Annotated in this window: 48 protein-coding genes, 3 tRNA genes and 1 pseudogene (2 of these 52 running past the window's edge); 40 read left to right on the top strand and 12 right to left on the bottom strand. The window is 63.7% G+C overall.

Annotated features, from left to right (window positions below; genetic code table 11):
* The 3 genes from GE253_RS15610 to GE253_RS15620 all read right to left on the bottom strand — a co-directional run.
* Positions 1–14: the 5' end (the start) of an ROK family protein gene (locus tag GE253_RS15610; RefSeq protein WP_153205086.1), read on the bottom strand. It extends 865 nt beyond the left edge of the window; 14 of the gene's 879 nt are visible here — the first part of the coding sequence; it begins with the start codon at positions 12–14; its stop codon lies beyond the left edge, outside the window.
* A gap of 31 nt (positions 15–45) precedes the next feature.
* Positions 46–1,884: an alpha-amylase family glycosyl hydrolase gene (locus GE253_RS15615; protein WP_153205087.1), complete on the bottom strand. Its 1,839-nt coding sequence runs from the start codon at positions 1,882–1,884 to the stop codon at positions 46–48.
* 152 nt (positions 1,885–2,036) lie between these two features.
* Positions 2,037–4,496 carry a TonB-dependent receptor gene (locus GE253_RS15620; protein ID WP_211101485.1) on the bottom strand — a complete coding sequence of 820 codons (2,460 nt, stop codon included), beginning with the start codon at positions 4,494–4,496 and terminating at the stop codon, positions 2,037–2,039.
* Positions 4,497–4,802: 306 nt separating this feature from the next.
* Here GE253_RS15620 and GE253_RS15625 point away from each other — a divergent pair, with 306 nt between their 5' ends.
* On the top strand, positions 4,803–6,395 hold the full coding sequence (locus tag GE253_RS15625) for a sodium:solute symporter (protein WP_153205088.1): 1,593 nt from the start codon (positions 4,803–4,805) through the stop codon (positions 6,393–6,395).
* A 240-nt stretch (positions 6,396–6,635) separates the two neighbouring features.
* Here the strand turns inward: GE253_RS15625 and GE253_RS15630 are convergent, their stop codons facing one another.
* Positions 6,636–8,840 carry a TonB-dependent receptor gene (locus GE253_RS15630; protein WP_153205089.1) on the bottom strand — a complete coding sequence of 735 codons (2,205 nt, stop codon included), beginning with the start codon at positions 8,838–8,840 and terminating at the stop codon, positions 6,636–6,638.
* Positions 8,841–9,583: 743 nt separating this feature from the next.
* Positions 9,584–10,123: pseudogene (locus GE253_RS15635) on the bottom strand (HNH endonuclease); the annotation flags it as partial.
* 356 nt (positions 10,124–10,479) lie between these two features.
* On the opposite strand from GE253_RS15635, the gene gluQRS reads away from it, so the two are divergent.
* Entirely contained in the window at positions 10,480–11,352 is an 873-nt protein-coding gene (gene gluQRS, locus GE253_RS15640; protein WP_153205091.1) for a tRNA glutamyl-Q(34) synthetase GluQRS, read from the top strand.
* Between the two features lie 76 nt (positions 11,353–11,428).
* Positions 11,429–11,920 (top strand): hypothetical protein, encoded by a 492-nt coding sequence (locus GE253_RS15645; RefSeq protein WP_089290675.1) that lies wholly within the window; start codon positions 11,429–11,431, stop codon positions 11,918–11,920.
* A 234-nt stretch (positions 11,921–12,154) separates the two neighbouring features.
* Here GE253_RS15645 and ybaL read toward each other — a convergent pair whose 3' ends face one another.
* Complete coding sequence (ybaL, locus tag GE253_RS15650; RefSeq protein WP_153205092.1) at positions 12,155–13,891, bottom strand: YbaL family putative K(+) efflux transporter; 1,737 nt, start codon at positions 13,889–13,891, stop codon at positions 12,155–12,157.
* 142 nt (positions 13,892–14,033) lie between these two features.
* On the opposite strand from ybaL, the gene GE253_RS15655 reads away from it, so the two are divergent.
* From GE253_RS15655 to GE253_RS15720, 14 genes are all read left to right on the top strand, one after another.
* Positions 14,034–14,285, top strand: coding sequence for a helix-turn-helix transcriptional regulator (locus tag GE253_RS15655; protein ID WP_153205093.1), 252 nt, complete (start codon positions 14,034–14,036; stop codon positions 14,283–14,285).
* Positions 14,286–14,644: 359 nt separating this feature from the next.
* Positions 14,645–15,112, top strand: coding sequence for an Hsp20 family protein (locus GE253_RS15660; RefSeq protein ID WP_348770873.1), 468 nt, complete (start codon positions 14,645–14,647; stop codon positions 15,110–15,112).
* Positions 15,113–15,230: 118 nt separating this feature from the next.
* Positions 15,231–15,449 carry a DUF1150 family protein gene (locus GE253_RS15665; RefSeq protein WP_153205094.1) on the top strand — a complete coding sequence of 73 codons (219 nt, stop codon included), beginning with the start codon at positions 15,231–15,233 and terminating at the stop codon, positions 15,447–15,449.
* 411 nt (positions 15,450–15,860) lie between these two features.
* A complete protein-coding gene (locus GE253_RS15670) occupies positions 15,861–16,523 on the top strand; it encodes a transglutaminase-like cysteine peptidase (RefSeq protein WP_173012668.1) in 663 nt (220 codons plus the stop codon).
* 391 nt (positions 16,524–16,914) lie between these two features.
* The gene (locus GE253_RS15675; RefSeq protein WP_153205096.1) at positions 16,915–17,124 is read left to right on the top strand and encodes a hypothetical protein; all 210 of its coding nucleotides are present in this window, start codon (positions 16,915–16,917) and stop codon (positions 17,122–17,124) included.
* Positions 17,125–17,167: 43 nt separating this feature from the next.
* Positions 17,168–17,665, top strand: a complete 498-nt coding sequence (locus tag GE253_RS15680) for a RidA family protein (RefSeq protein ID WP_153205097.1) — start codon at positions 17,168–17,170, stop codon at positions 17,663–17,665.
* A 237-nt stretch (positions 17,666–17,902) separates the two neighbouring features.
* Positions 17,903–20,350, top strand: a complete 2,448-nt coding sequence (locus GE253_RS15685) for a TonB-dependent receptor (RefSeq protein WP_153205098.1) — start codon at positions 17,903–17,905, stop codon at positions 20,348–20,350.
* A gap of 149 nt (positions 20,351–20,499) precedes the next feature.
* The gene (locus tag GE253_RS15690; RefSeq protein WP_153205099.1) at positions 20,500–22,071 is read left to right on the top strand and encodes a flavin monoamine oxidase family protein; all 1,572 of its coding nucleotides are present in this window, start codon (positions 20,500–20,502) and stop codon (positions 22,069–22,071) included.
* Positions 22,072–22,088: 17 nt separating this feature from the next.
* Positions 22,089–22,502 (top strand): cytochrome c, encoded by a 414-nt coding sequence (locus GE253_RS15695; protein WP_153205100.1) that lies wholly within the window; start codon positions 22,089–22,091, stop codon positions 22,500–22,502.
* Positions 22,499–23,056, top strand: coding sequence for a GNAT family N-acetyltransferase (locus GE253_RS15700; RefSeq protein WP_153205101.1), 558 nt, complete (start codon positions 22,499–22,501; stop codon positions 23,054–23,056). Before GE253_RS15695 ends, GE253_RS15700 begins: the two co-directional genes overlap by 4 nt.
* A 141-nt stretch (positions 23,057–23,197) precedes the next feature.
* The gene (locus GE253_RS15705; RefSeq protein ID WP_173012669.1) at positions 23,198–25,699 is read left to right on the top strand and encodes an HWE histidine kinase domain-containing protein; all 2,502 of its coding nucleotides are present in this window, start codon (positions 23,198–23,200) and stop codon (positions 25,697–25,699) included.
* A gap of 120 nt (positions 25,700–25,819) precedes the next feature.
* Positions 25,820–29,020 carry an isoleucine--tRNA ligase gene (gene ileS / locus GE253_RS15710; protein ID WP_153205103.1) on the top strand — a complete coding sequence of 1,067 codons (3,201 nt, stop codon included), beginning with the start codon at positions 25,820–25,822 and terminating at the stop codon, positions 29,018–29,020.
* A 1-nt stretch (position 29,021) separates the two neighbouring features.
* On the top strand, positions 29,022–30,248 hold the full coding sequence (locus tag GE253_RS15715; protein ID WP_153205104.1) for an SAM-dependent methyltransferase: 1,227 nt from the start codon (positions 29,022–29,024) through the stop codon (positions 30,246–30,248).
* 142 nt (positions 30,249–30,390) lie between these two features.
* Positions 30,391–30,918, top strand: a complete 528-nt coding sequence (locus tag GE253_RS15720) for a hypothetical protein (RefSeq protein ID WP_153205105.1) — start codon at positions 30,391–30,393, stop codon at positions 30,916–30,918.
* A 7-nt stretch (positions 30,919–30,925) separates the two neighbouring features.
* Here the strand turns inward: GE253_RS15720 and GE253_RS15725 are convergent, their stop codons facing one another.
* Positions 30,926–31,885, bottom strand: coding sequence for a hypothetical protein (locus GE253_RS15725; protein WP_153205106.1), 960 nt, complete (start codon positions 31,883–31,885; stop codon positions 30,926–30,928).
* A 204-nt stretch (positions 31,886–32,089) separates the two neighbouring features.
* Here GE253_RS15725 and GE253_RS15730 point away from each other — a divergent pair, with 204 nt between their 5' ends.
* From GE253_RS15730 to GE253_RS15745, 4 genes are all read left to right on the top strand, one after another.
* Positions 32,090–32,887 carry an ATP-binding cassette domain-containing protein gene (locus GE253_RS15730; protein WP_153205107.1) on the top strand — a complete coding sequence of 266 codons (798 nt, stop codon included), beginning with the start codon at positions 32,090–32,092 and terminating at the stop codon, positions 32,885–32,887.
* 230 nt (positions 32,888–33,117) lie between these two features.
* Positions 33,118–33,996: a transporter substrate-binding domain-containing protein gene (locus GE253_RS15735; RefSeq protein ID WP_153205108.1), complete on the top strand. Its 879-nt coding sequence runs from the start codon at positions 33,118–33,120 to the stop codon at positions 33,994–33,996.
* Between the two features lie 36 nt (positions 33,997–34,032).
* Complete coding sequence (locus GE253_RS15740) at positions 34,033–34,743, top strand: ABC transporter permease (protein ID WP_153205109.1); 711 nt, start codon at positions 34,033–34,035, stop codon at positions 34,741–34,743.
* A gap of 14 nt (positions 34,744–34,757) precedes the next feature.
* The gene (locus GE253_RS15745) at positions 34,758–35,429 is read left to right on the top strand and encodes an ABC transporter permease (RefSeq protein WP_153205110.1); all 672 of its coding nucleotides are present in this window, start codon (positions 34,758–34,760) and stop codon (positions 35,427–35,429) included.
* An 18-nt stretch (positions 35,430–35,447) separates the two neighbouring features.
* Here the strand turns inward: GE253_RS15745 and GE253_RS15750 are convergent, their stop codons facing one another.
* Together GE253_RS15750 and GE253_RS15755 are read right to left on the bottom strand one after the other, a co-directional pair.
* A complete protein-coding gene (locus GE253_RS15750) occupies positions 35,448–35,762 on the bottom strand; it encodes a hypothetical protein (protein WP_153205111.1) in 315 nt (104 codons plus the stop codon).
* 150 nt (positions 35,763–35,912) lie between these two features.
* Positions 35,913–35,988: transfer RNA gene (locus tag GE253_RS15755), tRNA-Ala, on the bottom strand.
* A 215-nt stretch (positions 35,989–36,203) separates the two neighbouring features.
* Here GE253_RS15755 and GE253_RS25870 point away from each other — a divergent pair.
* Genes GE253_RS25870 through GE253_RS15775 form a run of 4 tightly spaced genes read left to right on the top strand, consistent with a single transcriptional unit; the run spans position 36,204 to position 38,826 of the window.
* On the top strand, positions 36,204–36,500 hold the full coding sequence (locus GE253_RS25870; protein ID WP_173012670.1) for a YggT family protein: 297 nt from the start codon (positions 36,204–36,206) through the stop codon (positions 36,498–36,500).
* On the top strand, positions 36,500–36,820 hold the full coding sequence (locus tag GE253_RS15765) for a DUF167 family protein (RefSeq protein WP_153205113.1): 321 nt from the start codon (positions 36,500–36,502) through the stop codon (positions 36,818–36,820). Before GE253_RS25870 ends, GE253_RS15765 begins: the two co-directional genes overlap by 1 nt.
* Before the next feature lie 42 nt (positions 36,821–36,862).
* Positions 36,863–37,777, top strand: a complete 915-nt coding sequence (gene folD / locus GE253_RS15770; RefSeq protein WP_153205114.1) for a bifunctional methylenetetrahydrofolate dehydrogenase/methenyltetrahydrofolate cyclohydrolase FolD — start codon at positions 36,863–36,865, stop codon at positions 37,775–37,777.
* Complete coding sequence (locus GE253_RS15775) at positions 37,774–38,826, top strand: magnesium transporter CorA family protein (protein WP_153205115.1); 1,053 nt, start codon at positions 37,774–37,776, stop codon at positions 38,824–38,826. Before folD ends, GE253_RS15775 begins: the two co-directional genes overlap by 4 nt.
* Positions 38,827–38,839: 13 nt before the next feature.
* Here GE253_RS15775 and GE253_RS15780 read toward each other — a convergent pair whose 3' ends face one another.
* Complete coding sequence (locus tag GE253_RS15780) at positions 38,840–39,733, bottom strand: zinc-ribbon domain-containing protein (protein WP_153205116.1); 894 nt, start codon at positions 39,731–39,733, stop codon at positions 38,840–38,842.
* Positions 39,734–39,938: 205 nt separating this feature from the next.
* Between GE253_RS15780 and GE253_RS15785 the strand changes: the two genes are divergently transcribed.
* From GE253_RS15785 to GE253_RS15845, 13 genes are all read left to right on the top strand, one after another.
* Entirely contained in the window at positions 39,939–40,823 is an 885-nt protein-coding gene (locus tag GE253_RS15785) for a hypothetical protein (protein ID WP_153205117.1), read from the top strand.
* Complete coding sequence (locus GE253_RS15790; protein WP_348770874.1) at positions 40,820–41,452, top strand: YdcF family protein; 633 nt, start codon at positions 40,820–40,822, stop codon at positions 41,450–41,452. Before GE253_RS15785 ends, GE253_RS15790 begins: the two co-directional genes overlap by 4 nt.
* A 100-nt stretch (positions 41,453–41,552) precedes the next feature.
* A complete protein-coding gene (locus GE253_RS15795) occupies positions 41,553–42,314 on the top strand; it encodes a lysophospholipid acyltransferase family protein (RefSeq protein ID WP_153205118.1) in 762 nt (253 codons plus the stop codon).
* Between the two features lie 129 nt (positions 42,315–42,443).
* On the top strand, positions 42,444–43,064 hold the full coding sequence (locus tag GE253_RS15800; protein ID WP_153205119.1) for an outer membrane beta-barrel protein: 621 nt from the start codon (positions 42,444–42,446) through the stop codon (positions 43,062–43,064).
* A gap of 360 nt (positions 43,065–43,424) precedes the next feature.
* Positions 43,425–44,180, top strand: coding sequence for a ribosome maturation factor RimP (gene rimP, locus GE253_RS15805; RefSeq protein WP_153205120.1), 756 nt, complete (start codon positions 43,425–43,427; stop codon positions 44,178–44,180).
* A 37-nt stretch (positions 44,181–44,217) separates the two neighbouring features.
* Positions 44,218–45,714, top strand: coding sequence for a transcription termination factor NusA (gene nusA, locus GE253_RS15810; RefSeq protein WP_153205121.1), 1,497 nt, complete (start codon positions 44,218–44,220; stop codon positions 45,712–45,714).
* A gap of 42 nt (positions 45,715–45,756) precedes the next feature.
* Entirely contained in the window at positions 45,757–46,503 is a 747-nt protein-coding gene (locus GE253_RS15815; protein ID WP_247878686.1) for an RNA-binding protein, read from the top strand.
* 47 nt (positions 46,504–46,550) lie between these two features.
* On the top strand, positions 46,551–49,343 hold the full coding sequence (infB, locus tag GE253_RS15820) for a translation initiation factor IF-2 (protein WP_153205122.1): 2,793 nt from the start codon (positions 46,551–46,553) through the stop codon (positions 49,341–49,343).
* A 201-nt stretch (positions 49,344–49,544) separates the two neighbouring features.
* Positions 49,545–50,816, top strand: coding sequence for an SEL1-like repeat protein (locus GE253_RS15825; protein WP_153205123.1), 1,272 nt, complete (start codon positions 49,545–49,547; stop codon positions 50,814–50,816).
* Between the two features lie 86 nt (positions 50,817–50,902).
* Positions 50,903–51,619 carry a monofunctional biosynthetic peptidoglycan transglycosylase gene (gene mtgA, locus GE253_RS15830; protein ID WP_153205124.1) on the top strand — a complete coding sequence of 239 codons (717 nt, stop codon included), beginning with the start codon at positions 50,903–50,905 and terminating at the stop codon, positions 51,617–51,619.
* A gap of 228 nt (positions 51,620–51,847) precedes the next feature.
* Positions 51,848–52,252 (top strand): TIGR02300 family protein, encoded by a 405-nt coding sequence (locus GE253_RS15835; RefSeq protein WP_089287709.1) that lies wholly within the window; start codon positions 51,848–51,850, stop codon positions 52,250–52,252.
* Positions 52,253–52,378: 126 nt separating this feature from the next.
* Positions 52,379–52,454 (top strand) — tRNA-Ala (locus GE253_RS15840).
* A gap of 157 nt (positions 52,455–52,611) precedes the next feature.
* A tRNA-Ala gene (locus tag GE253_RS15845) sits at positions 52,612–52,687 on the top strand.
* 15 nt (positions 52,688–52,702) lie between these two features.
* Here GE253_RS15845 and GE253_RS15850 read toward each other — a convergent pair.
* Together GE253_RS15850 and GE253_RS15855 are read right to left on the bottom strand one after the other, a co-directional pair.
* Positions 52,703–52,912: a hypothetical protein gene (locus GE253_RS15850; protein ID WP_153205125.1), complete on the bottom strand. Its 210-nt coding sequence runs from the start codon at positions 52,910–52,912 to the stop codon at positions 52,703–52,705.
* A 113-nt stretch (positions 52,913–53,025) separates the two neighbouring features.
* On the bottom strand, positions 53,026–53,577 hold the full coding sequence (locus GE253_RS15855) for an NUDIX hydrolase (RefSeq protein ID WP_153205126.1): 552 nt from the start codon (positions 53,575–53,577) through the stop codon (positions 53,026–53,028).
* Positions 53,578–53,744: 167 nt separating this feature from the next.
* Between GE253_RS15855 and GE253_RS15860 the strand changes: the two genes are divergently transcribed.
* Together GE253_RS15860 and GE253_RS15865 are read left to right on the top strand one after the other, a co-directional pair.
* On the top strand, positions 53,745–55,772 hold the full coding sequence (locus GE253_RS15860; protein ID WP_247878687.1) for an aminopeptidase P family protein: 2,028 nt from the start codon (positions 53,745–53,747) through the stop codon (positions 55,770–55,772).
* 296 nt (positions 55,773–56,068) lie between these two features.
* A protein-coding gene (locus GE253_RS15865; RefSeq protein ID WP_153205128.1) for an ATP-binding protein crosses the window boundary here: on the top strand, positions 56,069–57,671 show its 5' portion. Its footprint extends 644 nt past the window's final position; the window shows 1,603 of its 2,247 coding nt (coding positions 1–1,603); it begins with the start codon at positions 56,069–56,071; the stop codon falls past the right edge of the window.

Here is a 57,671-nt window from a genome sequence, read left to right on the forward strand (position 1 = left end):
CCCGCGATGCGCATTTTTTTGCCTCCCTGCTTTATAGCCGTTCCATCATGCCACAGAAGGCACCAGCCAGCGCAGGCCCCACGGGGGCAGCGTCACGCCATCCACCGACAAGGCATCCCCGCCCAACAGGTCGACCCAGCCGCCAGCGCCCGCCCAGGCGGACAGGTCCGCCGCGAGAGTCTGGCCGCTGAAATTGCCCAGGCAGATCAGCCGGTCGCCGCCCTGATTGGCCCGTTCGAACGCCAGCAGGGCGGGGTTGGGCAGCTCCAGCGGGCGGGCGGGGTTGCCACCATGCATGGCTTTGCGGCCCTGGCGCAGGCGGGCGAACTGGGACAGGGCGGCGTGGATCGGGCCTTCTGCCCGCTGCCAATCCATCTGCGGCCGGTGCAGCCAGCGCCCATCCAGCGCCTGATCAGGCACGCTGGCATAATCGGCATCGTTGGTCAGCGCCCGTTCATCGCCCATATAGATGGCGGGAATGCCATCCAGCGCGAAGGTGACGCCATAGGCCAGCCGCAGCCGGGCCAGCGCCGAAGCATCATCCGCCCCACCATCGCGCAGGCCCGCCAGCGAGGCCGCCATGCCGTTGGTGGAGCGCACGGCACCCGGTTCCCCCTGGAACGCCCGCCCATCGGGCTGGAAGGGGCCGGCGGCCTGACCGGCATAGAAATCAGAAATCCAGGCCAGCTTGTCGTCCGGGATCACGCCCTTCAGGGCGGCCCAGATAATATCATCATGGCAGCGGACATAGGTCAGCCAGCCGGCCCCCGCCGGGCGGGCCAGCGCATCGGTCAGGCAGCGGCGCAGCGGACCGGTATCACCGGTGGCCAGCCCAGCCCACAGCGCCGTCATGGCGGTATTATTATAGGCCAGATGGCATTCCGGCTTCTCCGGCGTGCCCAGGAAGGGTAGCACCTCTGCCAAGCCTACAATCGCCTCTGCCTTCAAGGCGACGGCGGGGCAGGCGATGGCCAGCAGGGCCCGCCAGGCCCGCACCACCAGATGGGTTTCCGGCAGGCCCCGGCAATCGGTGCCGATGCGTTTCCACAGGAAGGGTGCGCTGTCCAGGCGGAACACCTCCGCCCCCTGGTTGGCCAGGAACAGCAGCACATCCATCATTTCGATAAAGACGGCCGGGTTGGCGTAGTTCAGATCCCACTGGAACGGATAGAAGGTTGTCCAGACATAGCCCCCCATCTCCGGCACATGGGTGAAATTGCCGGGCGCTGTCTGCGGGAACACCTGACCCAGGCGGGATTCATAGGCATCCACCAAGGCCTTGTCTTCCAGCACATGGTAAAACTGGCGGAAATGCAGGTCGCCCGCCAAGGCTGCCAGCGCCCAGGGATGTTCGGCTGCCGTATGGTTGCAGACAATATCCAGGCACAGGCTGATCTGGCGGGCGCGCAGGGCGGCGGCCAGATCGCGCAGATCATCGAGGCTGCCCAGCTTGGGATCAACATCGCGGAAATCGGCCACGGCAAAGCCGCCATCGCTGTCGCCTGGACGGGGTTTCAACAGCGGCAGCGGGTGGAAATAGCGCACGCCCAGGCGCGACAACTCATCCAGCTTTTCTTTCGTGCCGGCCAGCGTGCCCCCGAACCGGTCGATATAGGTGCAGTACCCCACCATTTCCGGCTGCTGGAACCAGTCCGGCGTTTCCTGTCGCGCCACGTCCAGGGCCAGCAGGTCGGCCGGCCGGGCGGCAGCACTGGCCAGCAGGCGGGCCGCCAGTTTCTGTTCCCACAAGGCCAGATCGGCGTGACCGGCATAAAGCGTGCGGAAGGCGGCCAGGGCGGATGGCCAGTGACGGGCGATCCGCGCCGTCAGGCGCTGGGCCAGATCGGCATCGGCAAGGGTGACCGGCAGGGGAAAGCTGCTCATGGCAAAGGGCTTTCTTGAAAAACGGTATCAAGCAATCAACAAAAATGACCCGGCCAGGGGCAGAGGTTGGAGGGGGATAGGCCCCCGGCCGGGAACCCGTTCTGATCCAGGCGGGCCAGGTCAGGGACCGGCCCGCCCGCCTGGGCGGGGTATCAGAACGTGTATTTCAGCGTGGCGGTGCTGGTGCGCCCGTTGATGGAACGGGCGCGGATGATGTTGGTCTGGCCCGGGGTGATGGACCCTTCTTCCGATTCCGTCAGGCCCTTGGCATTGAACAGGTTGTTGACATTGACCGACAGCACCAGCCCTTGCGCGATGGCGTAATCGGCGAACAGGTTGACCTGGGTGTATCCTGGCATCACCAGTTCATTGCTGTCCTGGGCATAGGATTTGGTGGTGCCGATGATGTTTGCCCCCAGCGTGAAGGCGTCATAGGAATAAGACGGCGTCAGTTGATAGATGAAATCAGCCTGACGCCGGGGCTTATTGCCCTTCAGCGCCGGGGTCAGCGCATCTTTGGAAATCTCCGCATCCGTCCAGGTGCCGCCGGCCGTCAGCATGAAGCCTTCGTAGCGATAGCTGGCCTCCAACTCGATGCCCTTGGCCTCATAGGTGCGGTCAAAGAAGCGCTGGCTGGTCGCCTCGAAATTCTGTTCCTGCGTCTTGGCGAAGAAGGCGGTGGCGAACAGGCTGATGCCATCGCCGCGCCACTTCACCCCGCCTTCATACTGGTTGACCATATCCACGGCGTCTTCGGTGGCGACGGAACCATCGGCCCGCACGCGGCCGAACAGCAGGCGGTCGGCATTGGCGCGCCCACCCCGGCTGACCCGGGCAAAGACCGAGAAATCGGGATCGATCATGTAATTCGCGCCGACCGACCAGGACCAGTAACCCCAGTCATAATTGATCGGCTGCGGGTTGGCCGTATCGATGATGGAGACACTGCGTTCCGGAACGGAGATGCTGCCGTCGCGGTTCACATCCACCTGTGCCTGCCGGGAGGCGGTATAGGAACCGCGCGCCTTGCCCTCGTCACGGCGCAGGCTGGCATCGACATTCAACTGGCCCATTTCCAGGGCGGCCGAGACATAGGGCGCATCGATATCATACTGGGCATCATAGCGCCGGGTGCAGCAATTGCCCCAGTAGGGCACGCCGTAACCCAGCAGGCCGCCACTGGTCTGCAAGGTGCCATTGGCGGCCACCACATCCAGCAGCCGGGCATTATCGCCCTTCACTTCCATGACATAGGTGTTCCACAGCCAGTCCATCTCGATATTCTGGCGGGCCTTGTAGTAGCCGGCGGTCAGGTCGATGGTGCTGTCACCGGCCACGATGGCGCGGGTCAGCTTGAAGTCATTGGCGAAGTTGCTGAAATCATTGATATCGACATCGAACAACGCCACGCGGCTGGCCAGACCATTGCCGTTCAGGGTCGACGGGTTGGTGATGCGGGTGCCGTCGGTATAGCGCAGGCTGGCGCCGGCCCCGCCAATTTCCGTCGCCAGCGCCTGGGCGCCCGTCACCTGCTGCGGGAAGATGGAGACGAAGCCGCCATCGGTCTGGGCCATGCGCACCTTGTTGAAGATGCTCCAGCCCTCGGCCAGATCGAACTTGAACTCAGCCCCCACGGCGGTGGAGACAGGATGCATCCCGTCCTTCAGGCTGTTGGTGCGCAGGTTATTGTTGCCGTCCAGGCCGGTGTTGGTCAGGAACAGGGCGCTGTGCAGCGTCTGGTCGCGCATGTCCAGGCCGGGGACGGAGCGAATATCCGGATCGCTGTTGCTGCCGCTGACCAGCATAGGCTGCGGCAGGAAGGAGACGGCGCGGTCATTCAGATATTTGAAATAGACGCGCGCATAGCCATTCTCGAACTCGCGCGTCAGGTTGGCCTTCACCTGACCGCCCGATTCGGCGGTGTAGTTGGCGTTGCGCGGGCCTTCGCCTTCCCGGTAGAAGCCGCCAATATGGAAGCGCCAATTCTCGTCAATATGGCCGCCGAAATCGAAATCGCCGCGCGTGGTGTCGTAATCCAGGCCACGGGTGATGGCCAGCGAGCCGCCATCCTTCTCCCCGGTCTTGGAGATGAAGTTGATGACGCCGCCCGGCGAATTGCTGGCCAGGGTGGAGGCGGAACCACCACGGATGGCCTCCACCCGCGCCACATTGGCGTCAGCGCGCAGGAAGATGTCGGCATTACCAAAGGAGATGTCGCCGAACTCCAGCACCGGCAAGCCATCTTCGTGCAATTGCAGGAACTTCGCCCCGCCCGACGCGACCGGCAGGCCGCGTACAGCAATATTGGCATTGCCCTCGCCACCGCTGGCTTCCGACCGGATGCCGGGGATATTGCGGAAAATCTCCGCCGTGTTGCGCGGGGCGACCTGCAACAGGTCGTCGGCCGACAGCGCACTGACGGAGACGGAGGAGCGCATCTTGGAAGTCTGGTTGACGACGGCGGTGACGACGATTTCGTCCATCAACAGCCCGTCTTCCTGCGGTGGGGTGGTGCCGGTCGCCGGGGCGGCATCTTGTGCAAAGGCGGCGGTGAAGGCGAACGCGCTCAAAGCGGCGCCCATTGCAGACGCACGCAGCAAGGACTTCTTCATGTTGTTCCTCCCATAAGGATCACCTGCGGGGTCTTGGGTCTTTCTTGCCGTCCCCTCGGTCACCTATGATGATAGAAATCTCGCAATCGTTTGCAAGATGATAAATTCAAAATCTTCTAATCTTAGGGATAGTGCGTGGAAATCTATCTTCGCAGTTGCAGCAATATATGGCCAAATCGCCACATATCGCGCTTTTGAACCCTAAAATCTTGTCTTCTTGATTAAGCAATCGATTGCAAGATTGTTTGACTGGCTTTACTGTCTGCTGACGGTCAAAAAGCAACAATCGATATCGGGAGGAGCAGGATGCTGCAGGGTCACGTCACCCTGGCGGGGCTGGACGCCGCCATCATCGGTCTTTATCTGGTGGCTGTTGTCGCCCTGGGGCTGTTCGCCTCCCGCAAGGCGACGACGGCCACCGACTATTTCCTGGCGGCGCGCAGTTCCACCTGGCCCACCATCGGGCTGGCGCTGCTGGCGTCCAACATTTCCTCCACCACGCTGATCGGTCTGGCGGGGGCGGCCTATGCGGCGGGGATTGCCGTCTATAATTATGAATGGATGGCCAGCGTCGTGCTGGTCTTTTTCTGCCTCTTCCTGCTGCCGGTGATCCTGCGCAGTCAGGTCTATACGATGCCGGAGTTCCTGGAACGTCGCTATGACGGCTCCATCCGGCTCTATTTCTCCGGCCTGACCATCTTTTTGAACATCGTGGTGGATACGGCGGGCACGCTGTTCGGCGGTGCCTTGATGTTCAAGCTGATCCTGCCCGATGTGCCGCTGTGGCAGATTGCCGGCCTGCTGGCGCTGGCGGCCGGTGCCTACACCGTTGCCGGCGGTTTGAAGGCCGTGCTGGTGACAGAGGTGGTGCAGGCGGTCATTCTGGGCGGTGCCTCCATCTTTGTGGCCATCTTTGCCTTTGACAAGGCGGGCGGCTGGGATGCGGTGATGGCCGCTGTGCCGGCCGACAAGATGAGCCTGATCCGCCCCGCCGATGACAGTAACCTGCCCTGGACGGGGTTGATTTCCGGGGTGCCGCTGATCGGGCTGTATTTCTGGTGTACCAACCAGTTCATGGTGCAGCGGGTGCTGTCGGCCAAGAATCTGGATCATGGCCGCTGGGGCAGCCTGTTTGCCGGCTTGCTGAAACTGCCGGTGCTGTTCCTGATGGTGCTGCCGGGCAGTGCCGCCATCCTGATCTATCCGCATCTGGAACGGCCAGATCTGGTCTATCCGACGCTGATTTTCGACCTGCTGCCGGTGGGCGTGATCGGGCTGGTGGTGGCGGGCTTCCTGGCGGCCATCATGTCGTCCATCGCCAGCACCTTCAATTCCGCTTCCACCCTGGTGACGATGGATTTCGTGCGGCGTTTCAACCCCGATGTCTCTCAGGCGTCGCTGGTGCGAATCGGGCGGATCACCACCATCACCTTCATGGTGCTGGCGGTGGCCTGGGTGCCGGTGGTGGAAAACCTGACCGATACGCTGTGGCAATATCTGCAGGCCGTGCTGGCCTATGCGGTGCCGCCGGTGGTGGCCCTGTTCCTGGCCGGCATCTTCTGGCGCCGCGCCAATGTGGCCGGCGCCCGTGCCGGTGTGATTGTGGGGCTGCTGGCCGGCGGCTGGCTGTTCCATGGGGTGCAGATCGCCCATAGCATCCAGCTGCATTTCCTGCTGGCGGCGACGCTGCTGTTCTTCATCTCCCTGGCCGCCGTCATCGTGGCCAGTCTGCTGACGGCCCCGCCGCCGGTGGAGAAGACCGAAACCCTGATGTGGACGCGGGCCGATTATGATGCCGAGTCGACCGCGCTGGCCGGCCGGCCGCTCTGGCAGAATTACCGGGTGCAGGCGGTGGCTTTGCTGGCGATGACAGCGGTGATCGTCTGGCTGTTCCGGTAAGGGGTTTTGGGGGGCGGGTGGTGGTGCCCGCCCCCCTTTTTTGCGACCGGTCAGGGGTGGATTGGGAATTTCCAAGACGTTCATGCTCACATCACCGTCACCCCGGCGAAGGCCGGGGTCCAGGTTCGTAGAGCACAGCGCTTGTGGCCCCTGGACCCCGGCCTTCGCCGGGGTGACGGTGGTGATAGAGGGAGGCGCATTTAACCTTTTGAAAGGAAATGCCGCTTTCCGGACAAACACTCAGAACTTATACCCTGCCGTCAGGCTCCAGGTCCGGGGTTCGGCCACGGCGATGGCGGCGTTGGTGGGGGCGGTGGTGAAATAGGTCTTGTTGGACAGGTTCTTGCCGGCAAAGGTGATGTTCCAGCCCTCTTCCCCATCCAGCAGCGCGATGGAGGCGTTGATCAGGCCCGGCATCTTCGATTCCAGCAGGTTGGCCACGGTGGAATAATAATCCCCCTGGTGCTGATAGCTGGATGACAGGCGCAGCTTCACCCGGTCCTGCCAGAAACGCGGTGTGTCATAGGTGAAGCCCGTCTGCACCGTCCAGGGGGTGAGCAGCGGCAGATGCCGGGCGCCGGCCACCGCCGCATCGGAGAGCGGGTCGAGATGGGTGTATTTATCATCCATCAGGCCCAGATTGGCGAACAGGTTCAGCCCTTCGACGGGCATGAAGGTGACCTCCAGCTCCGCCCCATAGACCCGCGAATCGCCGATATTCTGCACGGCATAGGAACTGGGGGCGATTTCGATGGTCTGCTGCAGGTCGGACAGGTCGTTGCGATAGACCGACAGGTTGGTGCGCAGCCGTCCCTCCAGCATGGTGGCCTTCAAGCCCGCTTCATAGGCCCAGACGGTTTGCGGGCCATAGACGGTGCCGAAGACGGCCGGGTTGGCCACGGCCAGCCCGTTGAAACCGCCGGCCTTGAAGCCGCGGGAGACGGAGAGATAGCTGAACACGTCGTCAGCAATCTTGAAATCCAGCCCCGCCTTGGGCGTCCAGGACTCGAAAGACGGATCGCGGTAGAGCGAGACCAGGGCTACCGCCGGGCCAGGGCTGAGCGGCAGGCGGTTCTGGATGGTGCCCTTCAATTCCTTCTCATCGCGCGTATAGCGCAGCCCGCCGGTGACCGACAGCCGTTCGGTCAACTGATAGCTGGCCTGGGCGAAGGCGGCATAGGAATTGGTGGTGCTGTCGATGGTCTGCGGCAGCACGGGCAGGGAGAAGCCGGGGCCCAGCACCAGCACATCCTTGAAGGTCTGCTTATTCTCTTCCCGGAAATAATACAGGCCGGTGATCCAGGTCAGGTCGCCGCCGAACCCATCGCCCTGCAATTGCAGTTCCTGGCTGTACTGGTTGGTGTCGCTGTTGGCATCACGGACCAGACCATTGGCGCGATAGCTGCCATCGGCATTGCGGATGCCGCCCGACATGTCGAACAGGAACCCGTCATCGGTGCGCACAAAGGCGGTGATCGACCGCAGGGTCATGTCGCCCAACTCGGCGCTGACATCCAGCGACACGGCCGTCTGGTCGGTATGGCCGTCCGGCACCACCGGGGAGAGGCTGGTATAGGCATCACCGGCCAGCGGCCGCGCATCATCGGTGGTGACATGCTTTGCCGCCAGGGTCGGATAGGGGCGCGTCCAGCCAACCGGGATCAGGTTGGCCGGGCCGTCATTATCATCCTGGGTGCGGCTGACGGTCAGGGTTGCCTTCAACCAGTCACTGCCATGGAAATGCAGCTTGCCGCGCAGGGCCAGATTGCGCTGGCCGAAGACATCGCGGTCCAGCGCCTGGTTATGCACATAGCCATCCTGGTCATTATAAAGCACGGAGAGCGAGGCCCCCAGGGTGCCTTCCACCACATCGCCGCCAATGGACGCGCTGGCCTTGCGCTGGTCGTAGGAACCCACGCCCACCGCCGCCTCGGCCCAGCGCTTTTCCCCCGGCGTGCGGGTGACGATCTTCACCGCGCCGGAAAAGGCGTTGCGGCCGTAAAGCGTGCCCTGCGGCCCGCGCAGCACCTCAATCCGCTCAATATCCGCCAGTTCCAAATTCGACCCGGCCAGCCGCCCGCGATAGACATCATCGGCATAAAAGGCGACCGCCGACTCGGAGGTGACCAGACCGCCCGACTGTTCCGACCCGCCGCGCAAGCCCACCTGCAAGGTTGACCGGCTGGCCGTGACCGGCATCAACACCAGATTGGGCACCACGCTAGTCAGGTCTTCGGCACTGCCGATCTGCTGGTCGGCCAGCGCGTCGGCCGTCAGGGCCGAAATGGCGATCGGGGTGGTCTGCAGGGCGGTTTCGCGCCGCTGGGCGGTGACGATGATCTCCTCCAGCATCGGTCCGGCATTCTGGGCCAGGGCGGGCACGGCAAAGCTGGATAAGGCGGTCGCCAGCAGCAGCGACCGCGACAGGGGACGCGGGAAGGCCATGACAGAGGGTTCCTTGAACGCAAGATGGGGAGCGCAAAGGCGCTGAGCAGTCGGCCGGTTGCCATTTCAGTGGGGTTCCGCTTGCCGGCGAGGGAGGGCAAGGGTGTCAGGGGCGGGTGCTGCGGTCACCCGGTCGGCGCGTAAAACCGCATGGTGCTATCTCCATAAAGGATGGCGACAGCCCAACGGGCGCCATGCCCGTTCGGATGACAAAATTGTTACCCAAATATCGTGGAATTATCAGGGGCGATGCGGTCTTTATCCACACAGTGGACATGATGCGCCCAGACAACGCTTGCTCAATCAAAACGCTGTGTTTTCGGGCAATTCATCGGGAAATTTGCCCGAATTCATATCGTTCACCGGAAAAACTATGCAGATTGTCGATGCCTATCCGTAAAGTTATCGTTCTTTTCGAAAGTTCGCCATCTCACCACCGTCATTCCCGCGAAGGCGGGAATCCAAAATCTGCGCTGTCGTATGGATTCCCGCCTTCGCGGGAATGACGGGAAAGGGATTGAAACAGCAAAGGAAGTTTTTGGACAGTCTTTGAAACATTACCCGACGGAAGACTGCCCAGGGGCGGGGCATGAAAAAAGGGCGGTCCCAGTCGGGCCGCCCTTTTATCCCTGATCCAGTTCCGCCCCCCAATATTGGGCGCTGGTCATACTGCTGGGGAAGCCATGTCCGTTCTCCTCCTCCACCAGTTCCGCCTGCAGATCGGCCGGTTCGGTCTCCTGGCCATAGATCAGGAAATCGCGCCAGCTGGAGTGCAGGAAGGTGGGCGGGAAATGCCGGCCATTTTCCTGCAATTCATAGACAGTCGGGGCGAAGGCGGCCTGGCGCGGATGCATCCCGCACTGGTGCGGCAACCGGCTGCCCTTGGCCAGATTGCAGGCCGAACAGGAGGTGACGACATTATCCCAGCTTGTGCGCCCGCCCCGGCAACGCGGGATCACATGGTCAAATGTCAGCTCATGCGTGGGGAAGGGCTTGCCGCAATATTGGCAGGTGAAGCGATCCCGCAGGAAGACGTTAAAGCGCGTGAAGGCCGGCCGTCGGTTGGACGGCACATATTCCTTCAGGCTGATCACACTGGGCAGCCGCATGGTGAGCTGCTGCGAACGTACGGTCCGGTCATAGTGAGAGATAATGTTCACCCGGTCCAGGAACACGGCCTTCACCGTTTCCTGCCACGACCAGAGTGACAAGGGAAAGTAGCTCAGCGGACGAAAATCCGCATTCAGCACCAACGCCGGACAACCATCAAAAGGTGGTGACAATTCCCCCCCCTCTGCCGTTCCGAAAAAGTGCCAGCCGCCCCCTAGGCCCCCGTTCCGCGCCGCCCATCTGCCGGGGGCAGGATGGGGCGCCGCATTCGGGGTCGAAGGCCGGCTGGAACGTGACGATTACATATAACGGGCCGAGCCCTTCTGACAACCCGCGCCGCGCGGTCTCTTCGTAATTGTCATGGGCCTGCAACGAAAATGCCACTCAACCCCTTGTGTTTCTGGGGGAAGTGCACCGCCATCTCTTGCGTTCTACCAATTCCGGACAGGGGCTGGTACAGCACCTTGCCATGCTGGGCGGTTGGGTGTAGCGACGGGATAGCCTTATCCTGCGCCCGCCGACCCATTCCATGCCCGCCCCCGTCACCCGCTTCGCCCCCAGCCCGACCGGCTATCTGCATCTGGGACACGCCCATTCCGCCCTGTTTGCCTGGAACGCGGCGCGGGCCGCTGGTGGCCTGTTCCTGTTGCGGGTGGAGGATATCGATCCCAACCGCTGCCGCCCGGACTATGAACAGGCGCTGCTGGAAGATCTGGCCTGGCTGGGCCTGTCCTGGCCGCTGCCGGTGCGCCGCCAGTCCGACCATATGGATGATTATGCCGCCGCCCTGGCCCGGCTGGCGGCGTTGGGCGTCACATATCCCTGCTTCTGCTCGCGCAAGGACATTGCCGAGGAGATTGCGCGGGCAGGGGCGGCACCACATCTGCAGGCGGCCGGGCCGGATGGGCCGCTTTACCCCGGTCTGTGCCGCCGGCTGGACCCGGCCTTGGCGGCTGACCGGGTGGCCGCCGGGGAACCGCACGCCATCCGCCTGGATGTGGCCAGGGCACTGGCACTGACGGGGCCGTTATTCTGGCACGACCGGGCTTGCGGCCGGGTGGCTGCCGATCCGGCCCTGTTGGGGGATGTGGTGTTGGCGCGACGCGACGTGCGCACCGCCTATCATCTGGCCGTGACGGTGGATGATGCCTTGCAAGGGGTCACCTTGGTGACGCGTGGCGAAGACCTTTTTCACGCCACACATATCCATAGGCTGATACAGGCGCTGCTGGACCTGCCGGCCCCGGACTATCATCATCATGGTCTGCTGGTTAACCAACAAGGCCAGCGCCTGTCGAAGCGGGATGGGGCCAAGGCCCTGCGCGCCCTGCGGGCAGAGGGGTTGGAGCCTGCGGCAGTGTGGCAGCTGGCCGGTGTGCCGGCAGAAAAGCAGCCATGCTGAAACAAGGGTAATGTAAGTGAATTAGATGCAATTTTAGCGATGCTGACACAGAACAATATGGTATGGGTTACGGGCCATGCAAGATACCACCATGCTTGATCAATATCGTCTCCTCGTCCGTAACACGACCATCGATGACAGAACTCTGTTATCGACGGATTATTTCAATCATTTCAATGAAGTGATCATGCTGCTGTCCATGGTCGGCGATATGCCGGACATGCTGGACGAGATCGTAGCCTGGGCGCCGCGCACCTATAAGCAGCATTTCGAAACCTCTGGTCTGGCCTTTGCGCCGCTGGCCATTGAGGCCTATGACCATGTGCCGCCGGAATATCGGGAGCCGTTCGATGAGGCGGTGAACGAGATGAACAGCCTGATCGTGGAGGCGGTGGCCACCCTGTCGCCCATGCGGGACGATCCGGACATGCTGGGCTTCACCGCCGCCGATTACTGGCAGCGTCTGCAGGCGCTGGTGGATCGGGGCAGCGCCATCGTCCATGGCTCCATTGCTGACAGCAACCCGGACGTCACCATGGACCAGAGCGAGATCGACGATCTGTTCTGAGGTTTATCTGCTGCTGTCTGTAAAAAAAGCCCCGGCGTTCATCAGGAACGCCGGGGCTTTTTGTTGGCACCTTTGTGTCTTTCCAGAAAGCTATGGTGCTTTCTGACACCTTGCCATCTCACCACCGTCATTCCCGCGAAGGCGGGAATCCATACGACAGCGCGGATTTTGGATTCCCGCCTGCGCGGGAATGACGGTTAAGTAACTGGAAAAACGAGAGTTTTCTGGGGTATCTTACGCCGGTATGCTGGCTGGCAGGGCCACAGGGCCGGGCTCCTGGTGCCCCAGCCCCATCTCGATCATGCCGCGCGCGGTTTCCCGCTCGCCCATCACCACCTGGGTGGCGCCATTTTGCTGCAGATGCTCCACCTCCGCATCGGCATGGGCGCGGGCGATGATGCGCAAATCCGCATTGGCGCTGCGGGCTTGCCGGATGATCTGCCCCGCTTCGAAGGCATTGGGGATGGCCACGAACATCAGCCGGGCGCCAGCCACATTGGCGGCCGCCTGCACATCGGCCAGCACGGCATTGCCGGTAATCACCTCCACGCTTTCCTTGCGCAGGGCATCCACCCGGCTGGCATTATCCTCCACCGTCAGGAAGGGGATGCCATCCTGGGTCAGCCGCTGGCCGATCAGGCTGCCCACGCGGCCATAGCCGATGATGATGGCATGGTCGGTCTGGCTGGTGGGGGTGGGCAGCTCGCGGGTGGCGGCGGCCGACGGCTCCCCGGTCTTTTCCGCTTCCGCCAGGGCCGGGTCCAGCCGATGGCCATATTTGTCGATCAGGGTGAACAGCAGCGGGTTGACCAGGATGGACAGGATGGCGCCCACCAGCACCAGATCCTGTCCCTCCGGCGGCAGCAGGCCCAGCGAGACGCCCAAGGCGGCCAGGATGAAGGAGAATTCACCGATCTGCGCCAGCGAGGCGGCAATGGTCAGGGCCGTGCGGCGCGGATGGCCGAAGGCCAGCACGATCAGATAGGCCACCACCGACTTGCCGACCAGGATGATCAGCAGCGTGGCCAGCACCTGCAGCGGCTGCTTCACCAGGATGGCCGGGTCAAACATCATGCCGACGGAGACGAAGAACAGCACGGCGAAGGCATCCCGCAGCGGCAGCGACTCCTCTGCCGCGCGGTGGCTGAGCGGGGAGCCCGACAGCACCATGCCGGCGAAGAAGGCTCCCAGCGCGAAGGAGACGCCGAACAGTTCCGCCGCCCCGAAGGCCACGCCCAGGGCGATGGCCAGCACGGCCAGCCGGAACAGCTCCCGCGAGCCGCTATGCGCCACCTCATGCAGGATCCAGGGGATAACCCGACGGCCAACCACCAGCATCAGCGCCACAAAGGCCGCCACCTTGGCCAGGGTGATCAGGATGACCATGCCCAGGCTCTGCCCGCCAGCCTGCGCCGCCACCGTGGTTGGCGCGGCATTGCTGCCATCACCCAGCAGCCCCGCCAGCGCCGGCAGCAGCACCAGGGCCAGCACCATGGCCAGATCCTCCACGATCAGCCAGCCCACGGCGATGCGGCCGCGATGGCTTTCCACCAGCCGCCGTTCCTGCAAGGCGCGCAGCAGCACCACCGTGCTGGCCACTGACAGGGCCAGGCCGAAGACCAGACCGGCGCCGATGGTCCAGCCCAGCACCCAGGCCAGCGCCATGCCCATCAGGGTGGCCACCCCGATCTGCGCCACCGCGCCTGGAATGGCGATGGCCTTCACCGACATCAGGTCTTTCAAAGAAAAATGCAGCCCGACACCGAACATCAGCAGGATGACGCCGATCTCCGCCAGCTGCGGCGCCAGCATGGTGTCAGCGACATAGCCCGGTGTGCCGGGGCCGATCAGCACGCCGGCCACCAGATAGCCCACCAGGGGCGAAATTTTCAGCCGCTGCGCCAACATGCCGAAAATGAAGGCCAGCGCCAGACCGACCACGATCATTGTAATGAGCGGTGCGTGATGCATCCCCAACCCTGCCTTTCCATGGGTCATGTTGGCCCTGACGGCGCCCTTGACCTCTCAACCATTTAAGCCATATTCACCCAATATGGTTGGAAAACGCCTCACTTCAACCGTCCATCGCCTGTCAGATCAGGGTTTTTTGCCTATGCCGACGGAAATTTGCCCCGCCCAATGCCGCGCCGCGCGGGGGTTGCTGGATTGGAGCCAGGAGGAGTTGGCCCAGGCGGCCGGCCTGTCCCGCAGCACAGTGCGTGATTTCGAGGCCGGCCGTCACGAGCTGCAACGCGCCAGCGCCACCTTGCTGGTGCAGACCCTGGTGGGGGCCGGTGTGCTGCTGCTGGGGCCGACGGAGGCCGGGCTGGGGCAGGGGGTGCGGCTGGTCCGACCCGCAGAATAGGGCCGCCACCCTTTGAGAATCCTCTTGCCGAAAAATTGCACAAAAATTAATCACAAGCGGAGGGGCTCAAGCGTAGTGCGGCCGAATCAGTGCACGTTCACAGACTTATCCACAGATTCTGGGGATTTCACTTACCGCCTGGGGGATTTTCCATGCCGGGAGCGGCTGGGACAAACAGATGCGATCCCCTTCACCGTATCCCCCTTGCCTTGAAGGGCGCCGCGCAATACCCATGTAAGCAGAACTGAGGGGGCGTGGTGCCGGTGCGGGCCACATCCCCCAGGGCTCCCGTGCCGGAAGGCGGCTGCATCAGGCCGGTCCGGTGCGCGACAACTCGCTCTTGTTGAGGAGACAGTGCCGTGACGACCCGCCTTTCCCTGTTCAACAGCCCCTTCCTGCTGGGCTTCGATCAGTTCGAGCGCACGCTCGACCGGATCGCCAAGAACGCCAATGAAGGCTATCCCCCCTATAATATTGAGCAGACATCGGAAGATGGCCTGCGCATCACCCTGGCCGTGGCGGGCTTCACCGCTGAGGATCTGCAGGTGCAGATGGAGGATAACCAGCTGGTGATCCGCGGCAAGCAGACCGATGACAAGTCCCGCCTCTACCTGCATCGCGGCATTGCCGCCCGCCAGTTCCAGCGCAGTTTCGTGCTGGCCGAAGGGATAGAGGTGGTGGGCTGTGACCTGGATAACGGCCTGCTGAATGTTGATCTGCGCCGCCCCATCCCGGAACCCAAGGTGCGTACCATCAAGATCGGCACCCCGACGGAGGCGACACCCGGCGGTCGCACCATTGACGTTTCCCCGGAACGCAACGATTGAGCGGGCGGGGCCCTTTACCGCCTTTTTGTAAACCGGATATTCAGGATTTCCATGTCCTGATAGGGGCGGTGGGGGCGGAAGGTCCGTTCCCGCCGGCCATGGCCAGGAGTATGGCACCATGAACCAGACCAGCCAGTTTCTGCGCACCCTGACGGTGAAGGATTTTGCCGTGCTGGGCGTCAATGCAATCGCCTATGTCAAGCCGGTGCTGGCAGACGGCCAGCCGGCCTTTTCCATCCATGCCGCCGATGGCACCGCCCTGGCGCTGGTCCCGCGCCACGATCTGGCGCTGGCCACGGTGCGCCAGCATGATATGGAACCGCTGAACGTGCATTGATGCTGATCCCCGTGTAAGCGGGGGAGATGCGAGCTTCAACGGCGCCCCACCCGGGGCGCCGTTTTGCATTTGGGTGGTCGGCCCAAAGCCATAGAAAGAGATTTGTCAGCCAGACAATTTGCTGAATAGAAAATAATCGCGGCTGATGTAAATTTTAAAAACTGATCATCATTTTCAGAAGATTGTTCAATGTCTGCGGTTTTTGTACAAAGTATATCGCCATTGCGATATTGCAATGCGGCAAAAATCTTGCCGATCTCGGCTCCTGTGTCATTTCAACGTATGTGGCACATGGGTGTCACATACTGTTTCCTTGTGTTTATATGGTTAAAATTCCGTTACGGAAGTTGTGCACTGCCGCAGGCCACCTTTGCCGTTCCCGTCTCAGAGGGGGGCCAGCGGCGCTCCCCCTTGCCGTTTTTGGCCCTGATGGGCTTGGTGGGATTGGTCCTGGCGGCCAACACCCCGACGGCGCTGGCGATCGGCTGGGACGGGGCTGCCATGGCGCCGTTGCCGCAATACCGTACCTATTGCCAGACTTATGGTGACCGTGATCCTGGTTGCGCCGCCGCGTTGGGCGGGCGGTCTGCAACGCCACTGGGGGTGGACCGGTTGAGCGGCAAGCCGGACTCACTAACCATGGCCGTGCATATCCACCGCCAGGTGGTGGCCGATCTGATCTATGTGAAGGAGCCCAAGGATGTCTGGCAGGTGCTGGGCACCGTCGGCACCGGCATGACGGGCGATTGCGATGATGTGGTGATGACCACCATTTCCCGGCTGTTGCGCCGGGGCTATCCCCGTGCCGCCTTGCGCGCCACCATCGTGGAACTGCCCGAAGGTGGCGGGTATCACCTGATCCTGGGCGTGCGTATGCCGGAGGGGGAGGTGTTCCTGGATGATCGCCACCGCTGGCAGCGCACGGCGGCCGAACTGACGGCTGCCGGCTATCGCTTTGTGGCTCAGGAAGTGCCGGGCCAATCCCTCTGGCGCCGTCCGGGGCCAGCGTTGCCGTTGCCGCGCGCTGGGGAAACCGTCGCCGCCCTGGCGCAGGCAGCATCTCCTGGGGTTTGACGGGGTGTGTGCGGCATAATCTGCTTTTGCTTCAACCAAGGTCGATATTGTCTTTCGCTCTGACTTGTGGATTTGGCACTTTTTTTGCCAGTAAGGGGCGTGGTCCCCGGCAATGCCCCGCAAAATCCCCAAAAATCTGCATGAATTCTATGCGTCTGTCCTGAATTCAGGCTGCCTGCCCGCAGAATGGGCAGGAAAGCAGGTCGTGCTTGTGCGCGATCCGTGGCATTGGCTGGCCTTGGCTGCTGGCACGCTTGTTGCTGTACTTGATTTTCGTCAAGAGGTGCGGCTCTGCCGGGAAACTGGCGGTCCAAACGATTTCTCGGTTGGTTCCGCCCGCACCCTGTTGACGTGCTGTCCACCCGGACGCGGTTAAAGGACGAAGGATGACATGGCCAAACATGCTGTCAGGGTTGCGGTCCGGAATGTCGTCAAGGTGGTTGCGGTGGCACCACGCGCGGTGTCCGCACGGCCGGCCAACCTGCCGGGGATGGCACCGTCCGCCACTGGCCGGCCTGAACTGCTGGCCGGGGTTTCCTGGGATGACAGCCGCAAGGTCTGGCTGGTGCATCCGCCGGGCCGGGGACCAGACCAAGGCTAAACTGGCCCCGACGGCGAAACGATAAATTCAAACAGGAGGTTGGATGTTGAAGCGTTATCGCGGCCTGATCGGGCTTTCTATGCTGGCAGCGGCGGTGGGAACCGCCCAGGCCGAAGGGATCAAGCGCACCGATGTGCCGAATTTCCCCATCGCTTCCTCCGTTCTGGTGCCGGGCGGTTCGGACCTGATCTTCCTCAGCGGCACCACCCCGCCGGCGGTGAACAAGGAAGCGCCCAAGGGCAGCACCGCTGTTTTTGGCGATACCGAAACCCAGGCTTTCAATGTCTTCACCCGCATCCAGGAAACCCTGAAGGCCCAGGGCCTGACCATGGGGGATGTTGTGCTGATGCATGTCTATCTGGTCGGTGACCAGGCCAAGGGCGGGGCGATGGATTTCGAAGGCCTGATGAAGGCCTATACGAAGTTCTTCGGCACCGCCGAGCAGCCCAATAAGCCGGCCCGTTCCACGGTGCAGATCGCTGGGCTGGTGGTGCCGGGCATGTTGGTGGAGATCGAGGTCGTGGCCGCCAAGGCCAAATGACCCGACAGGGGCGGGAAGGCGAGGGGTCGCCCTCCCGCCCTTTTATTTTGAAAACATCCGCCGGCCGCACGGGTAATGCGGGCGGGGATGAAGTGGGGTCTGACGGGGGTTCAGTCCGAAAAATCGGCGCTCCCCCTGACGTCCCCCGAAAAGCCCGGCAAACGGGCGTCACGGGGATGGAAATCGCAACCGAGGAGGAATGAAACCAAAACCGAGTTGAACAGGGGACTTAATAAGATGCGGGTAAAGAACAGCACACCGGCTCAGCATCCGGCACTGCGCAAGATCGCCCTTGGCATTCTGTGCTCCTCCAGCCTTCTCCCCATCCTCGCCACGGCCCCGGCCGTGGCGCAGGAGATTGACGAGATCATCGTGACCGGTACCCGCGTGGCCAACCGCACGGCGACCGAAAGTCTGGCGCCGATTGATGTGTTCAGCCCGGCCGACATGGAAAAGCAGGCCTTCAGCGATACCAACGATATTCTGCGTACCCTGGTGCCGTCTTTCAATGTCAGCCGAAATGCCATTTCCGACGGCTCCACCTTCGTGCGTCCGCCGACGCTGCGCGGCCTGCCGCCTGACCAGACCCTGGTGCTGGTGAACGGCAAGCGCCGCCACCGTTCCGCCCTGGTGCAGCTGGGCGGTGGTGCGCTGGCCGCCGGCGCCCAGGCGCCCGATCTGGCGCAGATCCCGGCCATCGCCCTGAAGCAGGTGGAAGTGCTGCGCGATGGTGCCTCGGCCCAGTACGGGTCGGATGCCATCGCTGGTGTGATGAATTTCCAGCTGAAGGATGCTTCCGAAGGGGGCACGGCGGAAATCCAGTACGGGTCCACCTATGAAGGTGACGGCAACAATGTGAAGACGGCCGCCAATGTCGGCCTGGCGCTGGGGCCCAACGGTTTCTTCAATCTGTCCGCCGAATATAGCCAGAATGACGCGACCAACCGTGGGGTCCAGGATCCGCGTGCGCCGGCCACGAAAAAAGATCTGGCGATGAATTGGGGCTCCCCCGATGCGGAGGCCCTGCGCATTGTCTTCAATAGCGGCATCGACCTGACCGAGAATAAGAGCATCTATTTGTTCGGCAATTATGGCCGCAGCAAGAGCAATGGCAGCTTCTTCTATCGCCCGCCGGCCACCGATCATGCGGTGAATGGCCCGGTGCTGCCGGTGGCAGGTGATCCGGATGGTTTCACCTTCCGCGAATGGTTCCCGGAGGGGTTCACGCCGCGCTTCTATGGCGATCTGCGGGACGCCTCCCTGGTGGGCGGCTTCAAGCATGAGCTGGAAAGCGGCCTTGTCTATAATATCAGCGGCTCTTATGGCCGCAGCCAGCTGGATTACGACCTGAAAAACACGGTCAACCCCTCGCTCGGGCCGGCAAGCCCGCGTGAATTCTATGTCGGCCGTCTGGTGCAGGAAGAAACCAGCGCCAATATCGATCTGGCCTATCCGGTGGAAATCGGGCTGGCCAGCCCGATGAACCTGGCCGTGGGGACGGAATTCCACCGCGAGGTTTATGAGATCAGCCCGGGCGACACGGCCTCCTATACGGTCGGCCCCTATGCCTCCTACCGCGATCCGGTGACGGGTGCGCTCGTCGGGATGCCGATCGGTTCCAACGGCTATCCGGGCTTCCGGCCGGAAGATAGCGGTCAGTTTGCCCGCAACAACATCGCCTTCTATATCGATACCGAAACCGACATCACGGAGGCTTTCACTCTGGGTGTTGCCGGCCGGTACGAGGATTTTGATTATTTCGGCTCCACCTTCAACTGGAAGGTCAGCGGCCGTTACGAGCTGACCGACGATTTCGCCCTGCGTGGTTCGGTGAATACCGGCTTCCGGGCGCCCACGCCCGGCCAATCGCAGACCTCTTCCGTGCAGACCTATTTCCCGGCTGGCAGTTCCAGCCCGGTGGCGCGCGGCACCTATCCCGCCGCCAGCACCGTGGCGCAGTATTTTGGTGCCAAGCCGCTGAAGGAAGAGGAAAGCACGAATTTCGCCGGCGGTTTCGTTGCCAAGGTGGCCGATATCTCCCTGACGGTCGATTACTATAATATCAAGGTGAAGGACCGTATCGCGCTCTCCGGCGACTTCAACCCCACGGCGGCCGACCGTACCGCCCTGGCGGCGCTGGGCGTACCGGGTGCCAATACGCTGGGTGCCGTCAATTACTTCACCAACGCCTTCAATACCCGCACCCAGGGCGTGGATGTGGTGGCCAATACCAGCGTGGAGGTCGGGGACGGCAAGCTCGATCTGACGGCGGCGGCCAATTACAACAAGACCAAGGTGATCAAGCGCAATGCCTCGGTGATCGGGGATAACCGCGTCGCCGATCTGGAAAAGCAGTTGCCCAAGGTGCGCGGCAATTTCAGCGCCATCTATTCCATCGGCGAATTCTCCCTGCTGGGCCGCGCCAGCTATTACGGCAAGTTCACCGACACCGACAATTACGCCAAGACCTTCGGCTCGGAATGGCTGTTCGATACCGAGGTTTCCTACACCTTCTATGAGCAGGTCACCCTGTCGGTCGGTGCGCAGAACCTGTTCGACAATTACCCGGACAAGCTGAACAAGACGGCCGCCGGCACCTATGCGGTAGGGCAGGTTTATCCCGATACCTCCCCTGTCGGCTATGATGGCGGCACCTATTATGTCCGCCTGAAAGTGGCCTTCTGATCATCCAGCATGGCGGTGGCGCCATGGCTGCCACCGCCCCCCTCCTTTCCCGAAGCAAGGGGGCGACAGGACAGGCGAAAGCCTTTTCCCGCCCGCCCCTTCCGAGGCGAAGAATGGCTGTAGAGAAACTTCCCCTGCCGGCAGGCCGGATGACGCGTCGCCAGCTGCTGTCGATGATCGGCACGGCGGCCGGCAGTTCCGTGATGTATCAGGCGGCAACCTCCCTCGGGTTTGCCGCTGAGAGCGAATTCAAGGGACCGCCCGACCTGTCGGGTGCGCCCAAGGGCACGTCGGTACTGATCTTAGGCGCCGGCTGGGCCGGGCTGGTTGCCGCCTATGAACTGGGCAAGGCCGGTTACAAGGTGCAGGTGCTGGAATACCGGGAAAAGGCCGGTGGCCGCGCCTGGACCCTGCGCGGCGGCGATACCTATACCGAACTGGGCGGCTTCACCCAGAAGGTGGGGTTTGAAAAGGGGAACTACCTGAACCCCGGCCCCTGGCGCGTGCCCTACCATCATCGCGGCGTGATGCATTATTATCACGAGCTGGGCGTGAAGCTGGAGCCGTTCTTCCAGATCAATTACAACGCCTATGTCCATTCCAAATCGGCCTTTGGCGGCAAGCCGCAGCGCTATCGCCATGTGCTGGCCGATTTCAACGGCCATGTCGCCGAGCTGCTGGCCAAGCTGGGCCATAAGGGCGGGCTGGACGGCTATGTCACCAAGGAAGATCAGGAAAAGCTGCTGGCCGCCATGCAGGATTGGGGCGCGCTGGACGATAATTACGCCTATACCACCAATGCCGAAACCTCCAACCGGCGTGGCTTTGAAAAAGACCCCGGCGGCGGCCTGTCGGGCGAACCGATCCCGTCCAAGCCGATTGAATTCTCCCAGTTGCTGCAATCGGGCCTGTGGCGGGCGATCGGCACTGGTTCGGGCTATGAGTTCCAGACGGCCCTGTTCCAGCCCGAAGGCGGCATGGATGCTGGCCCGCTGGCCCTGGCGGAAAAGGTGAAGGACAAGATCACCTTCAATGCCAAGGTGACGGAAATCCATCAGGATAATGCCGGTGTCACCGTCACTTATGTCGATGCCAAGGCGGGTGGGGCGGTGAAGACGGCCAAGGCCGACTGGTGCCTGTGCACTATTCCGGCGTCCATCCTCTCGCAGATCAAGAAGAACGTCTCACCCGCCATGGGGGCTGCCATTGATGCGCTGCCCTATGAGGCGGCCTTCAAGGTGGGGCTGGAGTTCAAGCGCCGCTTCTGGGAACAGGATGAGGAGATTTACGGCGGCATCACCTATACTGACCTGCCGATCTCCGTCATCGCCTACCCCAACAGCCATTATGGTTCCAAGGGCAAGGGCGTGCTGCTGGGGGCCTATCCCTGGGGGCCGTTCGCCTATGAATTCGCTGCCATGGCGCCGGAGGAACGGGTGAAGAAATGCGTCGAATTCGGCGCCCAGATCCACCCGCAATACCGACAGGAATTCGATAATGGTGTGGCGGTGGCCTGGCACCGCGTGCCCTGGACATTGGGCTGTTTCGGGGCCTGGACAGAGGAAAAGCGCAAGCAGCATTACAAGGATATCTGCCAGATCGACGGGCGCCTGCTGCTGGCGGGTGAACATGTCTCCTACCTGCCGGCCTGGCAGGAAGGGGCCGTGCAATCCTCGCTTGATGCCATCACGCGCCTGCACCAGCGCATCATTGCCAAGTGACGGAAGGGAGAGACGCGATGAAGAACAGCCTGCTTTCCCTGGGTCTGGCCCTGTTGGCGCTAGGTACTGCCCTGCCGGCCAGCGCCCAGCGCACCGATGCCCAGACCAGTGACTTTGCCGATGCCCGCCGCTTCCCCTATCAGGATGGCGAGCATCTCTATCGTTCCATCTGTCAGGGCTGCCATATGCCCGACGGCAAGGGGGCGACGGGGGCCGGCACCTATCCGGCCCTGGCCAGCAACGCCAATCTGGAAGCGGCGGGATATCCGGTCCACATGGTGGTCAATGGCCAGCGGGCCATGCCGTCCTTCGGCTATCTGAGTGACGATCAGGTGTCCGCCGTGGTGAACTATGTTCGCAGCCATTTCGGCAACCATTACGGCGATGCCGTGACGGCCCAGGATGTGAAGGACAGCCGGCCCGCCCCATGAGTGAAAAAGTGATCCTGCAAACCCCCACGCTGCGGCTGGCCCGACCGGATGACCGGGCCAGCCTGGAAGCGCTGGTGGAACGGTCGGTGCGCGATCTGGGCCGGGGCTATTACACCCCGGCCCAGATCAATAGTTCGTTGAAATACATCTTCGGCATCGATGGCACGCTGATCGCCGATGGCACCTATTTCGTGGTGGAGGTGGCGGGGCAGCCAGCCGGCTGTGGTGGCTGGAGCTATCGCCGCACCCTGTTCGGTGGTGACCAGTTTAACGACCGTTCCCCCGCGCCACTGGACCCGGCGGTGGATGCCGCCAAGATTCGCGCCTTCTTCGTCGATCCCGCTTTCGCCCGCCGGGGGATCGGGCGGATGCTGATGCAGGCCTCCGAACAGGCGGCGCGGGCGGCGGGCTTCCGGGTGCTGGAACTGATGGCGACATTGCCGGGGGTGCCGCTTTATCAGGCGCTGGGCTTCACCGCGACCGGTGCGCTGGATCAGCCGGTGCCCGATGGCACCGTCGTGCCCTTTGTGCCCATGTGCAAGCCGTTGGGGTGATGCTTCGCAGGACAAACTTTTGGTAAGGCTCGGCCATTCCGGATAGACAGAGCTGCAGGCTGGTCAGATGGGGCCGAAATGGGCCAGGATCACCATGGTTGGACATGGCTATCCTGCCTTTCGCTGCCTCTGGTGCCGCCTTTGAGACGTCCGCTTGTCCTGCTGCTCCTGGCGGCGATCCTGTTACCCGGCACCACCGTGGGCCTGATCTCCTGGCGTGCCTATGAACATACGCTGGAAAGTGCACGCGACGACCGCCACCAGCAGGCCCGCGCGTTGCGCGAACATATGATGCGGGTGTTTGAGGCGCAGTCTCTGGCTATCGAACTGATCGATACCGAGTTGGGTGATACACCTTGGCCCGAGGTGGCAGAATTGCCCCGGCTGGATGTGGTGATCCGGCGGGTGGTGGAGCGGTCGCCCCATATTGAAAGCCTGTGGCTGATTGATCCGGATGGAAGGGTCGTGGAAGGCGGTGGCCCGGCGGAAGGCAATAAGGGTGCGCTGGAAATCGGGGATGATGTCAGCCGGCGCAGCTATTTCCAGGCACTACGCAAGGGGGCTGACACATATCTGACGGTGGATGCGGCCGAGCGCTCAGGCCCGACCGTCAGTTTCAGCCTGGCCCGGCGGCGCGGGGAGGAGCCACGGGGGGCAGTGTTCGACGGGGCCATCCTGGTCACCATCCAGCTTTCCTACTTTGAGCAGTTCTGGCGTGATTACCGCCTGTCCGACCAGGGCGTGGTGACCTTGCTGCGCGGCGATGGGGAATTGCTGGCCCGCTATCCGGTGCCGATTGACCGGCGGCTGTTACGGCTTCCCGCCAATTCCAGCTTCTTCCTGGCGCGGGCCAAGAATAATGAGGAGGGGGATTACCGCTTCAATTCCCTCATTGATGGGGTGGATCGTATCTACTCCTATGTGCGCATTCCGGAGATGGACAGCTATATCGTTGTCGGCACCGACCGTTCCGTCATTCTGGTGAACTGGTGGCAGGATACGCTGACCCTCTCCATCATCGCCCTGCTTCTGACACTGGCGCTGGTGGCAGCCGCCTTGCAGGCGATGCGGCGGGGCAGTGCCCTGGCCCATGCCAACCACCGCCTGACCGCCTTGACCGACGATCTGGCGGCGGAGGTGACGCGCCGGCGGGCGGCGGAAAGCACCCTGGTGGCGCGGGAGGAGCATGAGGCTGCCTTGCATCGCGCCAATGAGGCGCTGGGGGCGGAGGAAGAGCGGTTCCGCCTGCTGTTTGAAACCCTGACCCAGGGCGTTGTGATCCATGATGCTGCCGGGCGCATCCTGTCGGTCAATGCGGCGGCAGAGCAGATATTGGGCCGTACCCTGGCGGAAATGGTCGGGTCAGCCGGCGACGGGGTGGATTGGGGGGCGGTGGATGCCGAAGGCCAGCGTGTCGAGCGGGCCAATTTCCCCGTGATCCAGGCTCTGACCACGGGGCGGGTGGTGCATGGCGTGTCCATGGGCATCTACAATCCCCGCCGGTCGGAGCGGCGCTGGCTGGTGATCGATGCTGTGCCCATTTTGCGCTCGGGCGACAGCATCCCTTCGGGTGCTTATGCCGTGTTCAGCGATGTCACCGAGCGCCGGCGCGGCGAACAGGCCCAACGCCTGCTGATCCGGGAGGTGGACCACCGGGCGAAAAACGCGTTGGCCGTGGTGCAGGCGGTGATCCGGCTGACCAAGGCGGAAACGCCCCAGCGCTTTGTCGAGGTGGTGGAAGGACGGGTGGCCGCACTCGCCCATGCCCATACCATCCTGGCGATGAACCGCTGGGAAGGCGCCCTGCTGCGCCGGCTGGTGCAGGTGGAACTGGAAGCCTATGACGGACAGGATGGCGATGGCGGCAGGGTGGAGATCAGCGGCCCCGACATCACCGTGCGGCCGGAGGCGGCCCAGCCGCTTTCCATGGTGCTGCATGAATTGACCACCAATGCCGCCAAACATGGCGCGCTGGCCCAACCGGATGGCAGGCTTTGCGTGCGCTGGGCGGTGATTGATGGCGGCGATGCCATCCAGCTTGATTGGCAGGAAACGGGCGGCCCCGCCCTGGGTGATGGCCCCGCCCGGCGCGGCTTCGGCTCCACCATGATCGAAGCCAGTATGCGCCAGCAGTTGCAGGGCGGCATCACCTATGACTGGACGCATGACGGGCTGCACGCCACCATCCGTTTCCCCGCCGACCAATTGGCCCCGCTGGACACGCTGGCCCGCGGTGTACCGCCCGAGGTGGCGGTGGATGAGGATGATCTGCCGGTGGAACCGGCGGGCCAGACCGGCCCGCGTATCCTGCTGGTGGAGGATAATATCCCCTTGGGACAATTGTTCCGGGAGATGCTGGAGGCGCTGGATTACGCCGTCATCGGCCCCTACACCAATGTGCCCTCCGCCCTGGCGGCGGCGCATGGAAAGCAGATCGACGCCGCCATGCTGGATATTGAAATGAATGGCGCCCAGGTCTTCCCCGTGGCCGAAGCCCTGCGCCATCGTGGCATCCCCATGCTGTTCTGCACTGGTTACAGTGATGTGTGGGAACCGGAATGGGCCGATGTGCCCATTCTGCGCAAACCCGTTACCCTGCCGGCCCTGCGCGACCGGCTGGCGGCCCTGCTGCAACCGGCGTGATGCTTTCGGCAAGGTTGCCCTGCGCCCCGCCATTCTGGACAGCGTGCCCGCGCATCGTTACATGACAGTTGCCCCCAGGTGCGTCCGGCGCCGGGGCATTGTCCAATGCATGGGTGCGCCATGACCAACCAAGATTCCAGCTTCCGCCCTTATCCCGCCGCCGAGCCCAACCCGGATTTCCCCCGGATTGAGGAAGAGGTGCAGCGGATTTGGAAGGAAAATGGGGTCTTCCAGCAGTCGGTGGATTTCCGCCCGCTGGAACAGGATGGCAAGCACAATGAATTCGTCTTCTATGACGGCCCGCCGTTCGCCAACGGCCTGCCGCATTATGGCCATCTGGTCACCGGCTATGTGAAGGATCTGGTGCCGCGCTACCAGACCATGAAGGGCCGCAAGGTCGAACGCCGTTTCGGTTGGGACTGCCACGGCCTGCCGGCCGAGCTGCAGTCCGAAAAGGAACTGGGCGTTTCCGGGCGTCATGACATTCTGAAATACGGCATCGACAAGTTCAACGCCCACTGCCAGGTGTCGGTGCTGCGCTTTACCCAGGAATGGGAATATTACGTCACCCGCCAGGGTCGTTGGGTCGATTTCCAGAATGATTACAAGACCATGGACATCACGTTCATGGAAAGCGTGATGTGGGCCTTCAAGCAGCTCTGGGATAAGGGGCTGGTCTATGAAGGCTATCGCGTCGTGCCCTATAGCTGGGCCGTGGAATCGCCGCTCTCCAACTTTGAAACCCGGTTGGATAATTCCTACCGCGAACGGCAAGACCCGGCGCTGACCGTGCGCTTCCGCCTGGATGCGCGCGATGGCGATGCCGGCCCGCTGGACATCCTGGCCTGGACGACCACGCCCTGGACCCTGCCGTCCAACCTCGCTTTGGCCATCGGGCCGGAGATCGAGTACGCGGTCATGCGCAAGGGCGATGACCGGCTGATCCTGGCCACCAGCGCTGTCGGCAAATATGCCAAGGAGTTGGAAGGGTATGAGCAGGAATCGACGCTGACGGCGGAAGATTTGCGCGGCCGTACCTACGAGCCGATTTTCCCGTATTTCAAGGGGTTGGAGAAGGCGCACCAGATTCTGGTGGCGGATTTCGTCACCACCGGCGACGGCGTGGGCATCGTTCACATGGCCCCCGGCTTCGGTGAAGACGACTTGGCCGTCTGCAAGGCCCATGGCCTGCCGGTGAAGGTGCCGGTGGATGTGGCCGGCAATTTCACCGCCGAAGTGTCCGACTATGTCGGCTTGAATGTCATTGAGGCCAACAAGCCGATCATCCAGGATCTGAAGGCGCGGGGCGTCGTGCTGCGGCACGAAACCTACCTGCATAATTATCCGCATTGCTGGCGCACCGATCAGCCGCTGATCTACAAGGCGGTGAATAGCTGGTACGTGGAAGTGTCCAAGTTCAAGGACCGGATGGTTGAGCTGAACCAGCAGCAGATCAACTGGATTCCCGGCCATGTGAAGGATGGTTCCTTCGGCAATTGGTTGGCGAACGCGCGCGACTGGAACATCTCCCGCAACCGGTTCTGGGGTTCGCCCATCCCGGTCTGGCGCAGCGATGACCCCCGATATCCGCGCATCGACGTGTACGGCTCCATCGCCGAACTGGAACGCGATTTCGGCGTGAAGGTCACCGACCTGCACCGCCCTGCCATCGACCACCTGACCCGCCCCAACCCGGACGATCCGACCGGCCAGTCGATGATGCGCCGCGTCGAAGACGTGCTGGATTGCTGGTTCGAAAGCGGCTCCATGCCGTTCGCCCAGCAGCATTACCCGTTTGAGAACAAGGAACGGTTCGAGCGTAACTTCCCCGCCGATTTCATCGTCGAATATGTGGCCCAGACCCGTGGCTGGTTCTACACGCTGATGGTGCTGTCCACGGCCCTGTTCGACTGCGCGCCGTTCAAGAACGTCATCTGCCACGGTGTGGTGCTGGACGAGGATAAGCAGAAGCTGTCCAAGCGTCTGCGCAACTACCCGGACCCGGTGGAGGTGTTGAACAACCAGGGTGCCGACGCGCTGCGCTGGTATCTGGTGTCCTCGCCGCTGATGGTGGGCGGCGATCTGGCCATGCCCAAGGATGCGCGCGGCATTGCCCAGGCCCTACGCCAGGGCGTGCTGCCGCTGTGGAACGCCTATAGCTTCTACACGCTCTACGCCAATATCGATCAGGTGAAGGGCACCATCCGCGCCGACCAGAAGGGTCTGCTGGATCGCTATATCCTGGCCAAGACGCGGGAATTGGTGGAAGGCATTGAAGGCAGGCTGGACAGCTACGACCTGCCGGGTGCCTATGCGCTGGTCGCCGGCTATTACGACGCGCTGAACAACTGGTATATTCGCCGTTCGCGTTCCCGCTTCTGGCGGGAAGTGGGCGAGGGGGAGGCCCAGGCCCAGGATAAGCGCGATGCCTATGACACGCTCTATACCTGCCTGGTGACGGTGACCAAGGCGCTGGCCCCTATGCTGCCGCATGTGACGGAGCGGATTTATACCGCTTTGACCGGCGAAGCCTCGGTGCATCTGGCCGACTGGCCGGATGTGTCGCATCTGCCGTCTGATCATGAGCTGACCAGCCAGATCGACCTTGTGCGGGAAATCTGTGCCGCCACCATGTCGCTGCGCGAAGCCAAGAAGCTGCGCATCCGCCTGCCGCTGCGCACGCTGACCATTGTTCACCCGGATGCCGATGTGCTGAAGGGCCAGTTCGATGCCGTGCTGGGGGCGTTGGTGGCGGATGAGGTGAATGTGAAGCAGGTGCTGGTGTCGTCTGACATCAGCCTTGTCGGCACCCGCCAGTTGGCGGTGAACGCCGCCATCGTCGGCCCCAAGGTCGGCCCGAAGATGAAGGAAGTGATGGCCGCCTCCAAGCAGGGCAAATGGACCGACAAGGGCGACGGCACGGTTGAACTGGCCGGTGTTGTGCTGGAAGCGGGTGATTTCGACATCCGCATCCAGGCCAAGGAAGGGACCCACGCCGCCCGCTTTGCCGGCGGCAAGGGCGTGGTGGTGCTGGATGTGACCGTGGATGCGGAACTGGAAGCGGAAGGCTGGGCGCGCGACTTCGTGCGCGCCGTACAGTCCACCCGCAAGGATTCGGGCTTCCAGGTCACCGACCGCATCACCATCACCACCCAGGTGCCGGATGCGGTGGCGGGGGCGCTTGCCACCCATGCGGAAACCATCAAGCGCGAAACCCTGGCGCTGGATCTGGTGGTGAACCCGGCCAGCCTGCCGGAAGGGGCCGTTTCCGTTGATCTGTCCGGTGCCAGCATCGAACTGGCGCTGGCCAAGGCCAACTGAGATGGCTGAAGAGCTGGCGTCGGTATTGGCGGAACTGCGGGCGCTGCTGCTGGATGGGGAGGGGCTGGTGCGTGCCGTCGCCTCCGGTCGGCAGCGCAATACCAGCCCGCCCTGGCGCCGGCTGGAACTGCGGCCCGTTTCGCTGAAGGCGGGTCAACGCCTTCAGCGCGTCGCCTATGATGAGCGGCAGGCCCACACGGCCAACGCCGCCTATGGGGATGAGGCCGGGGCCATGGTGGATGAGGCCCTGTCCCAGGGCTTCGCCAACTGGCATGTCGAAAGCACCGGCGGCACGCTGCAGATCCGCATCACCAAGAAGGGTGAGCCGATGGTCAGCCGCACCAAGCCGGCCGCCCCGGTGGAACGCGAGCTGTCCCACAACCGGGCCAAGGCGCGGCTGCTGGACCCGGCGGACCCGTTCTGGCAGGCGATTGGCATTGCCGATGCCGATGGCCGCATCAAGCCGACCCGCCAAGACAAGTTCCGGCAGGTAGAGGAATTCCTGCGCGCGCTGGATGCGGTGCTGAAGCCGGAACAATTGCCGGGCGATCGCCCGTTGCGTGTGGTCGATCTCGGCTGTGGTAACGCCTATCTGACCTTCGCCGCCTATCGCTTCCTGGCCCATGTGCGCGGGCTGGATGTGGATATGGTGGGCGTGGATGTGAAGCGGCAGGCCCGCGAGCGCAACAGTGCGCTATCGGCGCAACTGGGCTGGGATGGCTTGCGCTTCCTGGAAGGCACCATCGCGGACGCCCCGCTGGATGGGGCCGATGTGGTGCTGGCCCTGCACGCCTGCGACACGGCGACCGATGATGCGCTGGCCCGTGCTGTGGCCTGGAAGGCGCGCTTCGTGCTGGCGGCCCCCTGCTGCCACCATGATCTGCAAAAGCAGCTCCGCGCCGCTGAAGCGCCGGCCCCCTATGGCTTAGTGACGCGCCATGGCATCCTGCGGGAACGGCTGGCCGATGCGCTGACCGACGCGCTGCGCGCCGCCTTGATGCGGCTGTCCGGTTATCGGGCGGAAATTGTGGAATTCATCGGCAGCGAACATACCCCGCGCAACACCCTGTTGCGCGCCACCTACACCGGTGGGGCGGGGGATAAGGATGTGCTGGCCGATTACCGCGCCCTGATCAACGAATGGAAGGTGCGCCCGCGTCTGGCCCAGTTGCTGGGGCTGGAAGGGTCGGGGCTGGAACTGCCCAAGGCTGGGGATGCTGGGTTTTAACTTTCGAGCCGGGTAAGCCTTCTCTACCGTCATTCCCGCGAAGGCGGGAATCCAAAATCCGCGCTGTCGTATGGATTCCCGCCTTCGCGGGAATGACGGTAGAGAATTGCGGTCAACACCCCTCCTGCTGGCGAGCCCACCCATGTCGATCCCGCGTTTCCTCCTGGCCCTCACCAGCTTGGCCCTCGCCGTCCCGGTCGCTTCCGCGCTGGAACCGGGGGTACCACCCGTTCCTGCTGCCGTCAGCGCGCTGGCTGGTTGCTGGAAGGGGGAGGGTGTCGTGATGGGCAAGAAGGTTTCCATCAATCTGGCCGCCCACGCGGTGGCGCTGGATGCCATGTTCGCCATCGATAGCGACAGCACGGCCATCGGCGATCCTTCCGACCGCTATGCTGCGCATCTGCTGTTTGGTGCCGGTTCTGCCAAGGATGCCAAGGCGGTTTCCGGTTTCTGGTCCGACAGTTTCGGCGGCACCTTTGCCACCACGGGCACCGGTTCCGTTCAGCCGGGTGGTTTCGATATCAGCTATCAATATCCCGACAGCCTGTTCATCAACCGCTGGCGGTTGGATCAGGCGGGCTTGCGCTGGGACATCACCGCCCGCGATGCCCAGGGCAAAGAGGCGCCGTTCGCCGCCTACAGGCTGACGCGTACGTCCTGCCCCGGTTGAGCAAGGATTACTTTGGCGCCGGGCGCGATGCCAAGCGCCATTGCTTGGCTTGGGAGAAGTTGCGGGCCAGGAACTGGTAGGTCTTTTTCAGCACCGCCTCAAACGGGGCACCTTTCTCCGAGGCCACCATTTCCCAATCCTCGAAAACTTCTTCCCAGGGCAGCAGGGTCTGGTGCAGGTCGTCCCGCATCTCCCTGATATAGCGGATATTCTGTTCATACTTGCCCAGCATGGAGAGGATTTCACCGGTCTGGGCATCTACCTGGGCGAAGCGGTTTTCAATATCCGTCATTGGCGGCAGGCTCAGCGTCTGCATCCGGATAATCTCTTCGCGCAGATTGCGCTCATTCTTATAGACGCGGTGGGCGACATCCAGCCCGCTGCGCACATCGCGCAGCTTGGCTCCCCGTTCCCGCAGCGCCTCGATATAAGACAGCTCCTTGGCCAGCCCTTCAATGCGGTTTTCCACCACCTCTTCCGGGTCGCCGGTCAGGGCCAGCTTGTTGGCGATGACCTTGAACGCCTCCTTTACGCGGGACTTGGTGGAAGGGTCTTCCACCAGTTGTTCCAGTTCCGCCGGTGAGGAGATGACCGATTCGCCGCCCGTCAGCCAGGTCACCATCTGCACGGTCAGCCGGGCCTTGGCGAGATTGTAATGCCGGTCATCCACCCGCCAACTGGCGGTGCCGTCGATCAACTCGTTGGGGATTGTGTCGCCAGGGCGGATTTCCCGCACATATTTCAACCCTTTGACCACCATGTCCAGCAACTGGCCGTCAAAGGATTTCGGGTCGATCTTGAATTCATTGCCCAGCTTGTCGATGACGACTTCCGCCTCCACCTTGCCAAGCTTGAAGCGCATCACCGCTTCCTCTGTCGATTTCGACAGCACGAACCGGCAGCCTTCCAGCGTGAACACCTTGTGATCGAACAGGAAATGGGTGCTCCGGTTCGCGTTGGGGTCCATGGCATCGAACTCTATCAATCAAAGAAAAAGGCGATGACACTGCTTTACCACGGATGAAAGCGCAGCGAACAAACTATAGCCGGTGAGGCGCCCATGTGACGCCGGCATGGGCGATTGCACGCGCGCCGTTTTCCCCTCTTTCGCGGGTGCGGTCTGGCGGGTTAGCTTGGGGATCGAACCTTCATGAAGAGTTAACGGACCCCGATGAACCTTTCTGCCGCCGCTGCCAAATCCGTGCCCGCCGTCCAGGTGGAAGGGCTGCATAAGCGTTTCGGGGAAAATGAGGTGCTGAAGGGCGTCTCGCTTTCCGCCGCTCAAGGGGAGGTGGTGGCGCTGATCGGTTCGTCCGGTTCCGGCAAAAGCACATTGCTGCGCTGCATAAACCTGTTGGAAACCCCCGATGACGGGCGGGTGCTGATCCAGGGCGAGGAAATCGCTATGAAGAAGGATCGCGCCGGCCGGGCTCAGCCGGCCGACAGCCGCCAGGTGGACCGCATCCGCCAGCGCTGCGGCATGGTGTTTCAGAGCTTCAACCTCTGGACCCATATGACGGTGCTGGAGAACATCATCGAGGCCCCGGTGCATGTGCTGGGCCGCAACCGGGAAGAGGCGGTGGCGCGGGCGGAAGGCCTGCTGGCCAAGGTGGGCCTGTCGGCCAAGCGCGATGCCTATCCCTCCCAGATGTCGGGCGGGCAGCAGCAGCGGGCGGCGATCGCCCGCATGTTGGCCATGGACCCGCAGGTGATGCTGTTCGATGAACCCACCTCGGCCCTTGACCCCGAACTGGTGGGGGAGGTGCTGAAGGTGATGCGCGATCTGGCCGATGAAGGGGCCACCATGTTGCTGGTGACCCATGAAATGGCCTTCGCGCGGGAGGTTTCCCACAAGGTGGTCTTCCTGCACCAGGGAAGGATTGAGGAACAGGGCACACCGGATGAGCTGTTCGGCAACCCGCAGAGCGAGCGTTGCCGCCAGTTCCTAATGCGCGAAGGCGGGCGCTGAGCCCGCTGACAGGCTTGACGCCGGGGGATCGGCCCCGGAAAACTGTTTTCGGATAATGATACGCGTGTCAGTAAATTCTGACTTGTCTGAATTTACTGACTTCGGCGGCACGGGCCGCCGCCGCGCCAGTCGGCGCGGATACCAAGGTCAGGATTTCCTGACCTTGGTATCAAACCAATATCAAGCAATCCAAAAGGGGCCAATGCCCCGGGGTGTCGGAGGGTGTGGGGATGAAGAGTTGGATCGCGGCGCTGGGGCTGGCCTGTGTCACCCTGCTGGGCGGGTGCGGCAAGGATGATGCTGCCAAACAGGCGGCCCCGGCGGCGGCCGACAGCGTGCCCAACCCGCTGCGTGTCGCCACCGAAGGCGCCTATCCCCCCTATAATATGGTGGATGCCAGCGGCAATCTGGTTGGTTTCGAAATCGATATGATGAAGGATATCTGCCGTCGCATGAAGGTGGAATGTCAGTTCGTCGCCACCGCCTGGGACGGCATGATCCCGGCCCTGCAGGCCGGTCGTTTCGATGTCGTTGTCGCCGGCATGTCGATCACGGAGGAACGGCTGCAGGCGGTCGATTTCTCCGACGGCTATACCACCACCCCAGCCTATCTGGTGTCGGCCAACAGCAACCCGCTCCAGAAGGAGGATTACGGGGTGCCGAAGGTGGACCTGTCCAATATGAGCCCGGAGTCGCAGGCGGCACTGGATAAGCTGCGCGGGTTGTTGAAGGGCAAGGTGATGGGCGTGCAGACGGCCACCATCCACGCCAATTTCGCTGAGAAATATCTGGGCGATGTGGTGGATCTGCGCCGCTATGACACCCAGGAACAGCTGGCGCTGGATATGCAAAGCGGCCGGATTGAGGTGGGGCTGGCCGATGCCGTCACCTGGAACGCCTTCCTGCAGCGCCCGGAAGGCAGGGATTACAGCTTCTTCGGCCCCGGTTTCGATGGCGGCCTGTTCGGCCGTGGCCAGGGTGTCGCCCTGGTGAAGGGCCGCACGGCGCTGAAGACGGCGCTGAACAGCGCCATTAAGGAAATGAAGGCCGACGGCACCATGAAGACCATGTCGGTGCAATGGTTCGGCTTTGACACCTCCATGCCCTGACATGCTGTGCTTTCTGACACCCCAACTGGATGAGCCATGCTGGATCTGTTGAGTTACGGCGCCACCGGTTGGGGCGATGAGCTGTTGCAGGGTGCCGGCATGACCCTGCTGGTGGCGGTGCTGGCCTATCTGATCGGGCTGGGGGCCGGCTGTCTGACGGCGGCGGCCAAGCTGTCCGGGCCGCTGCCGCTGCGCTGGCTGGCCGCTACATATACCACTGTGGTGCGCGGCGTGCCGGCCCTGCTGGTGATCTGGCTGCTCTTCTATGGCGGGTCAGGTCTGGTCGGCTGGATGGCCGGGCTGTTCGGCTATGGCGGGCGGGTGGAACTGTCGGCCTTTGCCGTTGGCGTGGCCTCGGTCGGGCTGGTTTCGGGTGCCTATGCGGCAGAGGTGATCCGGGGTGCGGTGCAGGCCGTGCCCAAGGGTCAGTTGGAGGCGGCGCGGGCACTGGGGATGCACCGGCTGTTGATCCTGCGCCGCATCCTGGCCCCGCAGGCCCTGCGCTATGCCCTGCCGGGCCTGGGCAACGTCTGGCAGATGACGCTGAAGGATACCACGCTGGTATCGGTCGTTTCGTTGGCGGAATTGATGCGGCAGGCCTATGTCGCCAGCGGCACCACCCGTCAACCCTTCCTGTTCTATCTGGTGGCGGCGCTGATCTATCTGGTGATCACCACCCTGTCGGAAACAGGATTCCGCGCTCTGTCGCGCCGGGCGGATCGCGGCGTGCGCCGCGCAACGGCTTGAAGGGGGGACCAAGCATGGATATGATCCTTTCCTCCCTGCCGTCGCTGGCATCCGGTGCCTGGCTGACTTTGCAGTTGGTGGCACTCTCGCTGGCGCTGGGGCTTTTGCTGTCGGTGGGGGTGGCGCTGGCGCGGCTGTCGGGCAGCGTTCTACTGCGCGCCCCGGCGGTTGCCTTCATCTTCCTGTTCCGCTCCACCCCGCTGCTGGTGCAGATTTTCCTGATCTTCTATGGTGCCGGCCAGTTTGTCGCCGTGCGGGACAGTTTCCTCTGGCCGGTGCTGCGCGAACCCTATTGGTGCGCCATCATCGCGCTGACCCTGAATAACGCCGCCTATACCGGGGAAATCCTGCGCGGCGGCATCCAGGCCGTGTCCTTCGGCCAGATCGAGGCGGCGCGCGCGCTGGGGATGCACCGGCTGCTGCTGTTCCGCCGCATCGTGCTGCCCCAGGCTTTCCGCCAAATTCTGCCCGCCTATGGCAATGAGATGATCCAGATGGTGCAGGCCACCTCCCTGGCCAGCACCATCACCCTGATGGAACTGACGGGGGCCGCGCGCGCCGTCGCGTCGCGCAGTTTCCAGCCGGTGGAGATGTTCGTGATTGCCGGCCTGTTCTATCTGGCGATGAATTTCGCCATCGCCCAGGCCGTGCGCTGGGGGGAAAAGCGGCTGGCCCACGCAGGCTGAGGGTCAGGGCTTCAAGCCCTACCGATGCACCACCAGCGTCACCTTGTCGTTCATCACGTCCAGCAGCTTGGTGGATTTGGTGGGCAGCGGGATGCGCTGGTTGATGCAGAACATGATCAGGGCGGCGGCCAGCGGCTGGTTATCCACCCAGGCCACCTGACGGGAATTGTCATCGCGGGCGAAATGCAGGGCGCAGCGCACAGGGTCCGGCATCACCTCAATGCGAATCACGCTGCCGGCGGGCAGGGGGTTGCCGGAGCGGCGGTGATATTCCACCACCGCGCGGATAACCTCTTCCTGCGAGAACAGAATATGACGAATCTCAATCGGCATGATGTATCCCCGGTTCGGCGGGGAAAATACCCATTCAGCGGATTGGATGCTATTACCTATATCAGTTCAATAGAAAATTACCGCTGCGGCAACGCTATAACCGCGCCGAAACAGTAAATAACAAGTCTTCATGTGTGATAGGGGGAGGGATGGTGGAGCCGAGGAGGATCGAACTCCCGACCTACGCATTGCGAACGCGTCGCTCTCCCAGCTGAGCTACGGCCCCACAACTATCCCAAAGGCTTCGCTGCCGTGGCTGGCGAAGCGGCGCGGATAATGCGCATCCGTCCCCGGCCTGTCAAGCGTCTGATTTCAGCTTTTTCGATCGGGGAAAACGGATGCTGGCAAAGTTCCGGGTGCTGGCCCCCTGGACAGGGGCAGGGGGCGGCATTACGTTCCAGAGCAGGTGCGGCCGATGCCGCCAACAGCGCCGGGAAGACCATGGAGCCGCTTTTTCACACCATCTTCCAGATCCTGTACGTGGTGCTGGACCTGTATGTCTGGGTTTTGATCATTTCAGCCATCCTCAGCTGGCTGATCGCCTTCAATGTCATCAATACCCATAACCGCTTCATCTATACGGTCAGCGACATGCTGTACCGGTTGACGGAGCCGGTTTTGCGGCCCATCCGCAATGTGCTGCCCAATCTGGGCGGATTGGACCTGTCGCCCATCGTGCTGATTCTGGCCATCATGTTTGCCCAGCGTCTGCTGGTAAATTACGGTCTGGTTTACTGATGTCCCGTCCGGCCCTGGAACCGGCGGCTGGCGGGGTGCGGCTGTTCGTGCGAGCGGCCCCTCGCGCCAGCCGCAATGCTGTGCAGGGCCAGGCGCTGGGGGCGGATGACCGGATGCAGGTGAAGGTTTCCGTCACCGCCGTGCCGGAGGATGGCAAGGCCAATGCCGCCATCATCCAGTTGCTGGCCAAAGCATGGCGGATTCCGAAATCCAGCATCGACGTCGTGGCGGGTGGCACCGATCGGTCGAAAGTATTATTCGTGGCCGGCGATACGGCGCAGTTGCAAGCGCAACTGACGGCATGGCTGGCCGCCCTCTGACGGCGGTCTTTCTGGTACCAGCGGATTTTGGGGGATTTGTTAATGGCCGAGGCACGCATCATCGACGGCAAGGGCTTTGCGGCCGGCTTGCGCGCACGCATCGCCACGGCGGTGGAAGAGTTGCGCACAGGCTACGCGCTGGTGCCTGGTCTGGCTGTGGTGCTGGTGGGTGAAGATCCGGCCAGCCAGATCTATGTCCGCAATAAGGGTGAACAGACGCGTGAAGCGGGGATGCATTCCGTCACCCACCGCCTGCCCCCGGAAACCAGCCAGGAAGAATTGCTGCGGCTGGTCAACCAGTTGAACAATGATCCCTCCATCCACGGCATTCTGGTGCAGTTGCCGCTGCCCGCCCATATCGATACCCAGGCGGTGCTGGGCGCCATCGATCCGGCCAAGGATGTGGATGGGTTCCATGTGGTGAATACCGGGCGCCTGTCGGTCGGGCTGCCGGCCCTGGTGCCCTGCACGCCGCTGGGCTGCATGTTGCTGCTGAAGGATACGGTGCCCGATCTGCGCGGCATGAATGCCGTGGTGGTGGGCCGGTCCAACATTGTCGGCAAGCCGATGGCCCAGTTGCTGCTGGCGGCCGACTGCACCGTCACCATCGCCCATTCCCGCACCCGCGATCTGCCGGCGGTCTGCCGGCAAGCCGATATTCTGGTGGCCGCCGTGGGGCGGCCGGAAATGGTGAAGGGGGATTGGATCAAGCCGGGCGCCATCGTCATCGATGTCGGCATCAACCGGGTGCCGGCGCGCGACCCGGCGGCGGCAGCCGCGGGTAAAACGCGAGTCGTCGGCGATGTCGCCTATGCGGAGGCGGCTGCCGTGGCCGGGGCCATCACCCCGGTGCCGGGTGGAGTGGGGCCGATGACGATTGCCTGCCTGCTGGCCAATACCGTCACCGCCGCCTGCCGCAGCGCCGGGGTGCCGGTGCCGGCCGGGGTTGGCCTTTGATTACCGCCTACCTGCGCGACGGCGACCGTCTGCGGGGCCAGAGCCTGGCCCCGGACCAGCCGCTGCCGCCGGGAACCATCTGGCTGGACCTGCTCCGCCCGGAAGAGGCGGAGCGGCAGTTGATCTCCGCCCATCTGGGCGTGGACCTGCCGACCAAGGAAGATATGAGCGAGATTGAGGCCTCCTCCCGGCTCTATGTCGAGGGCGAGGCCTCTTTCCTCACCACCCCCGTCATCGCACGGGGGGAGACGGGGCGGCTGGATCTGGGGCTGCTGACCTTCATCATCACGCCCACGGCGCTGATCACCGTGCGCCATACCGAACCGCTCTGGTTCGCTATCTTTGCCGCCCGCGCCATGCGCCATGCCGGCGTGGCGACCAGCCCGATGGAAGCGTTCCTGGGCTTGCTGGAAGCGGTGGTGGACCGGGCGGCCGACGTGCTGGAACGGGTGGCCGGCGATCTGGACCAATTGTCCCAACGCGTCTTCGCCGATGCCACAGAGGTGGAAACCGGCCTGCTGGATGGGACCGGCAAGGGCATGGCCCGCCGCCGCACCGTGCGCAAGGAAGCCTCCCGCCGCCGCAAGGCCAGGAATAACGGCATGACGGAGGTGATCACCGCCATCGGCCGCGCCGGCGACCTGACACAAAAGGTGCGGGACAGCTTGGCCGGGCTGGAACGGCTCTGCGCCTTTGCCGTCACCGTGGCGGGCCCGCGTCTGGGCAAGGATCAGAAGGTGCGGCTGAAAACCATCAGCCGCGACGTGCATTCCCTGGTGGAACATGCCGGCTTCCAGGCGATGCAGACCAATTTCCTGCTGGATGCCACGCTGGGCGTGATCAATATCCAGCAGACCAACATCATCAAGATTTTCTCTGTCGCCTCCGTCGCCTTCCTGCCGCCCACGCTGGTCGCCAGCATGTATGGCATGAATTTCAAGCTGATGCCGGAGCTGGACTGGGAATGGGGCTATCCGCTGGCCCTGGTGCTGATGCTGCTGTCGGCCATCGGCCCGCTCTGGTATTTCCGCCGGCGCGGCTGGCTGTAGGCCGTCCCGCCCCTCAGTGCCCGGCCGCAGCTTCCGGTTCGATATAGCGGAAGCCGATATTCTTGGCCTGCCCACCTTCGCGTTCCGGCACCCGCGACTCGAACTTGGTGGTCTGGTTGGGGAACAGGCGGCGCACCGGCGGCACGATGCGCCAGGCGAACAGCTCCTTGCCATCCTCGCCATAGGCGACGGCCTGGATGTCGGGCACGCTGCGCTGGGTGTCGGATTTGTTGGAAATCTCGCCGGCAACGAACAGCAGATTGATGCCTTCGACGTCGCGCACCTCCACCTTGGTGCGCTTGGGATCGCCCGGTTCGGACAGGCCGCTGCCGATCATCTCCGCCAGCCCCACCAGCTCATACAGCCGGAACGACGCAGGCCAGGCCTGCATCACCATGTCGCGCTGCAGCACGGCACCGCCGGCGATGCCCACCACCAGGGCTGTGACGCCGATCCAGGCGGCCAGTTCCTTGATTCGGCCTTTCCCCTTTTGTCCCGGCATGGCCGGCAGGTTGGAGCCCTTGGGCAGGGGGCGGGGCCGCATCGGCCGGCTCAGCGGCGGTGCCTCCTCCTCCTGCTCCGCGGCGGTAAAATCAGGCTTGTCGAAGGCGCTGAAGCCACCGCCATCGGCCGGCAGGTCGGGCGGATCGTCAAACAGGGAGGCGCTTGGCGGCTCCGGCGGCGGGGCTGCCGGTTTGTTGAAAGCGGGCGGAGCGGCATTGCGCGCCGGCGGCCGTTCACGCCCGGCCGGTTTGGCGGGCTTGGCGGGTGCCGGGGCCGCGCCGTCGGTCGAGGGGTCGGCGAACCAGACATAGCCGCATTGCCCGCATTTCACCCGCCGCCCCTGGCCAAGCAGACCTGCATCAAGCAGGAAACGTTTCGTGCAGGACGGGCAGGTCAGGATCATATGGGCGCTCGGGAGCCTCGGGGAAGGTGACGGGCGTGACGGCGCCGTACTGCACGGCGTCACCCCTTATATGAAGCGGCGATGGCTAACGCAAGGTCGCCACCTTCCACACCCGGCCTTTACGAGCCCGCATCGACCGTGCCATTCCTAGGGGCGGCCGGGTCTTTGCCGGCCGCAACCGCTTGAGCCTCCGCGAACGGGAACGATGAGCCGCAGCGCGCATTTCGACATTCCGCTGAAACAGGACGCCACCGGCCGCTTCCTGCCCTGGATCATTGCCCTGATGGTCTATCTGGCGGTGCTGGCCCTGGCGGCCTCCCTGGTGCTGTCCGGGCTGGCGCAGCGCTGGGGCAATGACCTGTCCGGTAACCTGACCGTCCAGGTCAGCCCCGGCGGCAGCGGCAGCCGAATGGAGCTGGATGAACGGGTACGCAGGGTGATGGATACCCTGTCCGGCAGCGCCTTTGTGGCCGATGCGCAGAAACTGGATGATGCTGCCGCCCGCGCCCTGGTGGAACCCTGGCTGGGCGATGGCGCCCTGCTGGCGGAACTGCCGGTGCCGGTGCTGATTGATGTCCGGCTGGTACCGGGGGCGGCCCCGGAGCAACTGGCCGACCAGATCCGCGCCGTCGGCCCCGGCATTACCGTGGAAGACCCGGCCCGCTGGCTGGGTGAACTGCACCGAATCGCCCGCACCGTCCAGGGCCTGTCTGCGGCCATCATCCTGCTGATCGGCGGGGCGGCCGTTGCCTCCATCATTTTTGCCGCCAGCGCCGGATTCGCTGTGCATCGCGGGGAGGTGGAACTGTTGCATGTGATGGGGGCGTCGGACAGCTATGTTGCCGGACAGTTCCAGCGCCATATCCTGCGCCAGGCCATTTTCGGCGGTGGCATCGGCTTTACCTTGTCGCTGCTGACCCTGCTGGGCTTGCAGCAGGCCGGGCGCGGGCTGGATGTGGCCCTGCTGCCCAGCATGGCGCTGGTCCTGCGGGATTGGCTGTGGTTGCCCCTGGTGCCGCTGGCCGCCTGCTTCCTGGCGGCACTGACGGCGCGGCTGACGGTGATCCGCGCCTTGGAGCGGCTGCCGTGACGTTGCGGCTGTCGCTGCGCCGTGCCGTCCGGGCCGGTCTGTTGACCATGGGGGGCATTGCCGGCCTGTGGGCGGCGGGGTTGTTCGCCTTCGCCGCCTCCCTGCCGCGCCATCCGCCGGCCGATGATATCGTCACCGACGGCATTGTCGTGCTGACCGGCGGCAGTGAGCGGCTGGAGGTGGGGTTCGACCTGCTGCGCGCTGGTAAGGCCCGCCGCCTGTTCATCAGCGGTGTCTATCGCGGGGTGGAAGTGCGGGAGCTGCTGGCCCTGGCCCAGCGCGAGGATGCGCGGGAGCTGGAATGCTGTGTCGAGCTGGGCTATGAGGCTGACGATACCGAGGGCAATGCGGTGGAAACGGCGCGCTGGGTGACGGCCCAGGGGCTGCGTTCCATCCGGGTGGTGACGGCCAATTACCATATGCCCCGCAGCCTAGTGGAATTCCGCCGCGCCTTGCCGGGGGTGGAACTGGTGGCCCATCCGGTGGCCCCGGCCAAGGTGCGGCTGGATGGCTGGTGGGGCTGGCCGGGCACGGCCGAGCTGATCATTGTGGAATATAATAAATATGTGCTGGCGGTGCTGCGCGCCGCCTTGACCAGCCCCACGACCCCGCTGGCAGCGGCCCCCTGAGGCTCCCGCCCGCCGGACAGTTACTGGACATGCGCTGGACAAGGGGCGGGGGGATGGTTATTGCTGCGACCCGATATTCCCCCTCTTGGGTGTGGGCCCCATGCTGTTTGTCCGGTCGCTGCTGTTCAACATCGTCTTCTATGTGCTGACGACGCTCTGGTGCTTCGGCCTGCTCTGGACGCTGGTGGTGCCGCGCTGGGGCGTGGTGGGCGGCGTGCGTGCCTATATGCGCTCGCTGGCCTTTTTCGAGCGGTTGATCATCGGCCTGCGGTACGAGGTGAAGGGCCTGGAGAACCTGCCCAAGGACGGGGCCTTCCTTGTCGGGGCCAAGCACCAATCCATGTGGGAGACGATGAAGCTGCATCTGATCTTCCACGATCCGGCCATCGTGCTGAAGCATGAATTGATCCATATCCCGCTCTGGGGTTGGTATGCCGCCAAGTCGAAGATGATTCCGGTGAAGCGTGGCAAGCGCGGGGCGGCCATCAAATCCCTGGTGGAAGGGGCAAAACAGATGAAGGCCATGGGGCGGGAGATCGTGATCTTCCCCCAGGGCACGCGCGTGGCCCCCGGCGTTTATGCCCCCTATAAGGTGGGCATCGCCATGCTGTATGAGGCGTTGAAGGTGCCGCTGGTGCCGATGGCGGTGAATTCCGGTGTCTTCTGGGGCCGCCACAGCTTCATCAAGCGGCCCGGCACCATCACCATCGAATTCCTGCCACCGATTCCCCCCGGCCTGCCCAAGGAAACCGCCCTGTTCGAACTGGAAGCGGTGCTGGAGGAGGCCAGCGACCGGCTGGCCATCGCCGTTGGCGGTCCCGCCACCTTGAACCCCGTGGCGGCCGGGCATCAGCGGAACTGACCCGCGACGGGGTGCCTCCCTGCAAAGGGGAACCGTGGCCAATAGACGCAGCGGCCCTTTCACGGGCGGACAAAACTGTGTATCTCCCGCGTGGGGGCGATTTGATTTTGTCTTCAAGGAAGTTCAGAGATGAAGAAAATGGTTGTCGGTCTCGCTTTGGCGATGACCGCTTTTACCGCCGCCGCCGAGGTGCAGGCTGCGGACGGCATTCTGCCGGAGAATGTCTATGTTGCTGCCTCTGCGGGTTTCACCACCGGCAACGATATCGCCAAGTCCAGCATCGTTTCCAAAGTGCGGAATTGGAAGCAGGACAAGGGTTTCAATGGCACCCTGGCCGTGGGCTATCGTTGGGATGATTTCCGCTTCGAGCTGGAAGGCTTTTACGGCAAGCTGGTGGAAGTGAAGGGCACGGTACCCGCCACCGTCTCCGTCCCGTGGGGGTACCGGCTGCCGGGCCAGGTCACCATGATGTCGGCCATGGTTGGGGCCTATTACGACTGGCATGTCACCGATATTTACCAGCCTTATGTCGGTCTGGGCCTGGGTGCGGCGCATGTGCGCAACAAATCCGCCACCCTGCTGGTGGATACCGGTACCAGCCCGGCCGGTTTCCTGGAAGCCGGTCTCAACATGCGGCTGGCCGATGGCGTGAGCGTTGCGCCGGCCTACCGGTACATGGGTGTACGTGGCGATGATCACCCCGATCTGGCCACCCACATCGTCAAGCTTGGGCTGCGCGTCAGCTTCTGATACCAATCCGCCTGAGGGTTGGCCTTCAGACGGATCGGAGGCCGGCGATTGCCGGCCCGCGCCCCCATGGGCGCGTAAGCCAAGGCGGCGGATGGCGCCGGCGGGAGATTGGTACGATACCGTCACGGGGGGCCGCCATGCGTGCCCCCCGTGGATGTTTGGGCTTCCCTCCGGCACGGAACCGGTCTATATACCGGTCATCTTAATCCCATACGGACACCGGCCGGCGGGCAACGCTGGCGGGGTGGTCTGCTTTGCGGGTGGGCCTTTGGCCCGCCTTTTTGTTTATCTGGACCTCTTTTCCCGATCGGCCGTGTGGCCAGGGGAAAAGGGTGGGTTTGACGGTGAGTTGGAAGAATCATGGACGTGCTGGCGCGCATTACCGAGATCATTGGCCCCTCAATGGAAGATATGGGCTATGAGATCGTGCGTCTGCAGCTTTCCGGCGGACAGCGGCCGACCCTGCAGATCATGGCCGACCGCGCCGATGGCGGTGCGATGACGGTGGATGACTGCGCTGATATCTCCAACGCCGTTTCTGCCCTGCTGGATGTGGAAGATCCGATCAGCAGCGCCTATAATCTGGAGGTCAGCAGCCCCGGCATCGACCGGCCGCTGACCCGTTTGAAGGATTTTGAACGGTTCAAGGGCTTTGAAGCCCGGATCGAGACGGAAATCCCGCTGGATGGGCGCAAGCGCTTCCGTGGGGTTCTTTATGGTGTGGAGGGCGAGTCGGTATTGATCGCGCTCGACGCCAAGTCGGCCCAGGCCCCCAAGCGCAAGCCGGGTGCCAAGGTTTCTGCCAAGGCCAAGGCCGAGGCGGAAGTCGCCGCCGCTGCGGCAGCCGGTATGATCGAGGTGGCGGAAATCCCCTTCGAACATATCGCCCGCGCCAAGCTGGAAATGACGGACGAACTGCTGGCCGCTGCGGCGGCGGAGCAGGGTCTGGCGGCCGGCGTGGAAGGCGGGGCCATGGATGTGGACGACGATGCCCGCACCGTGAAGCGTCCCAAGGGCCCCAAGGGGCCGGGTCGTTTCTCCGGCAAGGCGGGTGCCGCCGCAGAGGACAGCGCAACCACCGAGGTTCAATCCCCCGCCAAGCCGGCGCGGGATTGAGCGGACGTTTCAGGAATAGAAGGCAGGGTTCGCCAGGATGGAACTGCTTCAGGTAGCCGACGCGGTCGCCCGCGAGAAGAATATCGACAAGGAGCATGTGCTCGAAGCCATGGAGGAGGCCATCAAGAAGGCTGGCCGCTCCAAATACGGGCACGAGCATGACATCCGCGCCCGCATCGACCGTCGCACGGGCGATATCCAGCTGACCCGCCACATGGAAGTGGTGGAGGTTGTTGAGAACGAGGCGACGCAGATCGATCTAGCCAAGGCCCGCCGGAAGAAGGCGAATGCGGCTTATGGCGATTTCATCGTCGATCCGCTGCCGCCCATCGATTTCGGCCGCATCGCCGCGCAGACCGCCAAGCAGGTGATCGTGCAGAAGGTGCGCGAGGCCGAGCGCGATCGTCAGTATAATGAATATATCGACCGTAAGGGCGAGATCGTGAACGGTCTGGTCAAGCGCGTCGAATATGGCAATGTCACCGTGGATATGGGCCGCGCCGAAGCGATCCTGCGCCGCGATGAGTGTCTGCCGCGTGAGCATTTCAAGACCGGCGACCGCGTTCGCGCCTACATCTATGATGTGCGCAAGGAACAACGCGGCCCGCAGATCTTCCTGTCGCGCACCCATCCGATGTTCATGGCCGGCCTGTTCAAGGCTGAAGTGCCGGAAATCTATGATGGCATTATCGAGATCAAGGCCGTGGCCCGCGATCCGGGTTCCCGCGCTAAGATCGCCGTGATCTCCAAGGACAGCTCCATCGACCCGGTGGGCGCCTGCGTCGGTATGCGCGGTTCCCGCGTGCAGGCCGTGGTGGGTGAGCTTCAGGGCGAGAAGATCGACATCATTCCCTGGAAGCCCGATCCGGCCACCTTCGTCGTCAATGCATTGGCCCCGGCGGAAGTCGCCAAGGTCGTGCTGGACGAGGAGAATGGTAAGATCGAGGTGGTGGTTCCCGACGACCAGCTGTCGCTGGCCATCGGCCGCCGGGGTCAGAATGTGCGTCTGGCCAGCCAGTTGACCGGCTGGACCATCGACATCATGACCGAGGCGGAAGAGCGGGAGCGCCGCCAGGCCGAGTTCACCAGCCGCAGCGCCCTGTTTATCGAAGCCCTGGATGTGGACGACATGATCGCCCATCTGCTGGTTAATGAAGGCTTCGCCTCGGTTGAGGAGATTGCCTTTGTTGACCTGAACGAGCTGACCGGCATTGAGGCGTTCGACGAGGATGTCGCCGCTGAGCTGCAGGAACGCGCCCAGAATTATCTGGCCCAGCAGAACGAGATCCTGGACGGCAAACGCCGTGAGATGGGTGTCGAGGATGACGTCGCCGCCATTGAGGCGCTGACCCCATCCATGCTGGTCAAGCTGGGTGAGAAGGGCGTGAAGACGCTGGACGATCTGGCCGATCTGGCCGGTGACGAGCTGATTGATATTGTCGGCAAGGACGCATTGACGCTGGATCAGGCTAATGAGGTGATCATGGCCGCCCGCGCGCATTGGTTCGCCGATGAGGAAGGCTCGGAGGCCTGATCCTTTAAGGGATCAGGCTGACGGGCAGGGGAGTTTTGGGTAATGGATGCCGCTGACAACATGACCGACGACCAGGCCGGTGACGGCACAGGTCCGGTGACGGTGGCACCAAAGCCTGCCTATCCGCCGGAGCTAGATGCCGAGGCGCAGGCGGACGAACCGGAGAATGTGGCGGGGCGTAAAAGTCCGCTGCGGCGTTGCGTGGCCACGGGTCGTGTGGGGGACAAGGCGGGCATGATCCGTTTTGTTGTTTCCCCGGATGGTGTACTGGTCCCCGACGTGGACGAAACCCTGCCCGGGCGTGGGCTGTGGTTGACGGCGGATGCCAAGCTGGTTGAAAAGGCCCTGGCCAAGGGCCTGTTCGCCAAGGCGGCCCGCCGGGCCGTCAAACCGGTTCCCGATCTGCCGGCACTGCTGTGCCGGCTGGTCCGGCGTCGGGCGCTTGGTCTGGTCGGTCTTGCCCGCAAGGGCGGGGGCGTCCTGGCGGGGTTTGAAAAGGTACAGGCTGCATTGCGCTCCGGTTGTATCGGCCGGTCGGGCGGTGCGGGCCAAAAGAGTGTAGGATTGTGGTTTGAGGCGAGCGACGGGTCCGATGATGGTCGGACCAAGCTGTTCGCCTTGGCGCAGGCGCTGGGGGTGCCGCTGGTCGATGTTTTCGACCGGTCGGAACTGGGGGCGGCCTTGGGCCGGGACGAGGCGGTGCATGTGGTGCTGGCGGCAGGGCCGTTGGCAGGGCAGATCCGTCGTGAGGTGGAACGGCTCTCCGCACTCGGCGGAGCAGGCTCCTGAAGGTTAGGGGCCTGATTAGGGATCAACGGCTTACTGTCGGATTAGGGATGAGCGATACCAACGACCAGAACCGCGACAAGAAAGTACTCAGCCTGTCCGGTCGCGGCACGCTTGGGCTGGGTGGGGGCAACAAGCCGAAGGCGGCGAACAATGCCCCCGCCGCACAACAGCCCGCTGGCGGTGCTGCAGGCACCGTGCGCCAGAGCTTTTCGCACGGACGTGGCAAGGAAGTGGCGGTCGAGGTCAAGCGAAAGAAGACCTTCGAGAAGGGCGCCGTTCCCGGCGTGGCCGATGGCGGCGCTGCTGCCCGTCGCGCCGCTGAAGGGGCGGGTGGTGGCCGTGGACCGGCTGCCCGCAGCAATGGCCCGCGCGTTCTGAGCGATGCCGAGCGTGAGGCCCGCCTGCGGGCGCTGCGCGTTGCCGAGGCAGAGGCGGTGAATGCCGCTGCCGAGGCTGCTGCCCGCGCCATTGCCGAGGCGGAAGCCAAGGCTGCTGCCGAGAAGGCTGCCGCTGAAGCCGCTGTCCGCGCTGCGGAAGAGGAAGCGGCCCGTGCCCGTGAGCCGCTGGACGAGGAAACCGTCCGCCGCCGCGAGCTGGAAGAGCTGCGCGCTATCCAGGCGGCCGAAAAGGCCGCCGTCGACGAAGCCGAGCGCAAGCGCAAGGAAGCCGAGGATGCCCGCAAGGCCGAAGAGGCCCGCAAGGCCGAATCCCGTGCGCGTCCGGCTGCCGCTGGTGATGATGATCGTGCCCGCCCGGCAGCTGGCCGTCCGGCGTCTGGTGATGCGACTCGTCCGGCTGTCGCTGCCCGTCCGGGTGTCGCCACGCCGCCGGCCGATTTTGAGGATGAGGACAGCCCCCGCCGCAAGGTGGCCGGCCCCGGCAAGGCGGCCCCCGCCAAGGTGCCGGCAGCCCCCACCAAGGCCAAGGGTGATGACAAGCGGCGCGGTGGCAAGATGACCATCTCGCAGGCCTTGTCGGATGATGATGGTAGCCGCCGTGGTCGTTCCATGGCTGCCGCCAAGCGGGCACGTGAACGCGAACGTATGCGGCTGTTCGGCCGTCAGGAGACGCAGAAGGTGACCCGCGACGTGACGATCCCGGAGGTCATCACGGTCGGCGACCTTGCCAACCGTATGGCCGAACGTGGCGCCGACGTGGTGAAGGCCCTGATGCGGATGGGCGTGATGGCCACCATCACCCAGACCATTGATGCTGACACTGCCGAGCTGGTGGTGCAGGAACTGGGTCACCGCCCGTTCCGTGTCTCCGAAAGCGACGTGGAAATCGGTGTGAAGGGCGAACAGGACCGGTTGGAAGACCTGCGGTCCCGGGCGCCGGTCGTCACCGTCATGGGCCACGTCGACCATGGCAAGACCTCGCTGCTGGATGCGCTGCGCCGTACCGACGTGGCGGCCCGCGAGGCCGGTGGTATCACCCAGCATATCGGTGCCTATCAGGTGGTGCTGAAGTCGGGTGCGAAGATCACCTTCATCGATACGCCGGGTCACGCCGCCTTTACGGAAATGCGTGCCCGTGGCGCCAACGTCACCGACGTGGTGGTGCTGGTGGTGGCGGCCGATGACGGCGTGATGCCGCAGACGATCGAGGCGATCAACCACGCCAAGGCCGCCGGTGTGCCGATCATCGTTGCCATCAACAAGTGCGATCTGCCGTCTGCCAAGCCGGAGCGTGTCCGTCAGGAACTGCTCCAGCATGAGCTGGTTGTGGAAGGCATGGGCGGCGACATCCTGGATGTGGAAGTGTCGGCCAAGGCCGGCCTGAACCTGGACAAGCTGGAAGAAGCCATCCTGCTGCAGGCCGAAATCCTGGAGCTGAAGGCCAACCCGAACCGCAGCGCCGAAGGCGTGGTGGTGGAAGCCAAGCTGGACAAGGGCCGCGGCCCGGTGGCCACCGTGCTGGTGAAGCGCGGTACGCTGAAGGTGGGCGACATTGTCGTCGCCGGCAGCGAATGGGGCCGCGTGCGCGCCCTGGTCAACGATCGTGGCACCAACGTGCCGGATGCCGATCCCGCCACCCCGGTGGAGGTGTTGGGTCTGGGTGGCGTGCCGCTGGCGGGCGAGGAAATGGCGGTGGTGGATAGCGAGGCCCGTGCCCGCGAAATCACCGAATATCGTGCCCGCAAGAAGCGCGAAGCCGAGTCGGCCAAGTCCGGTCGCGGCAGCCTTGAGCAGATGTTCAAGCAGATCCAGGCCGGCGAGGCCAAGGAACTGCCCATCGTCATCAAGGGCGACGTGCAGGGTTCGGTGGAAGCCATCTCCGGTGCCCTGGAGAAGCTCACCGCCGAGAATACCGAGGTCAAGGTGCGGGTGCTGTCGTCCGGTGTGGGCGCCATCACCGAAAGCGACATCACGCTGGCCAATGCGTCCAAGGGTCTGGTTGTGGGCTTCAATGTCCGCGCCAATCCGCAGGCGCGCGACATGGCCAAGCGCGATGGCGTGGAAATCCGCTACTACTCCATCATCTATGACATCATTGATGATGTACGTCAGATGCTGACCGGCATGTTGGCGCCGACGCTGAAGGAACGTTTCCTCGGCAATGCGCAGATCCTGCAGGTGTTCAACATCACCAAGGTCGGCAAGGTCGCGGGTTGCCGCGTGTCGGAAGGTACCGTCAAGCGCGGTGCCAAGGTCCGCCTGCTGCGCGACAATGTGGTGATCCACGAAGGCACGCTGAAGACCCTGAAGCGCATGAAGGACGAAGTCCGCGAAGTGCGCGAAGGGTTCGAATGCGGTATGGCCTTCGAGAATTACGACGATATCCGCGAAGGCGACATCATCGAAGCCTTCGAGATGGAGGAAATCGCCCGCGTCCTGTAAAGGCGCGGGGGATCATCCCCCGGTATCTGGAAGTGACGCCGGCCGGCCTTGCGGGAAACCGTAAGGCCGGCCGGTTTCGTTTGGGGTCAAGGATTTCAATCCCCATCCTCTGCTAACCACCCCTGGCTTCCCTGCTGGTTTGCCCCGGCTTTCATGCTAGTCTGACGGACTACCCCGAAGGTTTGGTTGGAGGCCCCGGCGATGCGCCGGCAGCGAAATTTGTTCCTTGTTGCGGCCTGTGCGCCGCTGTTCCGTGCCCCTGTCCGTTTGATCCGCCCGGCCTTGCCTGTGCTGCTGACGCTGGGATTGTTGCTGCCGGGGCCGCAGGCGCTGGCGGAGGTGACCAAGCCCACGGTGAAGAAGCCGGCTGTCACCAAGCCGGCCCCAGCGAAGAAACCAGTGGCGGCCAAGCCCACGGCCCCGGCCCATGGCGCCAAGGCGCCGGCTGGCAAGGCGCACTCTGTCGCCAAACCCCAACCCGTGAAGGCCCCCGCCGCCAAGGGGCCGGCCCGCCGTCACCGGGTCACCAAGCCGGTGGTGGCAGGGGTGACGGCGGCCGGTGTTGCCGCCCTGGCCTTGGGCACGGCCCCTGCGCCCGCTCTGCCGCCCCGTGCCGACACGGCCCTGCGCAACCTGGAAGGCGACGCCAAACAGGGCAATGTGGAAGCGCAGATGGCGCTGGCCGAGCATTTCGCTTCCGGCACGCCGCCCGATGCGGCGGATATGCGCCGCGCCGTCTATTGGTATGGGCAGGCGGCGGCCAAGGGGGATGCCGATGCCTGCTGGACCCTGGCGGAACTGTTCCGGGGCGATCTGGGCTTGGCCCCCGATCTGGAACAGGCCGCCAGCTGGTACCGCAAGGCCGCCGAGATGGGCCATGCGGAGGCGGCCTTCGATCTGGGCCTGCTTTATATGGATGGCTATGGGCTGGAACGCGATCCCGCCCAGGCCGCACGCTGGTTTGAACAGGCGGCCGATGCCGGCATCGCGCGGGCGCATTACATGCTGGGCGCCCTGTTCGAACAGGGGGTGGATGGCGCCCCGGATCGGGAGGCAGCGGCCGGCTGGTATTCCCGCGCGGCGGAGAGCGGCGACGTCAATGCCCGCGCCGCCCTGGCAAGGCTGGCGGCCGGGCAGGATAATGTGGCGCTGGCCGATGGCCCGCCACCCGGCATGATGGGCGGGCCACCCGGCGGTGCCGCCGCCCGCCCGGTGGCCGTCAGCCATGCCGGGGCGGCGGGGGGCCAAATCGCCTCTGGTGCCGCAACGGGCGCCCGCCCGGTGGCGGTGGATCAGGCCGGGGTGAAGGAAATTCAGACCCGTCTGGTGAAACTGGGTTATCACAAGGGCAAGCCCGATGGTTTTCTGGGCAAGCGCACAGTGGCGGCCATCCGCGCCTATCAACAGAAGGTGGGGATGAAGGTGGATGGCAAGGCCAGCCAGACCCTGCTGGAACGGTTGCGCCGGGGCTGATCCCCCCCGCCGCCATGCAACCAATCCCGGCCACCGCCGTTGCCGGGGGGCCGGCGATAGGGCTTTCAGGATGGAGCGGGGTGGGCATGGCGGTTTGGCGTGGGGCGGGCAAGGGCAAGGCGGGGCGCTGGCTGCGCCTTGCCGCCTATGGCGTGGCAGGGTTTATCGCTGCCTGCCTTCTCTGGGTGCTGGCCTATGTCGTGCTGCCGGTGCCGGGCACGCCGCTGATGCTGATCCGCGCGGTGGAAAGCGGTGGCGGCTGGCAGAAACAATGGCAACCGCTGCCCCGCCTGTCGCCGCATCTGGTCCGCGCCGTCATCGCGGCGGAGGATAGCCGGTTCTGCCAGCATGGCGGGGTGGATTGGGACGCGGTAGAACAGGCGCTGGAACGTAATGAACAGGGCGGCCGCAGCGTGCGTGGCGGCAGCACCATCAGCCAGCAGGTGGCAAAAAACGCCTTCCTCTGGCCCGACCGGTCCTGGCTGCGCAAGGGGGTGGAGCTGTGGTTCACCGGGCTGGTGGAAACCTTCTGGTCCAAGCGCCGCATCATGGAAGTGTATCTGAACATTGTGGAGTGGGCCCCGGGCGTCTATGGCGCCGAAGCGGCGGCCCGCCACTGGTTCGGTAAGGGGGCCGCCGATCTTTCCCCCCGCGAGGCCGCCCTGCTGGCCGCCATCCTGCCCAGCCCGCGCCAATGGAAAGCCAACCCGCCCGGCCGCTATGTCGCCGCCCGCGCCGGCATCCTGCAACGCCGCATGGAGATTGTCCTCCGCGACGGGCTGGATGATTGCGTGGGGCGGTGAGGCCCCGCCTGTTGATAAAGCCCAGTTCCTTCCCCGACAGGTTTCAGGCGACAGGGGCGGGTGAAGCGCATAGCATGGGGGATAGGTTGGGTCCGGCAGGGCCGCTTCGCATATCGGGAAATCGGTGGTGGGTGGCCAAGTTCGTTGACAGGCCGCAGGTATCATGGCAGATGCCGCCAGAGCCGCAGTGCTGCGTTCTGGGCGCTATGGAATTGATGGAGGATTTAGGTGGCGAAGCCCGAATGGGGGGTTAAGCGCATTTGCCCGAGTTGTGGCGCGCGCTATTACGATATGCGGAAAGATCCGCCGGTGTGCCCGTCCTGCGGCACCACCTTCGACCCGGAGGCGCTGTTGCGTTCCCGCCGGGCCCGTCCGATGCCGACCGATGACGTGAAGAAGCCGGTCAAGAGCGTCGGGGACGAGGAGACGCTGGACGTCGAGACGGAGGAGCTGGACGAGGAAACGGTGGAGATCGGCGTGGATGAAGCCGATGTCGCCGACGATCTCGCCACCGACGACGTTGCCGACGATGTGGTGGAGGACGAAGACGTCCTGCTGGAAGATGCCGACGAGTTGGATGACGGCGACGACATGGGTGAAGTCGTCGATGTCGAAGGCGACGAGGATCGCTGATCCGGCGGGGGAACAGCCGATTGCATAAAAATGACAATCGGCTGAATTTTTCCCTTGCATCCAGGGGCGGGTTTCTCCATAAACCCGCCCACGGCGCTGGCGACCCAGACAGCGCGCAAAAGTTTCGGGGCCATAGCTCAGCTGGGAGAGCGCTACAATGGCATTGTAGAGGTCAGCGGTTCGATCCCGCTTGGCTCCACCAAATAATAAAGGCCCGGTCGGCAGCGACCGGGCCTTTATGCTTTTCTGCCCTTGGGCGAAAGCCGGGGCGTCCATGATTTTTCCCCTTGCATCCGTGGCGGAGTTTCTCCATAAACCCGCCCACGGCGCTGACAGCCCAGGCAGCGCGCAAAAGTTTCGGGGCCATAGCTCAGCTGGGAGAGCGCTACAATGGCATTGTAGAGGTCAGCGGTTCGATCCCGCTTGGCTCCACCAGATTCAAAGGCCCGGTCAGCAATGATCGGGCCTTTGTTGGTTCTGGTGCTGGTGGATGATTTCTTCACCCCCTCGCCATCTTGCCTTGCCCACCTTCACCATATGGCTGGCCTTGGCACCCAGGGGCCGAGCGCACCCCTCATGGCCCGCCGGCACATAAACATGCACCTCCCGTTCCGTCGGGTCGCCCTGGCGGATGCCGCGCCGCACGCGGCTATCCAGCATCAGCCGGTGCAGGGTTCCTCGCGGGCGGCGGGGGATGTGCGCATGATGGGGCCTTGATCCTGTCTGGCGGGGGAAAAGGCGTTGGCCCAATTCTGCGCCGGACGGGTGGGCGATTACAGGCCTTCCACCGGGGGTGGCGGGTTGGTTGCGGGCGGGAACGCCAGCTGCCCGATGCGGGCGCGATATTGCTCCAGCGCCCAGGGCACGGAGGGAAAGGCCAGATCGTGCCAGGGGATATCATCCCAGTTGAACATCGCCACTTCCAGGCTTTCCGGCCCGGCCGCAATGGCGGGGTCGGCCAGGGTGGCGCGATAGATCAACTGCACCTGGGAAATGCGCGGGATATTGTAGACGGCCAGCAGCGCATCAATGGCGATGCGGGCCCCGGCTTCCTCAAACGCTTCCCGTGCCGCCCCCTGCTCAGTCGTTTCCCCCAGTTCCATATAGCCGGCGGGCAGGGTCCAATAGCCCCGGCGCGGTTCGATGGCACGGCGGCACAACAGGATGCGTCCAGCCGTGTCCGTTACCACCGCGCCGACGACGATCTTGGGATTTTCATAGGCGATATAGTGGCAGTCAGGGCAGACCAACCGTTCCCGGTCCTCGCCGGGCGGGATGGTGCGAATGCGGGGGCCGGCGGTGGGGACGGGTGCAGCGTCGCTCATGCCCGCACCATGACGCCAACAGGTTGGCACCGCAAGCTGCCGCCTTGTGGAGGGGGCAATTTCTTTCGTTTCAGTATGGCAGACGGATGCGCGGCAGCGCTTGCGCCAGCATCGCTGCCGCTCTAGCCTCTGGCGCAATCCATACCGCCCAGAACGGGAGCAAACCCTTGTCCGCCTCCATCTCCACGGCCGCCTATGGCGGCGACGACAATCTCGCCCGCCTGCTGCGGGAAGCCGGGGTGGCGCGCAGCGTCGCCGATATCCGTGACCTGATCGCCGGCGTCAATGCCGCCCCGGATGGGGAATTGCCGGATGCCTGGCTGGATCTGGTCGCGTCGAAACGGTCCGATGGGTTGAGCGAGCAGTTGCTGGCGCTGCGGGCCGGCATCGCCCGCCCGGCCGATCCTGCCCATGGCGACCATGGCGCCCGGCTGGCGGCGCTACGGGCGGAGTTGCAGCGCCGGGGCCTGGATGGGTTCGTGGTGCCGCGCGCCGATGAATATCAGGGCGAATATGTACCGCTGCGCGGCAGCCGACTGGCCTGGATCAGCGGCTTCACCGCCTCTGCCGGGGCGGTGGTGGTGTTGCTGGACAAGGCAGCTGTCTTCGCCGATGGCCGCTATACGATCCAGGTCCGCCAGGAAGTATCGGCGGCCCATTTCAGCTATCACCACCTGATGGAGGAGTTCCACGGCGACTGGGCGGCAGCCAACCTGCCGGCCGGAGCCAAGCTGGGCTTTGATCCCTGGATGCACACGGCCGGCTGGGCCGACAAGATGCGGGCCTCCCTCTCCCCCGCCGGGATCGAACTGGTGCCGACCGACAGCAACCCGATCGATGCCGTCTGGACCGACCAGCCACCGGCCCCGCTGGGCATCGTCAATATCCAGCCGCTGTCCGCAACGGGTCGCGGTTCCGCCGACAAGCGGGCCGATATTGCGGCGTCGCTGGAAAAGCAGCGCCTGGATGCCGCCGTGCTGACCCAGCCGGACAGCGTCGCCTGGCTGCTGAATGTGCGCGGCTCGGACGTGCCCTGCACGCCGCTGCCGCTGTCCTTCGCCATTATCCACCGGGATGGTCAGGTTGACTGGTTCGTCGATGCGCGCAAGCTGGCGCCGGGGCTGGAGCAGCATCTGGGCAATGGGGTGGCCATCCGGGCGCCGGGTGAATTGCCGGCGGCGCTGGATGCGCTGGGGGGCAAGGAGGCGCGGGTGCGGCTGGATGGTACCACCGCCGCCCTGTGGGTGATCGACCGGCTGGAAAAGGCCGGTGCCGCCGTCGATCAGGGCGGTGACCCCTGCGTGCTGCCCAAGGCGGCCAAGAATGCGGTGGAGATCGAGGGTTCCAAGGCGGCCCATCGCCGCGACGGCGCCGCCCTGGTGCGGTTCCTGCGCTGGTTTGACGAGGTGGCGCCGAAGGGGGGCCTGGATGAGCTGACCGTGGTGGATACGCTGCTGGCCTATCGTCGCGGTGCCGCCGATTTCCGGGGGCCCAGCTTCGATACGATCAGCGGTGCCGGCCCCAATGGCGCCATTGTGCATTACCGCGCCAATGAGAAAACCAACCGTCAGGTCGATCAGAACAGCGTCTTCCTGCTGGATAGCGGCGGTCAGTATCTGGACGGCACCACCGACATCACCCGCACCCTGGCGGTGGGCGATCCGGGCCCGCAGGCGCGGCGCCATTTCACCCTGGTGCTGAAGGGCCATATCGCGCTGAACCGCGTCCGCTTCCCCATGGGCACGGCGGGCATTCAGCTGGATGTGCTGGCCCGCCAGTTCCTCTGGCAGGCGGGTCTGGATTACGACCATGGCACCGGCCATGGCGTCGGCTCCTTCCTGTCCGTGCATGAAGGGCCGCAGCGCATCGGCAAGACGGTGAACGGCGTCGTGCTGCTGCCGGGCATGATCCTGTCCAACGAGCCGGGTTACTATCTGGCCGGTTCCTACGGCATCCGGGTGGAGAATCTGGAACTGGTGGTGCCGGTGGAGATTGCCGGGGCTGAGCGCCCGATGCTGGGGTTTGAGACGCTGACCCTGTGCCCTATCGACCTGCGGATGGTGGATGCGTCGCTGCTGACGGCGGAAGAACGGGATTGGCTGAATGCCTATCACGCCCGTGTTCTGCGTGAACTGTCCCCGCTGGTGGAAGGCGCTGATCGCGCCTGGCTGGATCAGGCAACACGGGCAATCTGATCGCGGCTTGATCCCAAGCGAGGCCCGCCCCGGTTCAAACGGGGCGGGCCTTTTCCATGCTGCCCATGGCCCTTGACCATGGGATTGGCACCGTCTCCCAGGCACCGGGCGCCGCAACAAGGCTGTCTGGCGCCAGCCTCCGGCCATCATTGTCCAAAATCAGCAATATTATCTGATCATCTTCTTTTATGAAGGGCACCTGATCATTTTGCCCCCGTGACATTTCTGCGCCGACATGATTGAAGAAAGGGTTAGCTCTACCGGCGGGATGATTTCAGGGAAAGGCTGGCGGCATCATGGAACTGCTGAAGCAGCTGCATGTCCCGACATTGATGGTGGTGTTTATCGTCACCAGCCTGTCGCTGACTTTTGTCATGGCCGTCTATTGGTGGCGGCAGCGCGCGATCCCTGGTCTGGGCTATTGGACGCTCTCCAGCATTGTTGGCTGTCTGGGGTTCAGCTTCCTTATCGCGCGCGGCTATATCCCACTCTGGCTTTCGGTGTCGCTGGGCAACCTGCTGGTCGGGTTTGCCCTGGTGCTGGTGCTCGTGGGCATCCGCCGCTTTTCCGGCCGCCCGCCGGGCTGGGCCACGCCGCTCTGGACATTGTTCATGCTGGTCGGCGTGCTGGTTTATGACGTGCTGACACGGGACGATCTGGTGCTTCGCTCCATCCTGGCCTCCATCTGGGTGGGGGGGATCAATGGTGCCAATGCCTGGGAAAGCTGGCGCTCCGGCCACCGTACCCGTCAGCAACTGTGGATTTTGCCGACGGCCATTTTCGGCATCATGACCCTGGTGATGGTGGCACGGCTGCTGGATCTTGTCCTCAGTCCCCGTCAGGTTTTTTATTTCTCACCCAGCCCCAGCAATGGGCTGAACCTGCTGCTGTCCACCGTTGGTGCCAATCTGTGCTGTCTGGCCATGATGGGGGTGACCAATGAATGGCTGCAGCGGCGTCTGCAATTGCAGGTATCCGCTTCGGCCCGCTATGCCCGCCAGCGCGATCAGGCGGCCCAGCGGGCCGAAGCCGCCAGCCGGTCCAAATCGGTTTTCCTGGCCACTGTCAGCCATGAAATCCGCACCCCGATCAATGCCATGATGGGCGGGCTGGAAATTATGAACGGGGCGGGCGGCGACCGGTTGGCCACCCGACGAGCCCTGTCGGTGATGGAGAAGGCAGGGCAGTCCATGCTGTCGCTGCTGGAGGATTTGCTGGATCTCAGCCGGATGGAGGCTGGGCATCTCTCGCTTGCCAGCGAACCGGTCGACCTGCATCAAAGGCTTTATGATGCGGTGGAATTGATGGCAGGGCGTGCCGCGGCCAATGGCCTGTCGCTGGATATTGCCATCGCCCCTGACGTGCCGCGTTATGTCAGCACCGATCCGGCCCGCCTGCGCCAGATTTTGCTGAATCTGATCGGGAATGCGGTGAAATTCACCGAGGTGGGCGGCATCCATGTTGCGGTCACCCGCCGGCCGCTGCAGATGGGGGACAAGGCCGGGACCAATGGTGTGCCGCTGCGGATTACTGTGGCCGATACCGGCATCGGCATTGCCTCCGAAAAGCTGGCCCATGTCTTCGAACCCTTCTATCAGGCAGAAGCGGGGGACAGCCGTCGCCATGGCGGTGTCGGCCTGGGTCTGTCGATCTGCCATAAGCTGATCCGCATGATGGGTGGCAATATCAGTGTGGATAGCAGCCTTGGCCACGGCACGGTCTTTACTGTCGATCTGCCGATGCCTCTGGCGTTGATGCCGCAACAGGGGAACGCCACCGTGCGCAGTCTGCCCTGCTGGAATCGCCGGCCGCAGGTGATGTTGGTGGAGGATGACGAGGTCAATCGCTTCGTCGCCCAGCAATTGCTGAACCGGCATGGGGTGGAGGTGATCCAGGCCC

It is taken from the genome of Niveispirillum sp. SYP-B3756 (assembly GCF_009495745.1).
Taxonomy (GTDB): domain Bacteria; phylum Pseudomonadota; class Alphaproteobacteria; order Azospirillales; family Azospirillaceae; genus Niveispirillum.

Excerpts from the sequence above, each read along its gene's own strand:
- GE253_RS15615 (WP_153205087.1), bottom strand. The coding sequence starts at position 1,884 with ATGAGCAGCTTTCCCCTGCCGGTCACCCTTGCCGATGCCGATCTGGCC.
- GE253_RS15620 (WP_211101485.1), bottom strand. The coding sequence starts at position 4,496 with ATGAAGAAGTCCTTGCTGCGTGCGTCTGCAATGGGCGCCGCTTTGAGC.
- GE253_RS15625 (WP_153205088.1), top strand. The coding sequence starts at position 4,803 with ATGCTGCAGGGTCACGTCACCCTGGCGGGGCTGGACGCCGCCATCATC.
- GE253_RS15630 (WP_153205089.1), bottom strand. The coding sequence starts at position 8,840 with ATGGCCTTCCCGCGTCCCCTGTCGCGGTCGCTGCTGCTGGCGACCGCC.
- gluQRS (WP_153205091.1), top strand. The coding sequence starts at position 10,480 with ATGCCCGCCCCCGTCACCCGCTTCGCCCCCAGCCCGACCGGCTATCTG.
- GE253_RS15645 (WP_089290675.1), top strand. The coding sequence starts at position 11,429 with ATGCAAGATACCACCATGCTTGATCAATATCGTCTCCTCGTCCGTAAC.
- ybaL (WP_153205092.1), bottom strand. The coding sequence starts at position 13,891 with ATGCATCACGCACCGCTCATTACAATGATCGTGGTCGGTCTGGCGCTG.
- GE253_RS15655 (WP_153205093.1), top strand. The coding sequence starts at position 14,034 with ATGCCGACGGAAATTTGCCCCGCCCAATGCCGCGCCGCGCGGGGGTTG.
- GE253_RS15665 (WP_153205094.1), top strand. The coding sequence starts at position 15,231 with ATGAACCAGACCAGCCAGTTTCTGCGCACCCTGACGGTGAAGGATTTT.
- GE253_RS15675 (WP_153205096.1), top strand. The coding sequence starts at position 16,915 with ATGGCCAAACATGCTGTCAGGGTTGCGGTCCGGAATGTCGTCAAGGTG.
- GE253_RS15680 (WP_153205097.1), top strand. The coding sequence starts at position 17,168 with ATGTTGAAGCGTTATCGCGGCCTGATCGGGCTTTCTATGCTGGCAGCG.
- GE253_RS15685 (WP_153205098.1), top strand. The coding sequence starts at position 17,903 with ATGCGGGTAAAGAACAGCACACCGGCTCAGCATCCGGCACTGCGCAAG.
- GE253_RS15690 (WP_153205099.1), top strand. The coding sequence starts at position 20,500 with ATGACGCGTCGCCAGCTGCTGTCGATGATCGGCACGGCGGCCGGCAGT.
- GE253_RS15695 (WP_153205100.1), top strand. The coding sequence starts at position 22,089 with ATGAAGAACAGCCTGCTTTCCCTGGGTCTGGCCCTGTTGGCGCTAGGT.
- GE253_RS15700 (WP_153205101.1), top strand. The coding sequence starts at position 22,499 with ATGAGTGAAAAAGTGATCCTGCAAACCCCCACGCTGCGGCTGGCCCGA.
- ileS (WP_153205103.1), top strand. The coding sequence starts at position 25,820 with ATGACCAACCAAGATTCCAGCTTCCGCCCTTATCCCGCCGCCGAGCCC.
- GE253_RS15715 (WP_153205104.1), top strand. The coding sequence starts at position 29,022 with ATGGCTGAAGAGCTGGCGTCGGTATTGGCGGAACTGCGGGCGCTGCTG.
- GE253_RS15720 (WP_153205105.1), top strand. The coding sequence starts at position 30,391 with ATGTCGATCCCGCGTTTCCTCCTGGCCCTCACCAGCTTGGCCCTCGCC.
- GE253_RS15725 (WP_153205106.1), bottom strand. The coding sequence starts at position 31,885 with ATGGACCCCAACGCGAACCGGAGCACCCATTTCCTGTTCGATCACAAG.
- GE253_RS15730 (WP_153205107.1), top strand. The coding sequence starts at position 32,090 with ATGAACCTTTCTGCCGCCGCTGCCAAATCCGTGCCCGCCGTCCAGGTG.
- GE253_RS15735 (WP_153205108.1), top strand. The coding sequence starts at position 33,118 with ATGAAGAGTTGGATCGCGGCGCTGGGGCTGGCCTGTGTCACCCTGCTG.
- GE253_RS15740 (WP_153205109.1), top strand. The coding sequence starts at position 34,033 with ATGCTGGATCTGTTGAGTTACGGCGCCACCGGTTGGGGCGATGAGCTG.
- GE253_RS15745 (WP_153205110.1), top strand. The coding sequence starts at position 34,758 with ATGGATATGATCCTTTCCTCCCTGCCGTCGCTGGCATCCGGTGCCTGG.
- GE253_RS15750 (WP_153205111.1), bottom strand. The coding sequence starts at position 35,762 with ATGCCGATTGAGATTCGTCATATTCTGTTCTCGCAGGAAGAGGTTATC.
- GE253_RS25870 (WP_173012670.1), top strand. The coding sequence starts at position 36,204 with ATGGAGCCGCTTTTTCACACCATCTTCCAGATCCTGTACGTGGTGCTG.
- GE253_RS15765 (WP_153205113.1), top strand. The coding sequence starts at position 36,500 with ATGTCCCGTCCGGCCCTGGAACCGGCGGCTGGCGGGGTGCGGCTGTTC.
- folD (WP_153205114.1), top strand. The coding sequence starts at position 36,863 with ATGGCCGAGGCACGCATCATCGACGGCAAGGGCTTTGCGGCCGGCTTG.
- GE253_RS15780 (WP_153205116.1), bottom strand. The coding sequence starts at position 39,733 with ATGATCCTGACCTGCCCGTCCTGCACGAAACGTTTCCTGCTTGATGCA.
- GE253_RS15785 (WP_153205117.1), top strand. The coding sequence starts at position 39,939 with ATGAGCCGCAGCGCGCATTTCGACATTCCGCTGAAACAGGACGCCACC.
- GE253_RS15795 (WP_153205118.1), top strand. The coding sequence starts at position 41,553 with ATGCTGTTTGTCCGGTCGCTGCTGTTCAACATCGTCTTCTATGTGCTG.
- GE253_RS15800 (WP_153205119.1), top strand. The coding sequence starts at position 42,444 with ATGAAGAAAATGGTTGTCGGTCTCGCTTTGGCGATGACCGCTTTTACC.
- rimP (WP_153205120.1), top strand. The coding sequence starts at position 43,425 with ATGGACGTGCTGGCGCGCATTACCGAGATCATTGGCCCCTCAATGGAA.
- nusA (WP_153205121.1), top strand. The coding sequence starts at position 44,218 with ATGGAACTGCTTCAGGTAGCCGACGCGGTCGCCCGCGAGAAGAATATC.
- GE253_RS15815 (WP_247878686.1), top strand. The coding sequence starts at position 45,757 with ATGGATGCCGCTGACAACATGACCGACGACCAGGCCGGTGACGGCACA.
- infB (WP_153205122.1), top strand. The coding sequence starts at position 46,551 with ATGAGCGATACCAACGACCAGAACCGCGACAAGAAAGTACTCAGCCTG.
- GE253_RS15825 (WP_153205123.1), top strand. The coding sequence starts at position 49,545 with ATGCGCCGGCAGCGAAATTTGTTCCTTGTTGCGGCCTGTGCGCCGCTG.
- mtgA (WP_153205124.1), top strand. The coding sequence starts at position 50,903 with ATGGCGGTTTGGCGTGGGGCGGGCAAGGGCAAGGCGGGGCGCTGGCTG.
- GE253_RS15850 (WP_153205125.1), bottom strand. The coding sequence starts at position 52,912 with ATGCTGGATAGCCGCGTGCGGCGCGGCATCCGCCAGGGCGACCCGACG.
- GE253_RS15855 (WP_153205126.1), bottom strand. The coding sequence starts at position 53,577 with ATGAGCGACGCTGCACCCGTCCCCACCGCCGGCCCCCGCATTCGCACC.